This window comes from Pseudomonas sp. UBA4617, assembly GCF_002386445.1.
Lineage (GTDB): Bacteria > Pseudomonadota > Gammaproteobacteria > Pseudomonadales > Pseudomonadaceae > Aquipseudomonas.
Map to the genome: position 1 here is coordinate 1 of NZ_DGIR01000049.1, position 56,192 is coordinate 56,192.

Genomic DNA, 56,192 nt, shown 5'->3' on the forward strand with positions numbered 1-56,192 from the left:
AGCGTTCAAAACCGCTGTCAACCTTCATCTCAACCGCTGCCGATCATTTGATCGAAGCACTTCCAATACTACCTGAATCGCTCAACTCTTTGATTATCAAGGAATTTTGCGCTTCGACCACCTTGGAAGTGGGGCGCATTATAAGGGCATTCGAGACCGCGTCAACCTTTAAATACAAGAAAACTGAATATCGCCGAAAAGCAAAGCGGGGAGGCCTGACGGCCTCCCCGCTTTTGATCGGTACCATCCACCTTTAAAGCACACCGGCATCTCGAAGCCGTCGCACCTCATCGGCATTCACCCCCAGCACATCTATCAACACCGCATCGGTATGCTCACCGAGCAGCGGCGGCGCCCGTCGGTATTCCACAGGCGTCTCCGACAAGCGAATAGGGCTCGCTACCTGCGGCACGCTCCCAGCCAGCGGATGCGGTATGTGCACTGCCAGTTGACGTGCCAGCACCTGCGGGTCCTGGAACATCTGCGCGAGGTCGTTGATAGGCCCACAGGGCACCCCCGCGGCCTCCAACTGGCTTACCCACTCGGCCGTGGTCTTGAACACCGTGGCCTGACGAATCAGGGGAATGAGTTCCGCCCGGTTGGCCACGCGCATCTTGTTGGTAACGAAACGCGGGTCGTCCGCCCAATGTGGCTGACCGGCCACTTCGGCGAACTTGCGGAACTGGCTATCGTTGCCCACGGTGAGGATGAAATCGCCATCAGCCGTCGGGAAATCCTGATATGGCACGATATTCGGATGCGCATTACCCAGACGACGAGGAGCAACGCCCGTGGTCAGGTAGTTCATCGCCTGGTTCGCCAGACAGGCGACTTGTACGTCTAGCAAAGCCATGTCGACGTGCTGGCCAACCCCGGTCTGCTCTCGATGAGCGAGGGCAGCGAGGACGGCCACCGTGGAATAAAGCCCGGTCAGAATGTCGGTCAGCGCTACTCCCACTTTGACCGGTCCCGCGCCTTCTTCACCCTCCGGGCGGCCGGTCAGGCTCATCAGCCCGCCCAGCCCCTGGATCATGAAGTCATAGCCGGCGCGCTTGGCATAGGGGCCAGTCTGGCCGAACCCGGTGATGGAACAATAGATAAGCCGAGGGTTGATAACCTTGAGGCTTGGGTAGTCCAGACCGTAGGCAGCCAAACCACCCACCTTGAAGTTCTCGATGACGATATCGGACTTCGCCGCCAATTCACGCACCAGACGTTGCCCCTCTGGCTGGGTGAAGTCGATGGTCACCGAGCGCTTGTTGCGATTGGCCGACAGGTAATAAGCGGCCTCGCTGGTATTCTGCCCCTCGACATCCTTGAGGAAGGGCGGCCCCCACGAGCGCGTGTCGTCGCCGCTACCCGGGCGCTCGACCTTGATCACATCAGCGCCAAGGTCAGCGAGAATCTGGCCAGACCAAGGGCCGGCCAACACACGCGAAAGGTCCAGCACCCGCAGATGTGATAACGCGCCCATGGGCTGGCTCCTTATCAATAGAAGGCCTGGATACCGGTCTGTGCACGCCCCAGGATCAGCGCATGTACGTCATGGGTACCTTCATAGGTGTTGACCACCTCGAGGTTGACCAGGTGGCGGGCTACCCCGAACTCATCGGAAATGCCGTTACCGCCAAGCATGTCACGCGCCATACGGGCGATATCCAGTGCCTTGCCACAGGAGTTGCGCTTCATGATCGAGGTGATTTCCACTGCAGCGGTGCCTTCGTCTTTCATCCGCCCTAGGCGCAGGCAGCCCTGCAGCGCCAAGGTGATTTCGGTCTGCATGTCGGCCAGTTTCTTCTGGATCAACTGGTTTGCCGCCAATGGACGACCGAACTGCTGCCGATCCAGGGTGTACTGCCGCGCGGTGTGCCAGCAGGCCTCGGCGGCTCCCAGAGCACCCCAGGAGATGCCGTAGCGTGCCGAGTTCAGGCAGGTGAACGGGCCTTTGAGGCCGCGCACATCGGGAAAAATGTTCTCTTCGGGCACGAACACATTGTCCATGACGATTTCGCCGGTGATCGAGGCGCGCAAGCCGACCTTGCCATGGATCGCCGGGGCACTGAGGCCCTCCCAGCCCTTTTCCAGGACGAAGCCGCGAATATCACCCTCATCATCCTTGGCCCAGACCACGAATACGTCAGCGATCGGACTGTTGGTGATCCACATCTTGCTGCCAGTCAGGCGGTAGCCGCCGTCGACCTTGCGCGCACGGGTGATCATCGAACCCGGATCGGAGCCGTGGTTAGGTTCGGTCAGGCCGAAGCAACCGATCCACTCGCCGCTGGCCAGCTTGGGCAGGTACTTCTGCTTTTGCGCCTCGGTGCCGAATTCGTTGATCGGCACCATCACCAGCGACGATTGCACGCTCATCATCGAACGGTAACCCGAGTCGATACGCTCCACCTCGCGCGCAATCAGGCCATAGCATACGTAGTTCAGGCCGCTACCACCGTATTGCTCGGGAATGGTGGCACCCAGCAGCCCGACCTCTCCCATCTCACGGAAGATAGCAGGGTCGGTCTGCTCATGACGGAAGGCTTCGAGCACCCGCGGTGCCAGCTTGTCCTGGGCGAACTGATAAGCGCTGTCGCGCACCATGCGCTCTTCCTCAGTGAGCTGCTGATCGAGCAGCAGCGGGTCGATCCAGTTGAAGCTTGCTTTACCGGCCATGAGCGATTCCTCGAAATTGGGTCAGTTTCTTGTGCTCTTGAGCCTAGGCCGGATCGGCTGTCGGGACAAACGAGGATTGCGCACCAATTAGTGATATTTTGTCACTTCGTAATTGACCAAACGCCACATTGACAGCCTTACAAGTGAGGTTGACGTACATGCGCCGCAAGATTCCAAGTACTACCGCCCTGGTTTGCTTCGAAGCCGCCGCACGCAATGAAAGCTTTACCAAGGCGGCCCAGGAACTCGCCCTGACTCAGGGTGCCGTGTGTCGGCAGATAGGCGGCCTGGAAGCGTTCCTCAATGTGGAATTGTTCCGCCGCTCGCGACGCGGCGTAAAACTGACTGAAGCCGGCCTTTCCTATAGCCGCCAGGTGGCCACCCAACTGGACGCTGTCGAACGCGACACCTTGTCGGTAATGCGCCAGCAGGGCGCCAACGTCATCGAGCTGGCCGTAGTGCCTACCTTCGGCACCCAGTGGCTGCTACCAAGACTCAAGGATTTCCAGCAGCAGCACCCGGAGGTCACGGTCAACCTCACCAATCGCACCCGGCCTTTCCTGTTTGCCGACACGACCTTCGATGCAGCTATCTACTATGGCGATGCCGACTGGTCCGGCACCCAGTCGCATCGGTTGATGGGAGAGAACCCGGTACCTGTATGCAGCCCGGCGCTGCTGTGCAACCAGGGTACGCTCGCCCCACAACGCATCGCCCAGCTGCCGTTGCTGCAACAAAGCACGCGCCCCTATGCCTGGCGCCAATGGTTCAGCAGCATCGGCATGAACGTGGAACGCGACATGACAGGCCCACGCTACGAGCTATTCTCGATGCTCGCTCAGGCTGCCATGCATGAAATGGGCATTGCCCTGATTCCGCCATTCCTGATCCAGCGCGAGTTGGAGGAGGGTAGGTTGGTGGTCGCTAACAGGCATGCCCTCAGCAGTGACAAGGCCTACTATCTGATGATTCCGGAGCGCAAGGTGGAGTCGGCTTCGCTGCGCGCTTTCCGCGACTGGCTAGTTGGCCAGGCCCAGGCATACACAGCAAAAATCTAGACGAAACCGCGCGACTTGACTTCGTAGTCAATTATTTTGAACGCCTACAGATGTATGCATTTGTCGCATACACATAAACTGTTATGCGAGTGCAAAAATCTTGTTCGATCCGGCTTAACGCGCGGCTTTGCGGGTTATTTTGCGACATTCACCAAGCTGTAAGCGAATTGGCCGGAAAATTTTTGTTTTTTTCGCCTAGTCTGCCAAAAGCCCTTGCTTGACGGGCCGCAGCCTGACAGTTGCGACATACGGTCACAGGGTGACTTGTAGTTTTGACTTCGTTTCGCTCCAGAACCGGTTGAAGGCCTCTGGCTTCGTCTGCAAAATGCTTCGCCCGCCCAGGATTCGGCGGGCCGGCGCTCCACAGCCGCCCCAGCGCACCATCCGCAGTGTGTTGGCTTTTACAAAGACAAAAGGTCACCGCAGGAGAAATAGTCGTGCACATTGGTGTTCCTCTCGAGACGCAGACCGGTGAGACAAGGGTCGCTGCGACCCCCGAAACCATCAAGAAACTGATTGGCCAGGGCCATCAGGTTACCGTCCAACGGGGGGCAGGGCTCAATGCCAGCATTCCGGACAGTGCCTATGAGACCGTGGGCGCTTCCCTGGGGAGCGCAGCCGATGCCTACGGCGCCCAATTGGTGCTCAAGGTGGTCGCCCCCAACGACCAGGAACTGGCCCTCATCAACGGCGGCAGCCTCCTGGTCGGCATGCTCAATCCCTTCAACAACGAACTGATCGGCAAGATGGCCGAACGCGGTATCACCGCCTTCGCCCTGGAAGCCGCGCCGCGCACCTCGCGGGCCCAAAGCCTGGATGTGCTGTCGTCGCAAGCCAACATCGCCGGTTACAAGGCCGTATTGCTGGCAGCCCATCACTATCCCCGCTTCATGCCCATGCTGATGACCGCCGCCGGTACCGTTAAGGCCGCACGCGTGCTGATCCTGGGTGCGGGCGTCGCGGGCCTGCAGGCCATCGCCACGGCCAAACGCCTGGGTGCAGTGATCGAGGCGTCGGACGTACGCCCGGCGGTGAAAGAGCAGATCGAGTCGCTGGGCGCGAAATTCATCGACGTGCCTTACGAGACCGATGAGGAACGCGAGTGCGCCGAAGGCGTGGGCGGGTATGCCCGGCCAATGCCGGCCAGCTGGATGCAGCGCCAGGCCCAGGCCGTACACGAGCGCGCCAAGCAAGCGGATATCGTCATCACCACCGCGCTTATACCGGGACGCAAGGCGCCAACGCTGCTCAGCGCCGAGACTGTCGCCCAGATGAAGCCCGGCTCGGTGGTCATCGACCTTGCAGCAGCCCAAGGTGGCAATTGCCCGCTGACTGTCGCCGACCAGGTGGTGCAGCACAACGGCGTGATCATCGTCGGCCCGACCAACCTGCCAGCCCAGGTGGCTGCCGATGCCTCGGCACTGTATGCGCGCAACCTGCTGGACTTCATGAAGCTGCTGTTCGACAAGGACGGCGCGTTGGCCATCAACCTCGAAGACGACATCGTCGCGGCCTGCCTGATGTGCCGCGATGGTCAGATCGTCCGCAAGAACGGCTAAGGAGCACGACAATGGAAGACATGCTGATTTCCCATGGCATCTACAACCTGATCATCTTCGTGTTGGCCATCTATGTGGGCTACCACGTGGTCTGGAACGTCACGCCGGCGCTGCACACCCCGCTGATGGCCGTCACCAACGCCATTTCCGCCATCGTCATCGTCGGCGCCATGCTGGCCGCCGCACTGACCGTGACCCCGGCCGGCAAACTGATGGGTACCCTCGCCGTGGCCCTGGCCGCGGTCAATGTGTTCGGTGGCTTCCTGGTCACCCGCCGCATGCTTGAGATGTTCAAGAAGAAAGCCAAGAACGAGGGGCAGAAGTAAGCATGAGCATGAATCTGGTAACACTTCTCTACCTTGTCGCCTCGGTCTGCTTCATCCAGGCGCTCAAAGGCCTGTCGCATCCGACCACCTCGCGGCGCGGCAACCTGTTCGGTATGATCGGCATGGGGATCGCCATCCTCACCACGGTTGGCCTCATTTACAAGCTTGGCGCAGAGCTGGCTACCGCCGGCATCGGCTACGTCATGGTTGGCCTGCTGGTTGGCGGTACCGCTGGCTCGATCATGGCCAAACGTGTCGAGATGACCAAGATGCCGGAGCTGGTCGCCTTCATGCACAGCATGATCGGCCTGGCCGCGGTGTTCATCGCCATCGCTGCCGTGCTGGAGCCGCAATCGATGGGCATCGTCGCCGCGATCAGCGACCCGATTCCCACCGGCAACCGCCTGGAGCTATTCCTCGGCGCGGCCATCGGTGCCATTACCTTCTCCGGTTCGGTGATCGCCTTTGGCAAGCTGTCGGGCAAGTACAAGTTCCGCCTGTTCCAAGGCGCACCGGTACAGTTCGCCGGCCAGCACAAGCTGAACCTGATCCTCGGCCTGACCACCATCGCCCTGGGCCTGCTGTTCACCTTCACCGGGCACTACAGCGCCTTCACCCTGATGCTGGTCCTGGCCTTCATCATGGGCGTGCTGATCATTATTCCGATCGGCGGCGCCGACATGCCGGTGGTAGTGTCGATGCTCAACAGTTATTCGGGCTGGGCAGCGGCCGGCATCGGCTTCTCGCTGAACAACTCGATGCTGATCATTGCGGGCTCACTGGTCGGTTCGTCCGGTGCCATCCTCTCGTACATCATGTGCAAGGCAATGAACCGTTCATTCTTCAACGTCATCCTCGGCGGTTTCGGCGGCGATACCGATGCTGGCGCAGCGCAAGGCTCGAAAGAGCAGCGCCCGGTGAAATCCGGTTCGGCTGACGATGCCACCTTCCTGCTCAGCAATGCCGACAGCGTGATCATCGTCCCGGGCTACGGCCTGGCGGTGGCTCGCGCGCAACACGCGCTGAAGGAGCTGACCGAGAAGCTGAGCCACAACGGCGTGACCGTGAAGTATGCGATCCACCCGGTGGCCGGCCGCATGCCCGGGCATATGAACGTGTTGCTGGCCGAGGCGGAAGTGCCTTACGACCAAGTGTTCGAGATGGAAGATATCAACGCCGAGTTCGGACAGGCTGACGTGGTTTTGGTGCTGGGCGCCAACGACGTGGTCAACCCGGCGGCGAAGAACGACCCCAAGTCGCCGATTGCCGGTATGCCGATTCTCGAGGCCTTCAAGGCCAAGACCATCATCGTCAACAAGCGCTCCATGGCCAGCGGCTATGCCGGGCTGGACAACGAACTGTTCTACCTCGACAAGACCATGATGGTGTTTGGCGATGCCAAGAAGGTCATCGAGGACATGGTCAAAGCGGTCGAGTGACAACCGCTGCTGCAAACCAGCTGATATAAAGAAAGCCCCGGTCGGACACTGCCGGGGCTTTTTTTGCTTGATCCGGATCAACGGCTCTACTCCAAGCCTTCTCATACGACCATGGTCGTGGGACGGCAAGTGGCGAAGTCTCTAGACTGCGCTGCAGTAGTTTCAGTAGCCCGAGATAACAATCCATGTACCGTGATCGTATCCGCTTGTCCTCCCTGCACAGCAAGGTAATGAGTGCGGCTGATGCCGCTGGTCTGATCGAGGACGGCATGACCGTCGGCATGAGCGGCTTCACCCGCGCCGGCGAAGCCAAGGCCGTGCCGCATGCCCTGGCCGAGCGCGCCAAGCAGTCGCCACTGAAAATCAGCCTGATGACCGGTGCCAGCCTGGGCAACGACCTGGACAAGCAACTGACCGAGGCCGGCGTGCTGGCTCGCCGCATGCCGTTCCAGGTCGACAGCACACTGCGCAAGGCCATCAACGACGGCAAGGTGATGTTCATCGACCAGCACCTGTCGGAAACCGTCGAACAACTGCGCAACCAGCAGTTGAAGCTGCCGGACATCGCGGTCATCGAAGCCGTGGCTATCACCGAGCAAGGCCATATCGTGCCAACCACATCGGTGGGCAACTCGGCCAGCTTCGCGATCTTCGCCAAGCAGGTAATTGTCGAGATCAACCTCTCGCACAACACCAACCTCGAAGGCCTGCACGACATCTATATCCCGACCTACCGCCCGACCCGCACACCTATTCCGCTGGTCAAGGTAGACGACCGGATCGGCAGCACTGCCATCCCGATCGACCCAGCCAAGATCGTTGGTATCGTCATCAGCGACCAGCCGGACTCGCCATCCACCGTACTGCCGCCGGATGACGAAACCCAGGGCATCGCCGACCACCTGATCAGCTTCTTCAAGAAAGAAGTGGAAGCTGGCCGCATGAGCAACAGGCTCGGCCCGCTGCAGGCCGGTATCGGCAGCATCGCCAACGCGGTGATGTGCGGCCTGATCGAGTCACCGTTCGAAGACCTGACCATGTACTCCGAAGTACTGCAGGACTCCACCTTCGACCTGATCGATGCCGGCAAACTGAGCTTCGCCTCGGGCAGCTCGATCACCTTGTCCACCCGCCGCAACGCCGATGTGTTCGGTAACCTGGAGCGCTACAAGGACAAGCTGGTGCTGCGCCCGCAGGAAATCTCCAACCACCCGGAAGTGGTTCGTCGCCTGGGCATCATCGGTATCAACACCGCACTGGAGTTCGACATCTATGGCAATGTCAACTCTACCCACGTTTGCGGTACCAGGATGATGAACGGTATCGGCGGTTCTGGGGACTTCGCCCGAAACGCTCACCTGGCGGTATTCGTCACCAAGTCGATTGCCAAAGGCGGCGCGATTTCCAGCGTGGTACCGATGGTCAGCCACGTCGACCACACCGAGCACGACGTCGACATCCTGGTAACCGAGCAAGGCCTGGCCGACCTGCGTGGCCTGGCGCCGCGTGAGCGGGCAAGGGCGATCATCGACAACTGTGTGCACCCAGACTATCGCGCTGCGCTGAACGATTACTTCGAACGCGCCTGCCAGCGCGGTGGCCACACTCCGCATATCCTGCGTGAAGCGCTGAGCTGGCACGAAAACCTGGAAGAAACCGGGCGCATGCTGGCTGGCTGACCACACCGCTTCCGGAACGGCGGCCCGCTGGCGCTGTTCCGGTCCTTGTATCTGTAGGCGCAGCCGTGGATCGCGATGGACTGCGCAGCAGCCTGCGCAATTTCAGCTGTACATGGCACCGGGCCGCATTGCGGCCCTGTCGCGACACCAAGCCGCTCCTAAAGACTGTGCTCTACAGCCCCATCACCTTAAGCATCAGAAACTGTACTACTGTAATGGTGTTTTACCGCTGTAAGCCGCTCCAAATCCTACCCCCCATCCAAAAATGCACCAGATATGTGCAGACCGGTACAGTTAAGCCTATTTCGGGTGCAACAGTAGGGTTACACAGTTAACTGAGCCATCGTCTTTCCACTGAACTGTATCTACTGTTATGGACGACAGAGGAGGATCATTGGCATCAGTTAAATCACTACCTAATCCCGCCATAAGCGGAAGGATGAAACATCATGGAACGTACCCTCAGTTCCGGTCTGGTTTTTGAAAGCAACGCCCAACAACCCAACGCTTCGCTGCCGCTGCGCGCCCTGTCCACCCTGATGCTGTGGCAGCGCCGCATGGCCAGCCGCCGTCAACTGGCTCGTCTGGACGCCCGACTGCTGGCCGATGCTGGTATCAGCGAATCGCAGCGTTACGAAGAGCTGAGCAAGCCTTTCTGGCGCTAAGCTCCGGCTTGCCGGCTTCGGCCGGCACCGCGAATTCTCAAAACCCGTCGCAGGAGACTGCGACGGGTTTTTGTTTGTAAGGCCCATGCTAGAGATTTTACAGGCATAACCAGTACAGTTCTAATGACTTTAAAATCGAGCAGTACAATTCCCGCTCCACCTTTCATTAAACATCTGGAAACACCAGCGCGTGATACGCTTGGCTTAACAGTTTGGTAGAACCCACTGTTAAAAAGTACCGCGACGAGCTGTGCGAGCGTCCGATAAGCAGAACCACCCGACCCTAGTCCAGGAGTCCACCATCATGTCTCGTAAATACCTGATTGGCGCAGCCCTGATGCTGAGCCTGGCCGGCACCGCAAGCGCCACCAGCTTCGTTGTCACCACTGACGCCGTTGTTGGCGCGGTGGCCGCTTCCACCGATGCCACTTCCGACATTTCTTCTTCGTTCCGTGACGACAAGATTGTCCAGGCCGCCCGTGACGACGCCGCCAGCTTCGTTGGCAGCCAGGGCGATATCCGCGGTGCCAAGCTGGAGAGCGCGTTCCTGCACATCCGTTCGCAGATGCCAGCTTTGCAGGCCAGTGACGCACAACTGGCCCAGGCCATCCTGGCGCTCTGACCCGACTGATTCGTGCGGCTGTGCCGGTTACCGCCGGCACGGCCGTACGCCGTTGCTCCCACGTTTCCAGCTGTCGTAAAGCCCATGCGTTATCTGTTGCCGCTGTTGTTCTCCGTTGTTGGCATGGCCAGTGCCCATGCCATGGACACCACCACGCAAGGTCTGGTCATTACAGGCTATGTCACCAGCCAGGTCACCACCGCACCGTTCGACCGCAAACTGGTCCGCCAGGCCCGCGACGATGCGGCTGCCTTCGTTGCCAGCGACGGCCAGATCCGCGGCGCGCGGCTTGAGGCAGCACTGCATTCGTTACGCCACCACTGCGCACGGCAGGCTGTCGGCGACCTGGAACTGGCGCAAGCAATTCTCGTCCAATAACTCATCTGGCTCCTTGTATTTTCGGAGATGTTCCATGCGTAAACCGCTGATTGCCGCTACCCTCGGCATGCTCCTGCTGGCCGACCTGGCCCAGGCACAAACCCTGGTGGCCACCAGCAACATCATCGTGCGTGCCTTTGGCCGCTCGATCGATTTCACTTCTGATACCACCACCTCGATCCGCGACTCCAAAGTGGTGCGCGAAGCCCACGACGACGCTGCCAGCTTCGTTGCAAGCAACGGTGATATCCGCGGCGCCCAGCTCGAGGCAGCCTTCAATACCTTGCGCGAGCGCGTGCCGGAAGCACGCGGCGCCAGTGACCAGGTACTGGCTGAAGCCATCCTCGCGCTGTGAACCGCGTGCGCGCCTGGCTGCTCGGCTGCGCCCTGACGCTGCTCGGCACGCCCGCCCTGGCCGACCTGCAGCTCGAGCTGCAGGCGTCCGGCCTTGATTCGCAACAAACCAAAGCTACCCAGGCTCTGCTCGACGAGGCCCTGGGCAAGCTCCCACCCCGCTTCAAGCAACAGCTGGACCGCCGCGTGCGGGTCAGCTGGAGCTACAACATGCCGGCCGACGCCTATGGTCAGGCATCGCTGGTCTCTACCCTGGAGCTCAATCGTCGCCTGCTGCCCAGCCTCGCTGATGGCAGTGCTGCCAGCGAACGTACCAACCGCCCGCATGGCACGGTGCGTGAAGAACTGCTGGCCACCGTGCTGCACGAGCTCACCCATATCTACGACCGCTCCCGGCTATGGCCTAGCGCCGTAAGCTCGCTGATTGCCCGTTGCAAACGCCAGCAAGCCACGCTCGGCAAGATCGGCCTGCCCGAGGTATGTCGTGGCCAGGCAGAGCGTCGCTTCACCCTCAGCGACGATCCGCGCCTGCTCGACCTGGCCGGCTGGCAGCAATACGTGGGCCGACGCGGCGAGCGCGAGCAGCACAATGGCCAGTTCGTGCGCAGCCCGGACAGCTATGAGCTGACCAACCCCAAGGAATACATCGCGGTCAACATGGAGTATTTCCTCCTCGACCCGAGCTACGGTTGCCGCCGCCCGGCACTGAACCAGTACCTGCGCGAGCACTTTGGCTGGGCACCGCAACAGGACACCTGCGCCAAAGGCCTGCCGTTCATCAATGCCGGCAGCGATTTCGCCCGCCAGCCACTCGGCGAGATTGACCCTGAGCGGGTCTATGAAGTGGATTATCTGCTGGCTGAAGCCAACCAGAACCTGGTCAGCCGCTGGGGCCACAGCATGTTGCGCCTGGTTATCTGCAAGCCAGGGCGCCCACGCGGGCCGGACTGTCGCCTCGACCTCGACCAGAGCCTGGTGTTGTCGTACCGCGCCTTCGTCAATGACGTGCAGCTGTCGAGCTGGGACGGCCTCGTCGGTGCCTACCCGTCGCGGTTGTTCGTGCTGCCGCTGGGTCAGGTGGTCGACGAGTACACCAAGACCGAACTGCGCAGCCTGGCCTCGGTGCCCCTGCGGCTCAGCCGGGAGGAAATAGAGAACCTGGTACGCCAGGCCGCCGAAATGCACTGGAGTTATGACGGCAATTACTGGTTCCTGTCCAACAACTGCGCAGTGGAGTCGTTGAAACTGCTGCGCAGCGGCACTGCCAACCCGCGCCTGAACGACCTCGACAGCATCATGCCCAACGGCTTGCTGGCGGTGCTCAAGGGTAGGGGGCTGGCTGATACCAGCGTGCTCGACGACCCGCGCGAGGCGCTGCGCCTCGGCTACCGTTTCGACTCCTACCGCGACCGTTACCAGGCCATGTTCGAGGTATTGAAGAAGCAGTTGCCCATCAGGCAGGACACGGTCGAAGACTGGCTGGCGCTCGACGCTGAACAACGGCGGGCCTGGTTCCCGCAGGCCGACCTGCGCACCAGCGCCGCCTTGCTGCTGCTTGAGCAGGCCAGCCTGCGCCGGCAATTGCTGATGGCCCAGGACGAGGTCAAGCAGCGTTACCTGAATGCTGCTGCGCTCAAGGACGGCAGCATCAGCAAGGCCGACGCCACCCTGAGGCAGATGCTCGCCAATAGTGGCTTCCTCAGCCGCCCGGCAGAGCTGCTCGACGCCCAGGGCTACGGGCTGCCGCAACCGCAGGAGCGCAAGCACCTGGAGCGAGTCAGCAGCGAGCGGCAGGCGCAGCTGTTGCGCTTGAGCACCAACCTGGACAAAGAGGTGAGGGCGCTGCTGGAACCGTCGCGGGCCAGGGAAATTGCCGCCGTCGAAGCCAACGTAAAAAAGATCGGCGAGCATTTGCGGACATTGCACAAGGCTGCGGGTGGTCTGCAGTTATGATGGTTGCCGTACTAGGCTCTTCGCGGGTTCCCCCGCGTAAGCACCAGCAAAGCAGCACCCGGCTCACAGGTTCACTTGGCCCGCACCTGCGGTCATATCCTGCATTCCCCTACCTCCCGTCGCCTTTGCTGCGGCGAAAGCTGGCTGAAAGCTTGCCCTCATAGGATAGCCACCACTACCGGCAGCAGACCGGTCAGCCAGGGCACCGGTAACTACCGAGCCCGGCCCGATCAACAACAACAATGGTGACTCCGATGTACGCTTGTGCCCGCCTTTACGCAATTCCTCTCCGCATGCTCCCTGTGCAGCGCCCGACGCGCTGACCCGCCCGAATCGACTTCCTTTCGCCGCGCCACGCCTGGAGTATTGCCATGCTGACCTTCCTCGGCTTTGCCATGGTCATCACCTTCATGTACCTGATCATGACCAAGCGCCTGTCGGCCTTGATCGCGTTGATCCTGGTACCGATCCTGTTCGCCCTGTTCGGCGGCTTTTCCGCCAAGATCGGCCCCATGATGCTCGAGGGCATCAGCAAGCTCGCGCCTACCGGCGTAATGCTGATGTTCGCCATTCTCTATTTCGCCCTGATGATCGACTCCGGCCTGTTCGACCCGGCCGTGCGCAAGATCCTCAAGCTGGTCAAGGGTGACCCGCTGAAAGTCTCCATAGGCACCGCCGTGCTGGCTCTGGTGGTCTCGCTGGACGGTGACGGCGCCACCACCTACATGATCTGCTGTGCCGCCATGCTGCCCATGTACAGCCGCCTGGGCATGAGCCCGCGGATCATGGCCGGCCTGATCATCCTGGCAGGGGGGGTGATGAACATGACCCCGTGGGGCGGCCCGACCGCCCGTGCCGCCAGCGCCCTGCATGTGGACCCGTCGGACATCTTCGTGCCGATGATCCCGGCAATGCTGTTCGGGGTCCTGGCGATCCTGGCCATCGCCTACCTGTACGGCAAGCGCGAGCGTGCCCGCCTGGGTGAACTGCATCTGCCCACCGACGACATCGACCACAGCGAAATCACCGTTTCACAGTACCCGGATGCCCGCCGGCCGAAACTGCTGTACTTCAACGGCGCCCTGACCGCCGCGCTGATGGCGGCGCTGATCGCCGGCGTGCTGCCGCTGCCGGTGCTGTTCATGATCGCCTTCAGCATTGCCATGATCGTCAATTATCCTTGCCTGCAGCAGCAGAAGGACCGCATCGCCGCCCACGCCGGCAGCGTGCTGGCTGTCACCGGGCTGATCTTTGCCGCCGGGATCTTCACCGGCATCCTGTCAGGCACCGGCATGGTCGACGCCATGTCCAAGAGCCTGCTGGCGGTCATCCCCGAAGCGCTCGGCCCCTACCTGGCGGTGATCACCGCGATCGTGAGCATGCCGTTCACCTTCTTCATGTCCAACGACGCGTTCTACTACGGCGTGTTGCCAGTACTGGCCGAAGCCGCCAGCCATTACGGCATCAGCCCGGTGGAAATGGCCCGTGCATCGATCGTCGGGCAGCCGGTACACCTGCTCAGCCCCCTGGTACCCTCCACCTACCTGCTGGTAGCCCTGGCCGGCATCGAGTTCGGTGATCATCAGCGCTTCACCTTGAAGTGGGCAGTGCTGGTGTGCCTGTGCATAATGATCGCCGCGCTGCTGATGGGGATTTTCCCGCTGTTCAGTAGTCTTTAATAAACGCGTATTACCCTAACGCGACGTGCCCGGGTATGGGCACGTCGCCTTTATCGTTCGAAGGAAAACACATGGAATGGCTGACCAGCCCGGAAATCTGGGTTGCCTTTTTCACCCTTACCGCGCTTGAGATCGTCCTCGGTATCGACAACATCATCATGATCTCTATCCTGGTCAGCCGCATGCCCAAGCACATGCAGCCGCGCACCCGGATCTTCGGCCTCGCCCTGGCCATGGTCACCCGCATCATGTTGCTGCTGTCGATCACTTGGGTCATGCGCCTTACCGCCGACCTGTTCGAGGTATTCGGCCAAGGCATTTCCGGGCGTGACCTGATTCTGTTCTTCGGTGGTCTGTTCCTGCTGTGGAAAAGCTCGCAAGAGATCTATCACGGCCTGGAAGGCGAGGACGAGGACGCTGAAGAGCCGAAAGGGGCGGGTGGCAAGTTCTTCTATACCATCATCCAGATCGCCATCATCGATATCGTGTTCTCGCTGGACTCGGTCATTACCGCAGTCGGCATGGTATCCCACGTACCGGTGATGATCGCCGCCATCGTCGTCGCGGTGCTGGTAATGATGCTGTGCGCTGGCACCATCAGCGAATTCATCGACAAGCACCCGTCCTTGAAGATGCTCGCACTGTCGTTCCTGATCGTGGTCGGTACCGTCCTGATCGCCGAATCTTTCGACGTGCACGTGCCGAAGGGCTACGTCTACTTCGCCATGGCATTCTCGCTGGCGGTGGAAGCCATCAACATTCGCATGCGCACCGCACTGGCCCGCAAGGAAGGCAAAGCGCATGAGCCGGTGAAACTGCGCAAGGATATTCCGGGTCAATAAGCTCAGGAAGCGCAGTACGGTAAGGGCCCTGCGGGGCCCTTTTTTTCATGCCGGAAATGATTCATTGCCAGCGTGTTTCAAATAAATGGCAGCCATGCGAAGCTGGCGACAGCTACGCAAAACGACTAAAGCTTTGAGTGAGCGCTGAAATTTCTTCAACCGCTCGCGCTTCATCTCTTGGCTCGCTGGGCCAATGTATCAGGGGGCCGTCGCCATGCTGACCCTGCTCAACCTGCTCTCGTCCGTAACGCTTCTGGTCTGGGGCACCCACATCGTACGTACCGGCATCCTTCGGGTATTCGGCTCGAGCCTGCGGCGCATCATCGGCCAGAACATGAACAAGCGCCCGTTGGCGTTCGTCGCCGGTATCCTGGTCACAGCCATGGTGCAAAGCAGCAACGCCACCGCCATGCTGGTCACCTCGTTCGTCGGCCAGGGCCTGATGGCCATGACCCCGGCCTTGGCGATCATGCTCGGAGCTGACGTGGGGACCGCGTTGATGGCCCGGGTACTGACGCTGGACCTGTCCTGGTTGTCGCCGCTGCTGATCTTCCTGGGCGTGATCTTCTTCCTCTCGCGCAAACAGACGCGGGCCGGCCAGCTGGGCAGGGTGGGCATCGGGCTTGGCCTGATCATCCTGGCACTCGAGCTGATCGTGCAGGCCGCCACGCCGATAACCCACGCCCAGGGCGTGAAGGTGCTGTTCGCCTCGCTGACCGGCGACATCATGCTGGACGCCCTGGTCGGGGCGCTGTTCGCCATGATTTCCTATTCCAGCCTGGCCGCCGTGCTGCTCACCGCGACGCTGGCCGGCGCCGAAGTGATCAGCTTGCCGGTGGCCATCGGCCTGGTGGTCGGTGCCAATATTGGCAGTGGGCTACTGGCCTTCATCAGCACCAGCATGCAGAACGCCGCTGGCCGTCGCGTGGCGCTGGGCAGCCTGTTGTACAAGCTGATTGGCCTGCTGCTGATCATCCCCGTGCTGCACCCGCTGGTGGCCTGGATGGACTCCCTGAGCTTCAGCGCCCAGGAGCTGGTCATCGGCTTTCACCTGCTCTACAACACCCTGCGCTGCCTGATCATGCTGCCCACGGTCAAGCCGATGGGCCGCCTGTGTAACACCTTGCTCCCCGACCGGGAAAACGGCAACGGCCAGATACGTCCACGCCACCTCGATACCTCGGCACTGGAAACGCCCAGCCTGGCCCTGGCCAACGCTGCCCGTGAAACCTTGCGCCTCGGTGACATCGTCGACAGTCTGCTCGAAGCCATGCTTGGCGCGCTGCGCGGTACCCAGACCGCCTTGCCCCAGCAGGTCCGCGCCCTCGGTGAGGACGCCGACGCCTTGTACAACGCGATCAAGCTGTACCTGGCGCAGATGTCACGTGAAGACCTCAGTGAGCAGGACAACCGGCGCTGGGCAGAAATCATCGAGCTGGCGATCAACCTCAAGCTGGCCTGCGACCTGATCGAGCGCATGCTGCGCAAGGTCCAGCAGCAGAAGACCAGCCAGCGCCGGGAATTTTCCCAGGTGGGTCTGGAAGAGCTGACCGGTCTGCAGGAGCAGCTGCTGGCCAACTTGCGTCTGGGCCTGTCGGTGTTCCTCAGTGCCGACCCGGAAAGCGCCCGCTTGCTGCTGCGGGAAAAGCGCCGCTTCCGCGCCCAGGAACGGCGCCTGGCACATGCCCATGTCAGCCGCCTGCAGCGCAAGGTCGTGCAAAGTATCGAGACCAGTTCGCTACACTTGGAACTGATCGCCGACATGAAGCGGTTGAACTCTTTGTTCTGTAGCAGTGCCTATGTGGTACTGGGCGGCTCGGACACCGGCGGACTGATGCTCGACAGCGTGCCGGACGAAGCCCGCCTGCCGTGACTCCTACCTGAGGACCCAAGCTCGCCCATGCGTTGCCTGATGTTCATTTGCCTGCTGATCTGCAGCCTGCCCTCCCTTGCCCTTGACCGCTCGCGTGTTGAAGGCTACCTGCTGCCTAACGGCCTGCAGGTCATCTTGAAAAACGGCTATGAACGGGACCATGTGGCGATCCGCCTGGTGATCGGCGTAGGCCTGGACGATTTCAATTGCGAGCAGAAAGAGCTGCCTCACCTGCTTGAGCACCTGTTGTTCAGCGGCATCGATGAAACCGGCGAAGGTGGCCTGGAAGAACGCCTGCAGTCGCTGGGCGGCGAATGGAATGCCTACACCAGCAGCGCTGACACCACGTTCGTCATCGAAGCGCCGGCGCGCAACCAGCGCAAGGTCCTCGACCTGCTCCTGGCGGTAATCCGTGACACTCGGATCGACGCCAGGACCCTGGCCACCGCCAAGCGCATCATCGAACGCGAGGATGGCGGCCATTATGGCCACCTGCAGCGCTGGCTCGACCGCCAGGACATCGGCCATCCCGCCAGCGACCAGCTGGCCACCGAACTGGGCCTGAAGTGCCCGGAGCGCTCCAACCTCGACGACATGACCCTGGAGCAGGTGCAAACCTTGCGTGACCACTGGTATGCGGCCAACAACATGACCCTGATCATGGTCGGCGGCCTTGACCGCCTGTTGCCCGCCTATCTGGAACGTACCTTTGGCGAACTGCCTGCCACCGAGCCGGAAGAGCGCCGCACCCTGGAAAGTATCAGCCAGCAGGCCGAGCAGCGCCGCGACCTGACCCGTGGCTGGCTGGGTGACAACGTCAAGCTGCACTGGCTGTTCGTCGAGCCGGTGTTGGACAACGACCACCAGGCCACCCTTGACCTGCTGTCGCATTACCTGGAATGGGCGCTGTATGACCAGCTGCGGCTGCGCAACGGGCTGTCCTATGGCCCTTCGGCGCAACGTGAAAGCTTTGGCGACACCGGCCTGCTCAGCCTCAATGCCGACCTTGAACGCGAAGACATCAACCGGGCGGTCAAGGTGATGCAAGCGTTGTTCGACCACCTGCGCAAGGAAGGCCTCGACCCGGACACCTTTGCCCGCATCAAGGACGCCAGCATCGCCAAGGAGAGCTGGAGCACCCAGGGCAACAGTGCCTTGGCCGACTATTACTGGGGGGCGCTGAACGACTATAACGACGGACGCTTCACCGACCCTGCGCGCAAACTGCGCCAGGTGAGCCTGGAGCAGGCCAATGAGGCGCTCAGGGCATTGCTCAAGGAAGATGGCTATACGCGCATCGAGAAGCCATTGCTTGGCTATGATGATCTGTATGGTCTGGCGGCCTTGCTGTTGGGGCTGATCCTTGCAGTAGGGCTGTTACGCTGGCGTCGGCATGCCCCGGTAAAACCGGACGACGCTACACGCTAGCGGTGAATCGGCGGTATTCTTTTGCCACTACCGCCCCCTCATCCTCCCTGTTGTAGAGCCAATGCCTCAAATACCCCGCATCGTCCAGCGCATCATCGATTTGCTTAAACGCTACCCCGGCATCATTGCGCTTGGCGGTTTCCTTTCCGGCATCGGCAGCTTCATCCTGGTTGACCGCCAAGCCAGCCTGGCCAGCTGGGTAGCCGTGCTGATGCTCATCAGCTGGGTCTGGCTGATGCTGGAAAACACCCTCACCGGGCTGTTCGCGCGCATCTTCAACCGCGAAATCCCACAACCGCTATTGCGCTACGCGACGCAGATGATTCACCAAGAATCACTGTTCTTCGTGCTGCCGTTCTTCTTTGTCACCACCACCTGGAATAGCAGCCAACTGGTTTTCACCGGCCTGCTCGGCGCTGCCGGCCTGATCTCGATCATCGACCCGCTTTACTACAAGTGGCTGGCACCGCGGCGCTGGTTGTTCCTGGCGCTGCATACCCTGACCCTGTTCGCCGCCCTGCTCACCGCGCTGCCGATCATCCTGCACCTGACCACCGCGCAAAGTTTCAAGCTCGCACTGATCATCGCCATGGCGCTGTCGTTCCCCAGCCTGGCCAGCAGCTTCCCGATCAATAACTGGCGGCGCGCCGTGGCGCTGGTGCTAGTTACTCTGTCGGTTGGCGGCGTTGGGTGGCTGCTGCGCTCATGGGTGCCGCCGGCGACCCTGTGGATGACCGACGTCGCGGTCAGCACCGAGGTGCAGAATCGCCAGCCAGGCGCTTCGCTGAAGGAAATCGCTGCCAGTCGCATCAGCAGCCAAGGCCTGTATGCATACACGGCAATCAACGCACCACGCGGCCTGAACGAACGGATCTACCACGTATGGCAAAAGGACGGCCGGGAAGTCGATCGCATTGCGCTGGATATCCATGGTGGCCGCAAGGAAGGCTATCGCGCGTGGACGCACAAGCAGAACTTCCCGCCCAACCCGGTAGGCAAGTGGCAGGTGAGGGTGCTGACCGAAGATGGGCAGGTGATTGGCGTACTGCGCTTCAAAGTAGTCGACGATACGCCGACACAATGATTGAGGTAACTTCGCCCCTGTAGCAGCAGCCTCGCGTCGCGATGGGCCGCAAAGCAGCCCCCGTGCCCCACACAGCACATAATCACCAAACAGCCCTGGCCCGCTGCGCTATGATCAGCCCCTGAGCCTCACTGCCGAGTCAGGAGCATGGAGCCGATGACCCTACCCAGCGCCACCCTGGACACCAGTAGCCGGCCGGCCTGCCTGCGCATTGCCGGTGACTGGACGCTGGCGCATTACGCCAGCCTCAAGCGTGACAGCGAGCGCCTGCGCACGCAGTATGCCGCCGACACCGTTGCCGACCTCAGCCAACTTGGGCGCCTGGATACTGCCGGGGCCTCACTGCTGGCCGAATTGCTCGGTGCCGAGCGCCTGTCGCTCTGCACCAACGAACTGCCCGAAGCCAGCCGCGCACTGCTCAGGAACGTCTATTGCTCCGTGCAGGACTACTGCATTCCGGTCAAGGAACCCGAGCGCAACGTGCTGCTGTTGCTGCTGGAACGCATCGGCTGCGCCGTCGGTGCCTTGTGGCAAGACAGCCTGCAGTTGCTTGGCTTCGTCGGCGTTATTCTCGAAACCCTGCTGCGCCGCGCCTTGCAACCGCATCGCTGGCGCTGGACCCCGGTCGTGGCGCACATCGAACAGACTGGCCTGGATGCTGCGCCCATCGTCGCCTTGCTGACCTTCCTGGTGGGCGCAGTGGTGGCCTTCCTCGGTGCCACGGTGCTGGCCGATTTCGGCGCAACCGTCTTCACGGTCGACCTGGTGGCCTTCTCGTTCCTGCGTGAGTTCGCCGTCCTGCTGACCGCCATCCTCATGGCCGGCCGTACCGCCAGTGCATTTACCGCACAGATCGGCTCGATGAAGGCCAACGAGGAAATCGACGCCATCCGCACCCTGGGCCTCAACCCCATGGAGCTGCTGGTAATGCCGCGGGTGCTGGCCTTGCTGATATCGCTGCCCTTGCTCACGTTTGTGGCGATGATCTGCGGGATCGTCGGCGGTGCGGTGGTATGTGCGCTGTCGCTGGATATTTCGCCAGCCATGTTCCTGTCGCTGCTGCAAAGCGACATTGGCGTGCAGCATTTCCTGGTCGGCCTGGCCAAGGCGCCGTTCTTCGCCTTCCTGATAGCCGCCATCGGTTGCCTGGAAGGCTTCAAGGTCAGCGGCAGCGCCGAATCGGTGGGGGCGCACACCACCTCGGCGGTGGTGCAGTCGATATTCGTGGTCATCGTGCTGGACGCGGTGGCCGCCCTGTTCTTCATGGAGATGGGCTGGTGAGTGGCCAGGAGAGCGTGATCGAGGCGCGTGGCATCTGCAACCGCTTTGGCCGCCAGAGCGTGCACGAGAACCTCGATCTGGACCTCTACCGTGGCGAGATCCTCGCCGTGGTCGGCGGCTCGGGCAGCGGTAAATCTGTGTTGCTGCGCAGTATCATCGGCCTGCGGCGGCCCAATGAGGGCCAGATCAAGGTGTTCGGCCAGGATCTCGCCGGCCTGCGCGAAGAGCAACGCTCACTGATCGAGCGGCGCTTCGGCGTGCTGTTCCAGAAGGGCGCACTGTTTTCCTCGTTGACGGTGACCGAGAACGTGGCATTGCCACTGATTGAACACGCCGGGCTGTCCCGCGCCGATGCCGAACATCTGGCCGGGGTGAAACTGGCCCTGGCCGGCCTGCCGATCTCGGCCGCCGACAAGTACCCGGCCTCGCTGTCCGGCGGCATGATCAAACGTGCGGCACTGGCCCGCGCCTTGGCCCTGGACCCTGACATCCTGTTCCTCGACGAACCCACCGCCGGCCTGGACCCGATTGGCGCCGCCGCCTTCGACCAGTTGATCCTGACGCTGCGTGATGCGCTGGGCCTGTCGGTGTTCCTCATTACCCATGACCTCGACACCCTGTACACCATCACCGACCGCATCGCCGTACTGTCGCAGAAAAAGGTCCTGGTCGCCGGCCCGCTGGCCGAGGTCGAGCAGGCCAGCGACACCTGGATCCAAGATTACTTTCATGGCCCACGCGGGCGCGCAGCCGAGCAGGCTGCGATCCGTGCCGGGCAGGAGCGCTGAGCAATGGAAACCCGAGCCCATCACGTCCTCATCGGCCTGGTCACCGTTCTGGTGGTAGCCGGCGCCATGCTGTTCGGCCTGTGGCTGACCAAATCCAGTGTCGACGATGCCTTCAAAGACTACGAGGTGGTGTTCAACGAAGCTGTCTCCGGCCTGTCGCGCGGCAGCCCGGTGCAGTACAACGGTATCAAGGTGGGTGATGTGTCGACCCTGCGTCTGGACCCGAAAGACCCGCGCCGGGTACTGGCACGGGTGCGCCTGAGTGCCGACACCCCAGTAAAGGAAGACACCCAGGCCAAGCTGACCCTGGCCGGGGTAACCGGCAACTCGTTCATCCAGCTCAGCGGCGGTACCCCACAAAGCCCGGAACTGAAAGGCAAGGACGGCAAGCTGCCGGTGATCATCGCTTCACCCTCACCGATCTCGCGCCTGCTCAATGACAGCAGCGACCTGGTGACCAACATCAACCTGCTGCTGCACAACGCCAACCAGATGTTCTCCGAGGACAACATCGGCCACCTGAGCAACACCCTGGCCAACCTCGACAAGACTACCGGTGCCTTCGCCGGCGAGCACGGCAGCATCGCCGAGGCCATCGAGCAACTGGTGCAGGTGGGCAAACAGGCCAGCGCCACCTTGGCCGAAACCCAGGCGCTGATGCGCAATGCCAACGGCCTGCTGGGCAGCGAGGGCAAACAAGCGATCGGCAGTGCCGAGCAGGCCATGCAGTCGCTGGCCGAGAGCACCGCCACCATCAACCGCCTGCTGGAAGACAATCGCGAAGCGATCGGCGACGGCGCCCAGGGCCTGAACCAGCTCAACCCGGCGATTCGCGAACTGCGCGAAACGCTCAACGCACTCAAGGGTATCTCCCGGCAACTGGAGGCCGACCCCAGCGGTTACCTGCTAGGCCGCGACAACAACAAGGAGTTCCAGCCATGAAACCCTCGCTGCGCCTGCTGGCCCTGGCGGCCGCGCTGAGCCTGGCCAGTGCTTGCTCGATTCTGCCGCAGAGCGAACCCGTCGACCTCTATCGCCTGCCAGTCAACCAACCCAGCCGTATCACGCCAGCGCTGGACTGGTCACTGCGCCTGAACAAGCCGCTGGCCAGCGAGGTGCTGGCCGGCCCGCGGATTGCCGTGGTTCCTCAAGGTAATGTGGTCAGCAGCTACAAGGGCGCGCGCTGGAGCGATGCGGTGCCGGTGCTGCTGCGCAACCGCCTGCTGGACGGTTTTCAGCGTGATGGCCGGGTACAGCGGCTGAGCGCTGACGACAGCAACCTGCAGGCCGACTTTGAACTGGCTGGCGAGCTGCAGGCCTTCCAGAGTGAATACCGAGCAGATGGGGTGGTGGAAGTGGTGGTCCGCTATGACGCGCGGCTGGTACAGGGGCGCACCCAGCGCATCCTTGCCAGCAAGCGCTTCGAAATCCGCAAACCGTTGGTCGACCGGCAGGTGTCAGCGGTAGTCGCAGGCTTTGGCCAGGCTTGTGACCAACTGACAGGGCAGGTGGTGGGTTGGACCATTGCCCAGGCAGGTAGCGCTCCCGCTTCCTGAAAGCTGTCCCGCGTGGTGCAGGAGCGGCCCGTAGAGCAGATGACTCAGGCGAAGAACCAGTAGCAGACGAAAATCGCCGCAATCACGCCGCTCAATTCCGCCAGCAATGCGCAGCCGACCGCATGGCGCACCCGCTGGATACCCACGGCACCGAAGTACACCGCCAGCACATAGAAGGTGGTTTCGGTGCTGCCCTGGATGGTTGCTGCCACCAGCGCGGGGAAGCTGTCGACGCCGTGGGTCTGCATGGTCTCGATCAGCATCGCCCGCGCGGCACTGCCGGAGAACGGCTTGACCAGCGCCGTGGGCAAACCCTCGACGAAACGGGTGTCCAGGCCCATCCAGGTGACCAGATGGCGGATGCCGTCCAGGGCCATCTCCAGGGCGCCGGACGCACGCAGCACGCCCACCGCCACCAACATCGCCACCAGGTAGGGCAATAGCCCTTTGGCGACATCGAACCCTTCCTTGGCGCCGTCCACGAACGCTTCGTACACCTGTACCCGTCTCAGGGCGCCAATTACCAGAAAGACCATGATCACGCCAAACAAGGTGAGATTGCCCAGGATCGACGACAGGCTGGCCAGTGCAGCCGCGGACAGGGTGCCAAGGAACGCCATGAAGCCACCCAGCAGCAAGGCGCCGGGAATCAGGTAGGCGAGCACCACCGGATCCCACAGGCGCAAGCGCTGCATAACCGCCACCGACAGCAGGCCGACCAGAGTCGAGACGCTGGTAGCCAGCAGGATGGGCAGGAACACCATGGTCGGGTCCGCTGCCCCCTGCTGGGCCCGGTACATGAAGATGGTCACCGGCAGCAGGGTCAACGAAGAAGCATTAAGTACCAAGAACAGGATCTGGGCATTGCTCGCTGTGGTACTGCTGGGGTTCAGCTCCTGCAACGCACGCATGGCCTTGAGGCCGATCGGGGTGGCGGCGTTATCCAGCCCCAGGCCGTTGGCGGCAAAGTTCATGGTGATCAGGCCCAGGGCCGGGTGGCCGGGTGGGACCTCGGGCATCAGCCGCGCGAATAGCGGGCCAAGCATCCGGGCCAGCCATTCGACGATGCCAGCCTTTTCGGCAATCTTGAGAAAGCCCAGCCAAAGGGTCAGTGTGCCGAACAACAGCACCATGACTTCGACCGACAGCTTGGCCATGGCAAAGATGCTCTCGACCATGGCCGCGAAGATACCGGGGTTGCCGCCAACCAGCCACTGCGCCAGCGCGGACACGGCCGCCACCAGGAAAAAACCAAGCCAAAGGCCGTTGAGCATCCGTGTATTCCCCCTGAAAAATGCCCGAATGATAGCGTATCGGGCCCCCCGCGACCGCTCCTACCGGAAGCCGTGAACACTGCGTAAAACAAAAAGCCCCGACAAGTCGGGGCTTCTGGTCAAACGTGAGTGAGGCTTAGCGCTTGGCAGCTTCGCCAACCACCGCAGCTTCCTGTTTGTCGGCCATCAGCGAGGCGTAGTACTTCTCGCCCTTGGCGGCATCGTACATGCCTTCCCACCGCGCGATGACCAGGGCTGCCAGGGCGTTGCCCACAACGTTCAAGGCGGTACGGGCCATGTCCATGATGCGGTCGACACCGGCGATGAAGGCCAGCCCTTCGAGCGGAATGCCCACGCTGCCCAAGGTAGCCAGCAGGACCACGAAGGACACGCCCGGTACGCCCGCGATACCTTTGGAGGTGACCATCAGGGTCAGGACCAGCAACAGCTGTTGGCTCCACGACAGGTCGATACCGTACAGCTGGGCGATGAAGATGGCCGCGATGCTCTGGTACAGGGTCGAACCGTCGAGGTTGAAGGAGTAGCCGGTCGGTACCACGAACGAGCAGATCGACTTCGGCGCACCGTACTTCTCCATCTTCTCGATCACGCGCGGCAGCACGGTTTCCGAGCTGGAGGTGGAGTAGGCGAGGATCAGCTCATCTTTCATGATGCGCATGATCTTGATCACCGAGAAGCCGAACAGGCGGGCGACCAGGCCCAGCACCATGAAGGCGAAGAAGGCGATGGCGAAGTACACCAGCAGCACCAGCTTGGCCAGCGGCAGCAGCGAGCTGAAGCCGAAGTTGGCCACGGTCACCGCGATCAGGGCGAACACGCCGATCGGGGCGTAGTTCATGATCATGTGGGTGACCTTGAACATGGTCTCGGAAACCGCCTGGAAGGTGCGCACCAGCGGATCGCGCAGCTCTGCCTGCAGGCTCGACAGGCCCAGGCCGAACATCACCGAGAAGAAGATGATCGGCAGCATCTCGCCGCGCATCAGCGCTGCAAAGATATTCGACGGAATCAGGTTGAGCAGAGTCTCGATGAAAGCGTGCTCATGCTGTACTTCGGCGGCGGTCGCCTGGTACTTGGAAATGTCCACGGTACCCAGGGTGCTCATGTCGATGCCGGCACCAGGGTGGAACAGGTTCGCCAGCACCAGCCCCACGAGAATCGCGATGGTGGTTACCACTTCGAAGTAGATGATGGTCTTCAGGCCGATACTGCCGAGTTTTTTCGCGTCGCCAACCCCGGCGATGCCCACGATCAGCGACGAAATCACGATCGGGACGACGATCATCTTGATCAGGCGAATGAAGATGTCACCAGCGGGCTGGAGGACGTTGCTGATCCACCATGCCTTTTCTGCACTGAAATGATTCAGTAGCGCGCCGATTGCAACACCCAGGATCAGACCGATGACGATCTGCCAGGCGAGGCTGAGTTTTGCCTTCTTCATGTCTTTACCCTTTGTTCTAGTGGTCATGGGCACCCGGCGGAACGCTTGTAACGGAGCCATTGCCCTGTTGACGGGCAGCGGATGCGCATCCGACGAGTTCATGTAAGGACACGCAGGCGAACGAAGAACGCTCAGCCAGCGAAAAAGGCCGCAACTATTGCGATGGCAAAGGGGGAAATCTAATGCCGGAAACGCATGACCCATGCCGTTTACGCATATGATTTTTGACCCTTGAGAGGAGTTTGCAAGTGCTTGATTTATAACGTTCGGAATTCCGAACAAGACCAAACCGCCATAATTAGGCAGATTTGACAGGGTCTAAAGTGCGGTCGATATGGCCTGTTCGACTATCCGAATGGCGGAAATGTCGCTGAACGAAGGCCAGACAACGTGAGAAAAAAATGATGTACGGTCGAAACAAAATGTGTCTCGAAGGGCTGTTCGTGCAGGGAAGGGGTTGCATGGCTCCTCGGAAGCCAGGTCTGGCCAAGTACCCATGTGGCACCGCCGACCTGATGCTTCCGATTCCGCCTTCCTGACCCGGCCCATTGCTGGAGGCACTCCCTGTACCCCTAGGCCACTCCGATCCTGTAACAATCAGAACGGCCCGGCCCCCTGGTCATGTGCTGCCCCTCCTCGGGGCGGCGCATCTTGGAAGGCCGAACTATAGAAAGATTCGGCTTCCATTACGTGACAGTGCATGACCTTGTACCCGTACCGCAGCACTCTCAGTACCAGTTCGGGTCACGCTTGAGCTGCTCTTGCAGCATCGCCTTCATGCCGTCATCCGGCTTGCCCAGCCAGCGATACTGCGCGTGGCGGGTAGGCGACTTGTCCTTGGGCAGGCCTTCGGGCACTTCGACGAGCATCCCGTAGGCATCGTCCTTGTCCCAGCTGAACGCCACGATCAGGCGTTTGTAGGTGCAGTTATCCTGCCGTTCGCACAATGGACCGACCAGATACTTGTCGCCATCCTCGGTCACGGCCGACATCTGCTGCTGGGAACTGCCGGTCAGGTTGATCACCCAATCTGGCAGGCGTTCCTCGCCTTTGATTGCGTCCTGCCAGGTTTCCCGATACTCAGGGTCCGAGCCGAGCAACTGGTCGACCCGGAACTGGCCGTCATTGGCCGCCATTGCCGCCGCACTGCCGCCCAGCAAAAGGGCGGCAGCCAAGGCTGTCCTACGCTTCCTGCCCATCTTTAACCTCGTCCACGTCCAAAGAAGAAGGAGGCTACGAACAGCACCAGGAAGACAATGAACAGAATCTTCGCGATGCCCGTGGCAGCGCCTGCGATGCCACCGAAGCCCAGTACCGCAGCGACAATGGCGATGATGAGGAAAGTGATAGCCCAGCTCAGCATGATGGTTCTCCTTTCTTTTTCGAAATCGGCCCGTTCTCTGAGTCAGAAGACCCAGCGATCCTGCGGCACGACAGTTTCCACAGTGGCCGGTGAAGCCTTGGCCTGGCTGCCAGACACTGGGCCGGTGGCTTTGACCAAGGTATTGGCATGGGTCGCCTGAATCTGGGTCAACAGGGCGGTCTGCGCCGCCACTTGCTCGGCGAGGCGCGCGGTCTGCCAGCTGTAGTAGAAGAGGCCGGCAGCCAATGTCAGCAGCAGCGCCATGCCAAGTGTCAGCACCTGGGGCAGGGGCAATGCGGCGTTCTGCGAGCGGTTGACGGATTGACGGTTCATGCCGGCTCCTCCTGCTGTAATTTTTGTTCAAACCTGAACAGGTAATTGCAGCCTGCATGCCAGCTTTAGAATTTAAATTAATTCCTTTTAATTCAATGAGTTACTGGAGAACCCTCCGCCAGGCCAGCACGTATCCTGCACGATGCCATCCCTGGTGTCGTGCGAATTGCACGATCGCTCAGCCTTCTACCTTGGTGGCCACCTTGAGCAGGTCTGCGTCCACACCACGCACACCCACGATCTGCCGGGCTATCTCCACGGCAATGGTTTTCTGCTCGCTGCTGACCACCTCACCTGCCAGCCGCACCAGGCCCTCTTCACTGGCTACCTTGAGGTTCAGGCCGTCAAGGTTGCGGCTGAAACGGTAGCTGTTCTGGATCTTGTCGATGATCCAGCTGTCGCTCGGTTGCGGTCCGCTCGGCAGGCCCACGGGGGCTTCCGCGGCCTTGGCCATGGTCGCGGAATCAAGACTGACCAGGTTGTTGACCAGGTGCACACCATCGGTGGTACGCGCTACCACGCCGGCGAGTTCCTTGGCTTCGGCACTGTCGACCCTGCCCCGCAGGGTGACCACCCCCTCACTGCTTTGTACATCTATAGGAGCGTTCTCGGTGGTGCGGCTCCACAACAGCCGGGCACGGATCACCGCCGCCAGTGTGGCGTCCTCCAGACGCTGGGCGTAGGCACGCAATTCGAGCGGGCGCTCCACCAGCTGGGCGTTGACCCGCAGCTGGTTGTCCACCTTTTCGATACCACCCGTGGCCAGGGCGATATGCTCGGCCAGCTGACGTTCGACGTCGTTCTCCACTTCACCGGAAAGCCGCGCCTGCTTGCCATGCACCTCGACGTCAATACGGAACAGGTCGAGCATGCGGTTCAGCGACAGCGCCGTTTGCAGCGCGCCTTCGAGACGCGCGTCCTGTACAGGGTCGGCAAATACCGGGGTGAACGCTGGCAGCAAAACGGCTGCCAATACGGCGGTCCGCAGGTAAAAGGTCATGGCGGTGCCTCCTTTCTGTAGGCAAATACTGAAAATCATCGCAACCAATGTGCCATCCGCTACCTCTAAGCAAATCATCGGCATAGCGGGGCCTCTGGGCATTGATTGGCCATTGGCTAGCATGCAAAGGTCCGATTCCTTCAGAATTGACCATGCAACTTGCCCGATTTTTCCCACACTAATTTGAAGACCTAACCCTAAGGAGCGCAGGACATGGAATCAGCTCAGGACAATCAAGGCCGCATTCTGCTGGTGGATGACGAGTCGGCGATCCTGCGCACCTTCCGCTACTGCCTGGAGGACGAGGGCTATAGCGTGGCCACGGCCAACAGCGCAGCGCAGGCCGAAAACCTGCTGCAGCGTCAGGTATTCGACCTGTGCTTCCTCGATTTGCGCCTGGGCGAAGATAACGGCCTCGACGTGCTGGCCCAGATGCGTATCCAGGCCCCCTGGATGCGAGTGGTGATCGTGACGGCGCACTCGGCGATCGACACGGCAGTGGACGCGATCCAGGCCGGTGCCGCCGACTATCTGGTGAAGCCGTGCAGCCCCGACCAGTTGCGCCTGGCTACCGCCAAGCAGCTGGAAGTGCGCCAACTGTCGGCCCGCCTCGAGGCTCTTGAAGGCGAAGTACGCAAGCCCAAGGACGGCCTCGACTCGCACAGCCCGGCCATGATGGCAGTGCTGGAAACCGCCCGTCAGGTTGCCACCACCGACGCCAACATCCTCATTCTGGGGGAGTCCGGTACCGGTAAAGGCGAACTTGCCCGGGCCATCCATGGCTGGAGCAAGCGGGCACGCAAAGCCTGCGTGACCATCAACTGCCCGTCGCTGAATGCCGAATTGATGGAGAGCGAGCTGTTCGGTCACACTCGCGGCGCGTTCACCGGTGCCAGCGAGAGCACCCTCGGGCGGGTCAACCAGGCCGACGGCGGAACCTTGTTCCTTGACGAGATCGGCGATTTCCCCCTGACCTTGCAGCCAAAACTGCTGCGCTTCATTCAGGACAAGGAATACGAACGCGTCGGCGACCCGGTCACCCGCCGTGCCGATGTGCGTATCCTGGCCGCCACCAACCTCAATCTTGAAGAGATGGTGCGCGAAAGCCGCTTCCGCGAGGACTTGCTGTACCGCCTGAACGTCATCACCCTGCACCTGCCGCCGCTACGCGAGCGCAGTGAAGACATCCTGACTCTGGCCGACCGCTTCCTCGCCCGCTTCGTCAAGGAGTACTCCCGACCCGCCCGAGGATTCAGTGACGAAGCCCGGGCGGCGCTGCTCAACTATCGCTGGCCTGGCAACATTCGTGAACTGCGCAACGTGGTAGAGCGGGCCAGTATCATCTGCCCTCAGGAACGCGTGGAAGTCAGCCACCTGGGCATGGGCGAGCAGCCTGCAGGCAACACCCCACGGGTTGGCGCTGCCCTGAGCCTGGATGAGCTGGAGCGCGCCCACATCGGCGCAGTGCTGGCGGCCAGCGATACCCTGGACCAGGCAGCCAAGACCCTCGGGATCGATGCCTCCACCCTGTATCGCAAGCGCAAGCAGTACAACCTATGAAGTGGCCACCCATGAAGCTGCGCACGCGGCTTTTCCTCAGTATCTCGGCGCTGGTTACCGTGGCGCTGCTGGGCCTGCTGCTGGGGTTGGTCAGCGTACTGCAGATGGCTACGGTGCAACAGCAGCTGGTGCGCGACACGACCCATGTCCTGGAAGTCGGGCTGAAGCTGCGCCAGAACCTTGGTGAACAGCTGACCCTGATTCTTGACGAGGACACTACCCCAGAGAGCCTGCGGTTGCTGCAGGAGGACTTCCAGACCCTGCTCAACCAGGCCCTGGAGCAAGGCGGCGAGCGTACCAGCTTCAGCAAGGCCAGCAGCAATTACCAGGCCTTCCTCCAGGCCTACCGAGAAAGCACCGCGCCTGCCCGCAGCATGGGAGCGGAGCAACCGTTGGGTGCAGCCTTCAATCAGGTGCGCAGCGACCTGATCGACTCCCACAAACAGGCCTTGGAACATATCACCCGCAGCGAAGAACGCACCCGCGACCACGCCCTGCTGATCAGCGGCATGATGGGCATGATGGGTCTGGTCGTGCTGGCCCTCGGCTTCGTCACCGCGCATAACATCGCACGGCGCTTCGGCCAGCCGATCGAAGCCCTGGCCCAAGCAGCCGACCAGCTTGGCAAGGGCAATTTCGATGTGACCCTGCCGGTTACCCAGGCCGTCGAGCTGAAACAGCTGACCCGCAGCTTCGGCCTGATGGCCGAAGCCTTGCGCAAACACCAGGCTACCAATATCGATGAGCTGCTGGCCGGCCAGCAGCGCCTGCAGGCCGTTCTGGACAGCATCGACGATGGCCTGTTGATCATTGACCGCCAAGGCCGCCTGGAGCATCTCAACCCTGTGGCCCAGCGCCAGCTGGGCTGGGCCGACAGCCGGGTCGGAAGCAGCCTGGCAGACGCCTTGCAGCGCCCGGAACTTGAACAACAGCTACGCCAGGTGCTGCGCGGCGGCAACCTCGACCGTCCGCCAGATGACCTGAACATTGAGGTCGATGAAGAAACCCGCCTGCTCACCTACAGCCTGACCCCGGTCAGCCACCCGCAAGGGCCGATCCTTGGCGCGGTAATGGTTTTGCATGATGTCACCGAGCAGCGGGCCTTCGAGCGCGTACGCAGCGAGTTCGTACTGCGTGCCTCGCACGAGTTACGTACCCCGGTAACCGGCATGCACATGGCGTTCGGTCTGTTGCGCGAGCGCCTCAAGTTCCCGCCAGAGGCCCGCGAGCATGACTTGCTGGAAACCATTGGCGAGGAAATGCAGCGCCTGACCCAGTTGATAAATGACCTGCTCAATTTCAGCCGCTATCAGAGCGGGCTGCAAAAGCTCGAACTGGCCCCGTGCGCCATCGATGAGCTGCTTGAACGCGCCCAGCTGCGCTTTGCCGAGCAGGCTGCGCACAAGCAGGTCGAGCTGATCAGGGAGCTGGAACCGCCACTACCACGCATTCAGGCTGACGTCGCCCAGCTTGACCGGGTCCTGGACAACCTGCTGCACAATGCAATCCGCCATACCGCCAGTGGCGGGCGGATCCGCCTGCATGCGCGACGCCACGCGGAACGGGTGATCATCAGCGTCGAGGATAACGGCGAGGGCATTGCCTATGGCCAGCAAGGACGCATCTTCGAGCCCTTCGTTCAGGTAGGCCGCAAGAAAGGCGGCGCGGGGCTGGGGCTGGCATTGTGCAAGGAAATCGTACAACTGCATGGCGGGCGCATGGGTGTATTTTCCAGGCCGGGGCAGGGTACCCAGTTCTACATGGCGCTGCCGGTCTGATGCCCACGTGCCACCAACTCGGCGAACTGCCGCGCATTCAACGGCCGTGCGAACAGCCAGCCCTGGCCATAATGGACCCCTTCGCTGCTGAGCAGCACCGCCTGGTCTTCACATTCGATACCTTCGGCAATCACCCGCAGATGCAGGTCATGGGCCATGCGGATGATATGCGGGGCAACGCCGCTACTGGCAGCATCATGCCCCAGAGCATCGATGAACGCCTTGTCGATCTTCAGGCAGTCCACCGGCAGGGTCTGCAGGTAGGCCAGGCTGGAATAACCGGTGCCGAAATCGTCGATCAGTACCTGATGCCCCACCGCCCGTAGCGCCTGCAGGTTATCGCGCGCCACTACTACATCAATCAGGCCGCGCTCGGTCACCTCGAAAGCGATCTGGCTGGCAGCCACTTTGTGCAACGCCAACAGGCGTGCCGCCACCCGGCCAATCCGCGGCACCATCACATCGCAGGCCGCCAGGTTGACCGAAATGTACAAGTTGGGGTGCGAGCGCAGCAGTTGCCCTAGCTGCTCCAGCACGCGTTGCAGGACAAAGTCGGTGATCTGGCGAATCTGCCCGGTGTTCTCCGCCAGCGGAATGAACAGGTCCGGGCTGGTCAGCGTGCCGTCCGGGCGGCGCCAGCGCACCAGCGCCTCGGCTCCCACGCAGCGCCGGGTATCGAGCTCGAAGATCGGCTGGTAGAGCACCTGCAGCTCGCCACGGCGCAAGGCATTCTGCAGCTCCGAACTCATTGACCGTTTTTGCAGGATCAGTTGCAGCACCAGCCAGCCGATGCAGCAGGCTGCCAGCAGGCTGCCGGGAAACAGCAGCCAGAGCATGCCATTCATCTTCAACGGCAATTTTGCCCGTGGGGCGATCAGCACCAGTTGGTAATCTGGTGACTTGGTCGGCATGCGATAGATCAACCGGTCGCTGAGTTCCAGTAGGGACTTGTGGCTTGCCGACCAGGCCGAGGGTGGCGGCCACACCTGTGGCGGGCCCAATACCGGAATGGCCCGGGTGCCATTGTCCAGGACCACCACCAGGCTGCCACCCGGGGGCAGGTCGACCACATCGGTGAGGTGCCCGCGTGATGTGGACACCACGAACTTGCCTCGCCCCAGCATCAACGCGGCCAGGTTCTCGTTCGGCTCGGTCGTGGTGTTCAACCAATAACTGTAGGTCGGCCCCTGGATGTCGGGCGCGCGCAAGGGTTCGAAGGCCCGCTCGTCACCGCGGCTGGAACAGGCGATGTCGCCGTCCACGTATGCTGCTTCATAAATGAAGCGCGACCCCAGACTGACTTGCTGCAATGCCGTGAGCATCGCCGGGCTGCAACCGCGCACGGGCTGCGCCTGCAACAGGTCAACCCCTTCACGCAGCTGGCCGAACACCTGTTCGAGACGCTCGAGAAAGCGCTCGCCCTGGGCATTCATCTGTTCGCTCTCGCTTTGCTTCATCTGCTGCAAGGCAATGCCGATGCTGGCGGACAGCAACAGTGCGGCACTGGCCAATGCGGCCATTATGGCCAGCATCCAGGGATGGTGAAAAATTTGGCGCAGCAAGGCGATGAAGGCTGGCATCGAAGGCATCCAGTTGATTACTAAGGTATAGCAACTGGATCAGGATTCACCCTTGCCGTTTGGCGCCTGGACCAAACCCGTAAAGTCTCTCGCGCAACCTTAACGCATGTGGTTGAGCACCTGCAGCATCGCCGCCGTCTGGGCATCGGGCATGCCATCGAAACGCTGCGGGCGGAAACGCATCTGGAATGCGGCGATCACATGGCGGGTGGCAACGTCCAGCACCCCGGTCTGCTCGATCGCGTAGCCAAACCGCGCCAGTTCCTGCTGATACCAGCCGACGCTCGGTGGGTTGACGTTGAAATAGGCCTGCTGCCGCGCCACTGCATTGGCATCCGGCCAGATACCCAACCCGGCATCGGCCAGGCGTTTCCAGGGGAACAGCGGCCCCGGGTCCAGTTTGCGCAGCGGTGCGATGTCGCTGTGGCCAATGATGTGTCGTGGCTCGATGTTGTTACGTTTCACGATGTCCTTGAGCAGCGCGATCAATGACTGGATCTGCGCTTCGCTGTAGGGGTGCCAGACCCGGCCGTTCGGCGTATCGGTGAAACCCGGGTTGACGATTTCGATACCAATGGAAGACGAATTCAGCCAGGTGCGGCCCTGCCACTGGCTATCCCCTGCATGCCAGGCGCGCCGGCTTTCGTCCACTAACTGGTAAATCGTGCCCGGGCCGTCACCAATCAGGTAGTGGCTGCTGACGTCGCCATGGGTCAGTAAGGCCAGGGACCGCTCCAGCGAAGCATTGGTGTAGTGCAGGACAACAAACTGGATACGGTTGTCCTGATTGGCCGAAGGATGGCTACGATCGATGCGCAAGCCCGTCGAACAACCGGCAACAGACAACAGCAAGAAGGAAATCAGCGTTGTTTTAAGCGTGGAAAGCACGTCAGTGGCCTCAGCGAATGAGCGCTACAGTATAACGTGCTCGCCCGATACGGTGCGTGCCGCGATTCAGCAGCAGCCGACTAGGCCTGCTCGACGCGATTGCGCCCCAGGTCCTTGGCCCGGTACAGCGCCGCATCGGCGCGCTTGAGCACCTGGTCACCACGCTCCCCGGAACGGAACGCACTCAGACCGATCGACGTGGTGATTACCACCCGTTCGCCCTTGAAGTGGAACGGGCACGCCTCGACGGCAGCACGCAGTGCCTCGGCCACCTCGGTAGCCGCTGCCAGCGAGGTCTGCGGCAGCAACAGGACAAACTCCTCGCCACCAAACCGGGCGATGAAACCGCGACCACTCAGGCGCTTGCGCAACTGGTCGGCGACAATTTTCAAAACCTTGTCCCCTGCCAGGTGCCCGTAGCTGTCGTTGATGCGTTTGAAATGGTCGAGGTCAAGGATCGCCATCGTCAGGTGGCCACCTTTGTCCTGCCAATCGGTCATTTCGCGCTCGACCCGCTCGCTCCACGCCGCACGGTTGGGCAGGCCGGTAAGAGGGTCGAGCAACGCTTTCTGCCGTTGCTCTTCCAGGTGCTCGCGATAGCCGAGCGCCTCCTGCTCCATGTTCGCCACCCGCTCCGACAACCCTTGCAGGCGCCCTGCCAGTTCCTGCTCGCGGCGATCGCGCTCATGCTTGTGCTGGTCCATGGTTACCAGCAAGCCCTCCAGACGGTTGTCCAGGATGTGCTTGAGGCTGTCCACATCGACAGCACCTTGCACGCTGCTTTGCAGCCCGTCTACGTGCTCGCGCAGCTGGTTATCCAGTTCGCGGGCAGCAGAACTGTTGTCGGCATGGCCAACACTGGCCTCGTGCAGGTGGCTCTGGAAGCCTTCCAAACGCTCGTTGAGCTGCTGCAGGTAGGTTTCGAATTCGTGCTGGCCGCTGTCGGTGATCGCCAGCATGAGCACGGCCAGGTCGTCCAGCACCGGGATCAGTTCATACCAGTTCAAGCCACGGGCAACCCGTTCGCGCATCTGCAGCGCCTGGGCCTTGTGCCGCTCGGGCAGGCTGAGATCATCAAGCAGGCCGAGCAGGGTCTGTTCGATATGCGCAGCCACCTGGCTGTAGGGCGGCTCGACCGCGTCGGGCAGGGCATAGGTGCCGTCTTCACCAGGGGTTACCTCAGGTGTTTGTGGCGGTTCTGCTTGAACCAGCGACCCGCCACCGGAGGTTTCCGGTACAGGTACCTCGTGCGCAGCGTGCGGCGGCACCGGGGTTGACGACAGCTCGGCCGTTTCGATCAACTCAGGGCCAGGTACATCCAGCTCGGCCTCCGCCGACACGGGTACTTCGTCAACAGCGGCTGGAGGGGCTGGCAGCGGCTGCAACGCATCCACATCGTCGGCCTGCGCGGCTTCTAACGCCTGGGGCTGCGCGGTTACAGCAGGCAGCGCCACCGCTACCGGCGTCGGCGCGCCTGGGGTGCCTTCTTCACGGCCGCCGAACAGGCGCTGCAGCAACCCCGGCCGGGACTCGTCACCGGGCTTGCCCAGAGCGGACAGCGCACGGCCCTGCAGGCCGCTCAGTTCGCCCAGCAAAGGCGGCAGATCGCGTGACTGGGCAACGCCACCTTCGAGCTTCTTCGCCAGTTTCTTCAACGGCCTGGAGACATCGTTTGGCAAAGGCAGGCCTTGCAGCTGGCCAACCAGAGCAGTCAGCGCGTCACCGACCTGGTTCATGCGGGTTTCCCGGCGCTGCTCTGAATCCAGTACCGCTTTCTCCAGACGCGGAATCAGGCCGGCGAGGCCAGCGTCCATGTTGTCGCTGCGGATGACCTCGCGCATTTCCTTCATGCACTGGTCCACCACCTTGTCACTGCCCTCGGCCGCCAAGGTACTGCGGACCAGGCCGCGACGCAGCAAGTCGAGACGGGCCTCCCAGCGGCGCTCGAGCCTTTCCTGCTGCTCGATGCTTTTCAGGTATTTTTCTTTCCAGCGCTCAGCGTCTTCAGTCATGCCCGGGTCCGCAAACGGTGATGGCAATTTAGCTCGGGACCGGCAGCGTATCCACAGTCAATGCATCAGGCAATCGAATCTCGACGGCAACGGGAAGGTGATCTGAAATCGGCTGTGCCAGCACCTCGACACGCTCCAGCGTGAGGCTTGGGCTGAGCAGGATGTGGTCCAGACAGCGCTGTGGCCGCCAGCTCGGGAAGGTGGCCTCGACTTGCGGTGCAACCAGGCCCAGGTCGCGCAGCGGCGAATGCTCCAGCAGGTCGGTGGCATGGGTATTCATGTCGCCCATCAGGATCTGGTGGCGATAGCCGCCGATCAACTCGCGAATGTAGCCCAGCTGCAATGCGCGGGTCTTGGCGCCCAGGGCAAGATGCATCATCACCACGATGAGCGCGTCTTCACCCTCGCCAAAACGCACCAGGATCGCACCGCGCCCGGCCGGGCCAGGTAATGGATGATCCTCGAGCAGGTGGGGCTTCAGACGACTGAGCACGCCATTGCTGTGCTGGGCAAAACGCCCAAGGTTGCGGTTGAGTTGCTGATACCAGTAGGGGAAGGCGCCCAGGTGGGCAAGGTGCTCGACCTGGTTGACATAGCCCGAACGCAAGCTGCCACCATCGGCCTCCTGCAACGCCACCAGGTCGAAGTCGCCCAGCAGCTTGCCGATCTTCTGCAAGTTGCCGGCACGGCTTTGGTGCGGCAGCAGGTGCTGCCAGCTGCGGGTCAGGTAATGCCGATAGCGCTCGGTGCTGATGCCCACCTGGATGTTGAAACTGAGTAGCCGCAAGCGTCCATCTTCCGGCAGGCCAGGGGCGTGCAAGTGATGTTCGTTGACCTGCGGCTGGTGCAGGCCAATGCCACGCGTGGACCTGAAGCGGGGCATGGTTACGCCGCCTACTTGGCGGCGCGCTCCTTGGCGATCAACTGGTCGGCAACGTTCAGTACGCCTTCCGGCCCGCCGGCGGTACCCAGGTCAAAGCGGTACTTGCCGTTGACCACCATGCTCGGTACGCCGGTGATTTCGTACTTCTTGGCCAATTCCTTGGCCTGGTTGACCTGGCCCTTGATGGCAAACGAGTTGAAGGTAGCGAGGAACTTGTCCTTGTCCACGCCTTGGGTGGCGAGGAAGTCGGCCATATCCTGCGGATCGGTCAGGCGCTTGCGCTGGTTCTGGATAGCGTCGAACACTGCGGCGTGCACCTTGTGCTCGACGCCCATGGCTTCGAGGGTCAGGAACATCTGGCCGTGGGCATCCCATGCGCCACCGAACATGGCGGGTACGCGCTTGAAGTTGACATCCTTGGGCAGTTTTTCAGCCCAGGGGTTGATGGTCGGTTCGAAGTGGTAGCAGTGTGGGCAGCCGTACCAGAACAACTCGACCACTTCGATCTTGCCAGGCACGGAAACCGGAACCGGGTTGCTCAGCTCGATGTATTCCTTGCCAGCGACAGGCTCTGCGGCCTGGACGGCAGTCATACCGAATACGCTGGCGGCGACCAGCGCAGCGCTGAGAATCAGTTTACGCATGCTTTACTCCTGAGCAGTCATGGGTCGCCACGACGCGACCTGCAATGAGACAGGCCGGGAAGGGCTCGAGTTCTGTAGTGTAACGGCTGCGGACAGAAAAAAGGGCGGTCCGGCCGCCCTTTCATCATTGGTAGACAACATTAACTGAAAGTTAATGCAGGCCCTGGATGTAGCTGGCCAACGCCTCGATGTCGTGGTTGCTCAGCTTGCTGGCGATGGTGCGCATGGTCATGGCATCGCCATCATTAGTGCGGTTGCCTTCGCGGAAATCAGTGAGCTGCTTGGTCACATATTGCGCGTGTTGGCCGCCCAGGTGCGGGAAGCCGGCCAGGGCGATGCCTGCGCCGTTTGGCGAGTGGCAGCCGGTGCAGGCAGGCATGCCTTTCTCCAGGTCGCCGCCGTTGAACAGCGCACGGCCACGTTCGACCAACTTGGGATCAGCGGCGCCCACGCTGCCTTTCTGGCTGGAGAAGTACGCGGCGATGTCGGCCAGGTCCTGGTCATTGAAGTTGGCCAGCATGCCGGTCATTTCCAGCACGGTGCGCTTGCCCGACTTGATATCGTGCAGCTGCTTTTCGAGGTAGCGCTGGCCCTGGCCGGCCAGTTTCGGGAAGTTCGGTGCCAGGCTGTTGCCGTCGGGGTTGTGGCAGGCGCCACAGACGGCGGTCTTGGCCTGGCCGGCGGCGGCATCGCCTTTGATGGGTTGCGCAGCAGTGGCCGCACCTGCGACACCCAGGGTCAACAGCAGACTCACGACTAGTTTGTTCATCAGCTAATCCAACACGGCTAAGGGTGAAATGTTATGTATCGGGACTGCCGCTCATCCAAAGGATGACCAAACGGTAGTCCTCGGCACTGCAGTCCATGCACAATCCACGCGGCGGCATAGCCTTGAAACCCTGGGTCACGTGCGTCACCAGTACATCCATGCCTTGCGCCAGTCTTGGCTCCCATGCTGCCCGGTCACCCTGCCTGGGTGCCTGTGGCAACTGCCCGGCGTGACAGGCCGCACAAGTGCGGTTGTACAACACCTCGGGATCCTGTGTAGCCTGTGCGCTGAAAAACGGCAGGAACATACCGACAGCAAGCAGCCATTTCGCCATGCGGAACGACCTTCAGGGTTGGGGGCCGCGCTGCGTTCTGTTGCGCGAGCTATTGTTCGACACCCCATGCCCGTTCCCCTTCGTTGGGAGAATGAGCACACAAAAACTGGGGCATTATATACTTCCGCCATCCAAACGGAAACGACACCGCTTGCCCGGCTCGGGCCTACAGAGTCAGGCAACACCCACATCGGATATCCCATGCAAGTCAAGAACCCCATCCTCGGCCTCTGCCAGAAAGCCAAATTCGCCCTCAGCGCCGCCAAGGTCGAACAATGCCCGGACGACCAGGGTTACGAGGTGGCTTTCGCCGGCCGCTCAAACGCCGGCAAGTCCAGCGCCCTCAACACCCTGACTCATGCCAGCCTGGCGCGTACGTCGAAAACCCCCGGGCGCACCCAGCTGTTGAATTTCTTCAGTCTGGACGATGAACGGCGTTTGGTCGACCTGCCCGGCTACGGTTATGCAAAAGTACCGATTCCGCTGAAGCAACACTGGCAGAAACACCTGGAAGCCTACCTGGGCAGCCGTGAATGCCTGCGTGGCGTCATCCTGATGATGGACGTACGCCATCCAATGACCGACTTCGACAAGATGATGCTCGACTGGGCCAAGGCCAGCAGCATGCCGATGCACATCTTGCTGACCAAGGCCGACAAGCTGACCCACGGGGCGGGCAAGAACACCCTGCTCAAGGTGCAGTCGGAAATTCGCAAGGGCTGGGGCGATGGCGTGACCATCCAGCTGTTCTCGGCACCCAAGCGGCTGGGCGTGGAAGACGCCTATCGGGTGCTCGCAGACTGGATGGAACTGGAGGACAGGCCAGTGGCCTGAAGCCCTGCTCGTCTTCTGTAGGGGCAGCCTGTCGCGACACAAGGCCGCTCCTGCACCAGACCATGCCAAGAAATTGCGGGCAAAAAAAACCCCGGACTTCATATGGGGAGGGGGGAAGTTCGGGGTCCAAGTCCGGACCGCTAGGGCGGGGTCCAGATATCTGCCAACACTTAACACAACATAGGAGCATCGAAGGGCTTCACCAGCCATTCAGTTACTCTGAGTCCCGCTTCACCGGTTTAGTTCCGAAGCTTTGGAAACTATTTGCGATAGTTTCATGAAGCTTCAGCATCAACGGCACTGAGCGGCACCAGAACCCGCGCCACTCCAGGCGCAGGTTCTACCCAGCTTCGCCCGCGCGATCAGTGAGCTTCGTCCCAATTCGCGCCAACGCCTGCCTCGACCAGCAACGGCACATCCAGCTGCGCCGCCTGGCTCATGTGCTGGCGAATTTCATCTTTCACCTGGTCTACCAGGTCCTCGCGCACCTCCAGCACCAGTTCGTCGTGAACCTGAAGGATCACCCGGGCATCCAGCCCGCTTTGGCTCAGCCAGTTATCCACGTTGACCATGGCCCGCTTGATGATGTCCGCCGCAGTGCCCTGCATTGGCGCGTTGATCGCGGTTCGCTCGGCACCTTTGCGCAAGGCAGGGTTCTTGGCATTGATATCCGGCAGGTACAGGCGTCGGCCAAACAGGGTTTCGACGAAGCCTTGCTCGGCGGCCTGGGCGCGGGTGCGCTCCATGTAGGCCAGCACGCCCGGGTAGCGAGCGAAATAGCGGTCGATGTAATCCTGCGACTGCTTGCGGTCTACGCCGATCTGCTTGGCCAGGCCAAACGCGCTCATGCCATAGATCAGGCCGAAATTGATGGCCTTGGCGCTGCGACGCTGGTCGGTGGTGACATCTGCCAGAGCGACGCCGAACACTTCCGCCGCCGTGGCCCGGTGCACGTCCAGGCCATTGCGGAAGGCATGTAGCAAGCCTTCGTCCTTGGCCAGGTGGGCCATGATGCGCAGCTCGATCTGCGAATAGTCGGCGGCTAGCAGCTTGTAGCCCGGGCTGGCAACGAAGGCCTGGCGGATACGCCGCCCTTCGGCGGTCCGGATCGGGATATTCTGCAGGTTCGGGTCACTCGAGGACAGCCGGCCGGTAGCCGCCACCGCCTGCTGGTAGGAGGTATGGATACGCCCGGTACGCGGGTTGATCTGTCCTGGCAGTTTGTCCGTATAGGTACTTTTGAGCTTGCTCAGGCTGCGGTACTGCATCAGTACCTCGGGCAACGGGTAGCCTTGCTCGGCCAGTTCGTCGAGCACCGCTTCCGCGGTGGACGGCTGGCCCTTGGTGGTCTTGCTCAGCACCGGCATGCCCAGCTTGTCGTAGAGGATCGCGCCCAGTTGCTTGGGCGAGCCGAGGTTGAATTCCTCACCGGCCAGCTCATAGGCGCGCTGCTCCAGTTCGGCCATCTTCACCCCCAGTTCACCACTTTGCACCCGCAGCAGCGCAGCATCGACCAGCGCACCCTGGCGCTCGATCCGGGCCAGTACCGGCACCAGCGGCATCTCGATGTCCATCAATACCGGTTGTACGCTCGGCGTCTGCGCCAGGCGCGCCTGCAGCGCGTGGTGCAGGCGCAGGGTGATGTCGGCGTCCTCCGCGGCATAGGGGCCGGCCTTGTCCAGGTGGATCTGGTTGAAGGTCAGCTGCTTGGCACCTTTGCCAGCGATGTCCTCGAAGGCGATGGTGGTGTGGTCCAGGTACTTCTGCGCCAGGCTATCCATGTCATGACGGGTGGCCGTGGAGTTCAGTACATACGACTCGAGCATGGTGTCGTAGGCCACACCGCGCATCTCGATGGCCGGCGAGCCGTTGGCGAGGATGTTGATATCGTACTTGGCATTCTGCCCGACCTTGGCCTTGGCCGGGTCTTCGAGCAACGGTTTGAGTGCCAGCAGCACGGTCTCGCGGTCCAGCTGCACCGGTGCACCTTCGTAATCATGGGCCAGCGGTACATAGGCCGCTTCATGCGGCTCGACGGCGAACGACAGGCCAACCAGTTGCGCCTGCTGGGCATCCAGGCTGGTGGTCTCGGTGTCAAAGGCGAACAGCGGTGCCTGGCGCAGCTTCTCCAGCCAGTATTCGAAACGGGCCGGGTCGAGGATGGTTTCGTACCTGGCCTCGACCTTGGCCACCGGTTCGGCGGTCGATGCGATATCGTCACCGGCCTCGGCCGCGTCGCGCTGCACTTCGGCAATCCAGCTCTTGAACTCCATTTCGGTGTACAGCGCCAGCAGCGCTTCGCGGTCAGGCTCGCCGCATACCAGGGCATCGACTTCGATATCCAGCGGTACGTCGACCTTGATGGTGGCCAGTTCATACGACAGGAACGCTGCGTCGCGGTGCTCCTCAAGCTTGGCCGGCAGGGTCTTGGCGCCGCGAATGGCCAGTGTCGGTACCTTGTCCAGGTTGGCATAAAGGTCACTGAGGCCACCGCCGATGCCGGTCAGCAGGCCGACAGCGGTTTTTTCGCCCACGCCCGGTACGCCGGGAATGTTATCGACCTTGTCACCCATCAGGGCCAGGAAATCGATGATGTGTTCCGGGCCGACGCCAAATTTCTCGTGTACGCCAGCGACATCCAGCACGCTTCCGGTCATGGTGTTGACCAGGGTAATGTGCCCGTCCACCAACTGCGCCATGTCCTTGTCACCGGTCGAGATGATCACCGGGCGCCCGAGGGCCGCACTGCTGCGTGCCAGAGTGCCGATCACGTCGTCGGCTTCGACACCCTCGACGCACAGCAACGGGTAGCCCAGCGCCTTGACACTGGCGTGCAACGGCTCGATCTGCAAGCGCAGGTCGTCCGGCATGCTCGGGCGGTTGGCCTTGTACTCGGCGAACATGGCGTCGCGGAAGGTGCCGCCCTTGGCGTCGAATACCACCGCGAACGGGCTGTCGGGGTATTGCTTGCGCAGGCTCTTGAGCATGTTCAGCACTCCTTTCACCGCGCCGGTGGGCATGCCCTTGGAGGTGGTCAACGGCGGCAGCGCATGGAAGGCGCGGTAAAGGTAGGAGGAACCGTCCACCAGGACGAGGGGCGCTTGGCTCATGAGCAGAATCAACCTTTTCGACGGGTCCGGCGCTAGAATAGCCAGAATCATTGACGACAAAGGGACAAGGTTATCATGCGTACACTCAATCGCCTGTTACTGCTCGGTCTGTTGGCAACCATGCCTGTCGTCACCCTGGCGGCGGAAGACGCCCCCTCGGCCGATCCCGAGGTGACCATTCGCACGGAAGGCGACAAAACCATCCAGGAGTACCGGCAGAACGGGTTCCTGTATGCGATCAAGATCACGCCGAAAAACGGCAAGCCTTATTTCCTGGTACGCGCCGATGGCTCTGATGGCAATTTCATTCGATCCGACCAGCCGGACATGCTGATCCCGTCCTGGAAGATCTTCGAGTGGTAATCTGACGCGCACCGTTCACATCAACCTGGCACTTCCCGGCGGAAGTGCCCGTATGGGCAACTTTTCATCATGTCAGTCTTCACCCCCGTGACCCGGCCTGAGCTGGAAACCTTTCTGGCGCCGTACGAGCTGGGCCGTCTGCTCGACTTCCAGGGCATCGCCGCCGGCACCGAGAACAGCAACTTCTTCGTCAGCCTCGAACAGGGGGAGTTCGTCCTGACACTGATCGAGCGCGGGCCCAGCGAGGACATGCCGTTCTTCATCGAGCTGCTCGATACCCTGCACGCCGCCGACATGCCAGTGCCCTATGCGATACGGGACCGCCATGGCAACGGCCTGCGTGAGCTGTGTGGCAAGCCGGCACTGCTGCAGCCACGGTTGTCGGGCAAGCACATCAAGGCACCGAACGCCCAGCATTGCGCCCAGGTAGGCGAATTGCTGGCGCATATCCACCTGGCTACCAGGAAGCACATCATCGAGCGCCGTACCGACCGCGGCCTGGACTGGATGCTGGCTTCGGGTGCCGAACTGCTGCCGCGCCTGACCGCCGAGCAAGCCGCGTTGCTGCAGCCGGCACTGGATGAAATCCGCGCACACAAGACGCAGATTCTGGCTCTGCCACGCGCCAACCTGCACGCCGACCTGTTCCGCGACAACGTGATGTTCGAAGGCACCCACCTGACCGGTGTGATCGACTTCTACAATGCCTGTTCCGGGCCGATGCTGTATGACATCGCCATCACCGTGAACGACTGGTGCCTGGATGAGCACGGCGCCGTGAATGTACCGCGCGCCCAGGCGCTGCTGGCCGCGTACGCGGCGTTGCGGCCGTTTACCGCTGCCGAGGCTGAGCTGTGGCCGGAAATGTTGCGGGTAGGGTGCGTGCGCTTCTGGCTGTCGCGCCTGATCGCCGCCGAGTCGTTTGCCGGCATGGATGTGATGATCCACGACCCGAGCGAGTTCGAAGTGCGCCTGGCGCAGCGCCAGCACGTGACCTTGCACCTGCCATTTGCCCTCTAGACCACGCCGGCTTCTTCGCGGGTATGCCCGCGAAGAAGCCGGACCAGGCTTACAGTTGGTCCAGGCACCCAGCCAGGTCGCCAGCCAGTTTTTCCAGCAAACGCTCATAACCCTTGCCATCCACCGGGTCGCTACCACCCAGGGCATCCAGCTCGGCCAGGCGCACCGGCAGGCCGGCAGTCAGCGTTTCGGCCAGGCGCGGCCGCAACGGCGGCTCGCTGAACACGCAGGTCTTGCCCACTTCCTGCAGGCGTTTGCGCATCGCGGCCACATGCTGCGCGCCGGGCTGCACCTCGGCTGCCACGGTGAACACCCCGGTATGCTTGAGGCCGTACTCGGCTTCGAAATAATCGAACGCTTCGTGGAACACGAAGTACGGCTTGCCGGCGATACCGGCCACCCGCGCCTTGATCCGCCCGTCCAGTGCGTCCAGGCGTTCATCGAAAGCTTTCAGGTTGCTTTGGTAGCGCGCTGCATTACCCGGGTCGACCCGCGTCAGGTCCTCAGCCATTTTCCCGGCGATCACCCGCGCGTTGACCGACGATAGCCACAAGTGCGCGTCCAGGCTGCCTGGGCGATGGTCATGGTCATGGTCGTCGTGGTCTTCCTCTTCATGCGACTGGCTGTCCTCGCCAAAATGACGCAACTTCATGCCGGGCAGCGACTGCACGGCCACCGTGGGCTTGCTGCGATTGCTCAATACCCGAGGCAGGAAGTTCTCCATGTCAGGGCCGACCCAGTACAGCAGGTCAGCGTCCGCTACCCGCCGAACATCGGACGGGCGCAGCGCGTAGTGGTGCGGCGACGCCCCCGGCGGCAGTAGTGCCTCAGGGCTGCCGAGCCCGTCCTGCACGGCGGCGGCAATCTGCTGCAAAGGCTTGATGGTGGTCAGCACGCGCACGTCGGCCTGGGCGGAAAATGCGATGAAAGCGACAAACAGGGCTAGTAATCGGGACACGGTGAGTACTCGATTCGTCGGAAACAGGTAACATAATAACGTCTCCATCCAGAACCGTCGCTGCCCATGTCCATCACGCCGCTGGCCAACCGCCCTCACGATCATTCCCATTGCGTGCACAGCGCATTGGCTGAAGCCGACGCCTTGTGCACCCGCCAGGGCCTGCGCCTGACCGCGCTGCGCCGCCGCGTGCTGGAGCTGGTGTGGCAAAGCCACAAGCCGCTGGGTGCCTACGACATCCTTGCCGTGCTCAGCGAGCAGGACGGCCGCCGCGCCGCACCACCCACGGTGTACCGTGCGCTGGATTTCCTGTTGGAGAACGGCCTGGTGCACCGTATCGCCTCGCTCAACGCCTTCATCGGCTGCAGCCACCCCGAACACGTGCATCAGGGTCAGTTCCTGATCTGCCGGGTTTGCCACGTGGCCATCGAGCTGGAGCAGGACAGTATCAGCCAAGCCATCGTCGACAGCGCCAAAGGCGTAAGTTTCACGGTCGAGAGCCAGACCGTGGAAGTGGTCGGCCTGTGCGGCAACTGCCGGAGCGTGGCATGAGCGATGCACTGATCCGCCTGGAGCAGGTCGGCGTCACCTTCGGCGGCGAGGCGGTGCTCGACAGCATCGACCTGTCGGTCGCTCCCGGCCAGATCGTCACCCTGATCGGCCCGAACGGCGCGGGCAAGACCACCCTGGTGCGTGCCGTACTCGGTTTGCTCAAGCCGCATCACGGCAAGGTATGGCGCAAACCGAAACTGCGCATCGGCTACATGCCGCAGAAGATCCAGGTGGATGCCACGCTGCCGCTGTCGGTGCTGCGCTTCCTGCGCCTGGTTCCCGGAGTAGACCGAGCGGCCGCCATGTCGGCGCTGCAGGAAGTGGGCGCCGAGCAGGTAATCGACAGCCCGATCCAGACCATTTCTGGCGGTGAGATGCAGCGCGTGCTGCTCGCCCGTGCCTTGTTGCGTGAACCCCAGCTACTGGTGCTCGACGAGCCGGTGCAGGGCGTCGACGTGGTCGGCCAGGCCGAGCTGTACAACCTCATTACCCGCCTGCGCGACCGCCACGGCTGTGGCGTGCTGATGGTTTCCCACGACCTGCACCTGGTCATGAGCGCCACCGACCAGGTGGTATGCCTGAACCGCCACGTCTGCTGTTCAGGCCACCCTGAGCAGGTCAGCGGCGACCCGGCATTTGTCGAGCTGTTCGGCCAGGCCGCCGCACCCAGCCTGGCCATCTATCACCACCATCACGACCACAGCCACGACCTGCATGGCTCGGTGGTCAACCCTGGCACCCATGTTCACGGAGCGCACTGCAAGCATGGCTGATTTTCTTCTCTACGCCCTGCTTGCCGGTTTGTCCCTGGCGCTGGTGGCCGGCCCGCTGGGCTCCTTCGTGGTGTGGCGGCGCATGGCCTATTTTGGCGACACCCTGTCTCACGCCGCCCTGCTCGGTGTAGCCCTGGGCTTTGCTCTGGATGTCAGCCCGGCGCTGGCGGTAACCGTGGGCTGCCTGCTGCTGGCGATCCTTCTGGTCACCTTGCAGCAACGCCAACCGCTGGCCTCCGACACCCTGCTCGGCATCCTCGCCCCCAGCACCCTGTCGCTCGGCCTTGTGGTGCTGAGTTTCATGCACGACGTGCGCATCGACCTGATGGCTTATCTGTTCGGCGACCTGCTGGCCATCAGCACCGCCGACCTGGCCTGGATCCTCGGCGGCAGCGTGCTGGTGCTGGCGCTGCTCGCCATGCTGTGGCGGCCGCTGCTGGCCGTCACCGTGCACGAAGAGCTGGCCATGGTCGAAGGCCTGCCTGTAGCAGGCCTGCGCATGGCGCTGATGTTGCTGATCGCGGTAGTGATCGCCGTGGCCATGAAGATCGTCGGCGTATTGCTGATCACCTCGCTGCTGATCATCCCCGCCGCTGCGGCACAGCGCCACGCCCGCTCCCCGGAGCAGATGGCCGTCGGCGCGAGCCTGCTGGGCGTGACCGCGGTATGCGGCGGCCTGGCCATGTCCTGGTTCAAGGACACCCCCGCCGGCCCGTCGATCGTGGTTTGTGCGGCAGTGCTATTCTTGCTGAGCCTGGCCCTGCCTAAACGCTGAAAATCTGGGCGCGTGAAGGCGCGCCCTGCAACCTTTTCGCACGTAAAGGGTCTGTAAGACTTGTTTTCGAGCGTGCGCACCTGGGTGTAGACTTGCTCGCTTTTTGCGCAAATAGAGAGTCGCAGGAATGAAGCCGTTCGCCTCCCGTTATCTGCTTGTTGCCGCGTTTTCCCTGTTCCTGGCTGCCTGTTCCAGCGCACCGGTCGAACAGGCCGCCGTACCTGCCCAAGCCGATGCCTGGCAGCAGTTGCAACAGAACATCGCCAGCAACGAGCTGGCAACCGCCGAAGACCAGCTGGCCGCTCTGCAGGCGCAGTCGCCGGATGACGCGCGCCTGGAGCAATACCAGCGCCAGTTGGCCGAAGCCTACCTGCAGCGCAGCCAGGTCTTCCTGCAAAAGGGCGACGTGAACGCTGCGGCCACCGCCCTGGCCCGCGCCCGCGCGCTGATGCCGCAGGCCCCGGCAGTCACCGGTGGCGATGCCGTTACCCAGGCCCGCAAAGCCGAGCTGGAGAAAGCGGAGGCAGCGTTGAAGGCCGCCGAAGCCAAGCCCAAGGCACGCATCATCGACCCGGCCGCCCCCAGCACTGTGGTGGCCTTGAAGACTACCGACAGCCGCGCCATGCGCCGCCAGCTGGATGATATCGCCGCCGACGTGGTCAGCTACCAGTGTGACGTGGTGTTCCAGGTGCCGCGTACCGAGGATGGGCCTTGGCTGAAAACCTTGCTGGAGAAGCGCGTGCGCAAGATCGACAGCGGGTTCGAGCTGAAGCAGAAGCATGAGATCCAGCGCGCGCTGCCGGCACAAGTGGTGCTGGTTCCACATCAGCGTTGAACAACGGGGCCGCTTCGCGCTCCTTTCGCGACACAAGGCCGCTCCTACAGCGCAATGCGCTTCCCTGTAGGACCGCCCTTGTGTCGCAATGGGCTGCACAGCAGCCCCTCAGGCCGGTACAGCCTCCGCAGCCGCCTCTCGCTCCCACACCCGGTGCCCTTCGACCGCTTTGACGAAGGCATCCACCGCGCCCTGGTCATCCCCCAGCACCAAGCCCTTGTCTTCCTTGAGGCCCAGGCTGCCAGACAGCTCCCTGGTCAGCACCATGGCCTTCAGATGCTTGTAACCCTCGAGCAGGAAATGCTTGGCCAACCCGCTGGCCGCAAGCGCATCGGTCGAGGCCTTGCCACCCGGCACGACTATTCCGTCGAACATGATCGATGGCATGCCTTCCATCGAAGCAGCAACCGGCAGCTGCGTGCCGTCCGCGGCTTTCACCGGCGCTGAAGTCGGCCCCAGCAGCAGCGGCCGGGCACTGTGCGCCTCCAGCGCCTTCACCAACCGGTCGACACTACCGGCGTCCACGCCATCCGCCACCAGTACCGCGATCTTGCGCCCCTTGATACCGACCACCCCAGGGTGATTCAGTTGGCTCAGCGCGGGCGACTGAGCCAACTGGCTGCCCTTCACCTGCACGGTAACCGCCGTCGGTGCGGGGAGGCCGAGGTTTGCCGCCACCGCCGCAGCCAGCTTCAGGTCGATGTTGGCCAGGATTTCGTTCACTTCCCGCGCCCGGATCGCCTCACGCTCGACCTTGCCCAGTTCGAAACTGTAAGCCTTGATGATGTGGTGCTGTTCGGTCGGGCTCATGCTCTGGAAGAACAGCCGCGCCTGGGAAAAATGGTCGCCGAACGATTCGCTGCGCTGGCGGATCTTGTGTGCATCGATGCGCTCCTGGTAACTCTCGAAACCGCCATCCTGCGCAGCTGGCGGGGTTTCTTTCGGCCAGCCGCCATCGATGGAATTTGGCTCGTACGAGGCGCGCCCCTTGTGCACTACATGCTGGTGCAAGGCATCGCGCTGGTTGTTGTGGTTGGGGGCAACCGGGCGGTTGATCGGGATCTGGTGGAAATTCGGCCCGCCCAGGCGGCTAAGCTGGGTGTCGGTGTAGGAGAACAGCCGGCCCTGCAGCAACGGGTCATTGGTGAAGTCGATACCGGGCACGATATGGCCCGGGCAGAACGCCACCTGTTCCACTTCGGCAAAGAAGTTGTCCGGGTTGCGGTTCAGCACCATCTTGCCCAGCGGCGTAACCGGGACCAGTTCTTCCGGGATGATCTTGGTCGGGTCCAGCAAGTCGAAGTCGAACTTGTGTTCGTCGGCTTCCGGCACGATCTGCACGCCCAGTTCCCACTCCGGGTAGTCACCCGTCTCGATGGCTTCCCACAGGTCGCGGCGCTGGAAGTCGGCGTCTTTCCCCGCCAGCTTCTGCGCTTCGTCCCACAGCAGGGAATGCACGCCCTGACGCGGTTTCCAGTGAAACTTGACGAAACTGGCGACGCCCTGGTCGTTGATCAGGCGGAAGGTATGCACGCCGAACCCTTCCATCATCCGCAGGCTGCGTGGAATCGCGCGGTCCGACATTGCCCACATCACCATATGTGCCGACTCCGGTACCAGCGAGACAAAATCCCAGAAGGTGTCGTGGGCCGAAGCACCGGTGGGAATCTCGTTGTGCGGCTCCGGCTTCACGGCGTGTACGAAATCCGGAAACTTGATCGCATCCTGAATGAAGAACACCGGCATGTTGTTGCCCACCAGGTCGAAGTTGCCTTCGTCGGTGTAGAACTTCACCGCGAAACCACGTACGTCACGCACCGTGTCGGCCGACCCACGCGGCCCCTGTACCGTGGAAAAGCGCACGAAAACAGGCGTAATTTTGGCAGGGTCCTGCAAAAAGCCCGCCTTGGTCAGCGCTGAATGGTTGCCATAGCTCTGGAAATAGCCATGTGCGCCAGTGCCCCGGGCATGCACGATGCGCTCCGGAATACGCTCGTGGTCGAAGTGGGTGATCTTCTCGCGCATGATGAAGTCTTCGAGCAACGAGGGGCCACGGTCGCCAGCCTTCAGGGTGTTCTGGTTGTCAGCGATGCGTACACCCTGATTGGTACGCAGCGCCTGGCCCGTGGCGTCACTGCGCACGTCTTCCAGGCTTTGCACCTTGGCATTGGTGTTGGCACGGTCTGGCGTGTCGGTGCCGGCGAGCTGGCTGTGTTTGGGCGAATCCGTCTTCTTGCTGGGCATCGTTGGCTCTCCTCATCCGTCTTCAGGCTGCCCTGCAGGGCATGTTCAAGTAGTGACTGGAGGCCGCTTGGTTGCGTTCAATTGACTTTACCGGTTGTCGCGATATGCCCGAAGGATTGGTGCAATACGAAATAAATGCTAAGAACAGCTATTGGAAAAGGCTAAAATGCGCGACCCCAGCCAACCGCTGACCCCAATTTCAATGCGCCCCACAAGGTTCGCTACGTGATCGAGTTCCAACAGGTACACAAGACCTACCGCGTTGCCGGTAGGGAAATTCCCGCACTGAATCCGACCACCTTGGCCATCGAGAATGGCCAGGTGTTCGGCCTGATCGGCCATTCCGGCGCCGGCAAGAGCACCATGCTGCGCCTGATCAACCGCCTGGAAGAACCTTCCGGCGGCAAGATCATCGTCGACGGCGAAGATGTCACCGCGTTCAACGCCAGCCAGTTGCGCGGCTTCCGCCAGCAGGTCGGGATGATTTTCCAGCACTTCAACCTGCTGGCTTCCAAGACCGTCGCCGATAACGTCGGTCTGCCGCTGACGCTGGCGGGCGAGCTGTCGCGCAGCGAAATCGACAAGCGGGTCACCGAGCTGCTGGCCCGGGTCGGCCTTTCCGACCATGCCAGGAAGTACCCGGCACAATTGTCCGGTGGCCAGAAGCAGCGCGTCGGCATCGCCCGCGCCTTGTCCACCAACCCGAAGATCCTGTTGTGCGACGAGGCCACCAGCGCCCTCGACCCGCAGACCACGGCCTCGGTCCTGCAGTTGCTGGCCGAGATCAACCGCGAGCTGAAGCTGACTATCGTGCTGATCACCCACGAGATGGACGTGATTCGCCGGGTATGCGACCGCGTGGCGGTGATGGATGCCGGTCAGATCGTCGAGCAAGGCCCGGTAGCCGAGGTGTTCCTGCACCCGCAGCATGCCACCACCAAACGTTTCGTCCAGGAAGACGAGCAGGTCGACGAGGGCGAGCAGCGCGACGACTTTGCCCACGTGGCGGGGCGCATCGTGCGCCTGACCTTCCAGGGCGACGCCACCTATGCGCCACTGCTGGGCACCGTTGCCCGCGAGACCGGTGTGGACTACAGCATCCTCGCCGGGCGTATCGACCGCATCAAGGACGTGCCCTATGGCCAGCTGACCCTCGCCCTGATCGGCGGTGACATGGAAGCGGCGTTCACCCGCTTCAAGGCAGCTGACGTACATATGGAGGTATTGCGCTGATGGACGCCCTGAATTTCTTCGCCAACGTCGACTGGGCCGAAATCTGGCTGGCCACTGTCGATACCATGATCATGCTGTTCGGCTCGCTGTTCTTCACTGTGCTGCTGGGCTTGCCGCTGGGCGTGCTGCTGTTCCTCTGCGGGCCCAGGCAGATGTTCGAGCAGAAGGGCGTTTATGCGTTGCTGTCGCTGATCGTGAACATCCTGCGTTCGCTGCCGTTCATCATCCTGCTGATCGTGATGATCCCGATCACCGTGCTGATCACCGGCACTTCGCTCGGCGTCGCGGGTGCCATCCCGCCGCTGGTCGTTGGCGCCACACCGTTCTTCGCACGCCTGGTGGAAACGGCCCTGCGGGAAGTGGACCGCGGCATCATCGAAGCCACCCAGTCGATGGGCGCCACCACCCGCCAGATCATCACCAACGCATTGCTGCCGGAGGCCCGCCCGGGCATCTTCGCGGCCATTACCGTGACTGCCATCACCCTGGTGTCGTACACCGCCATGGCCGGCGTGGTGGGTGCCGGCGGCCTGGGCGACCTGGCCATCCGCTTCGGTTACCAGCGTTTCCAGACCGATGTGATGGTGGTAACCGTGGTGCTGCTGCTGGTACTGGTTCAAGTACTGCAAAGCGTCGGCGACAAACTGGTCGTGCATTTTTCCCGTAAATAACCCCAATGGGGTCGGCCTGGCCGACCCGTTCGGGGGCCGTCGCGGCCCTCACAAGGAGTGAATCAATGAAGAAGCTGCTTGCTGTTGTCGCCGCTGTCGCGGCCTTCTCGGCCAACGCCGAGTCCCTGATGGTCGCCGCCACCCCGGTGCCACACGCCGAAATCCTCAACTTCGTCAAACCTGCGCTGGCAAAAGAGGGCGTGGAGCTGAAGGTCAAGGAATTCACCGATTACATCCAGCCGAACGTGCAAGTGGCGGAAAAGCGCCTGGATGCCAACTTCTTCCAGCACCAGCCGTATCTGGATGAATTCAACAAGGCCAAGGGCACCCAGCTGGTAAGCGTGACTGGCGTGCACATCGAGCCACTGGGCGTGTACTCGGCCAAGATCAAGAAGCTGGACGAGCTGTCCTCCGGCGCCACCGTGGTCATCCCCAACGACGCCACCAACGGTGGCCGCGCCCTGCTGCTGCTGGACAAGGCCGGCGTGATCAAGCTGAAGGACAACAAGAACATCCTGTCCACCGTGAAGGATGTTGCCGAAAACCCGAAAAGCCTGAAATTCCGTGAGCTGGAAGCCGCCACCATCCCGCGCGTGCTGACCCAGGTCGATGCCGCTCTGATCAACACCAACTATGCGCTGGAAGCCAAGCTGAACCCGGAGAAAGACGCGCTGGTCATCGAAGGCAGCGATTCGCCGTACGTGAACATCCTGGTTGCGCGCCCGGACAACAAGGACTCGGAGGCGATGAAGAAGCTGGCCGCTGCGCTGCACTCGCCTGAGGTGAAGCAATTCATCAATGAGAAGTACAAGGGCGCTGTGGTACCGGCGTTCTAAGCCGTCACATCGCGCTGGACTTTTCGCGGGTGAACCCGCTCCCACAGGGATAGCGCAAGGCTCACGGCCTACGCTGTACCTGTGGGAACGGGTTTACCCGCAAAGCTTCTGGGGCTAACTCAATCCCGCTTGACCAGCCCCGGCAACTGCGCCACCAGCTTCTGGTTGTTGAACGGCGCCCGAATGAACCCGCGCTGGCGCCCGTCCGGCCCCACAACCGCCAGGTTGCCGCTGTGATCCACGGTATACCCCGGCTTGCTGGTATCCGCCGGAATGAACGGGATGCTCAAGGCATTGGCCAGCTTCTGGGTATCCTCGATCGACCCCGCCACCCCGACGAAGTCCTTGTCGAAATAACCCAGGTACTGTTTCAGCTGGTTCGGTGTGTCACGGTTCGGGTCAACGCTCACCAGCACCACCTGCAGCCGGTCTAACGCCTCCTTGGGCAGCTCGCTCTTGACCTGGCGCAGCTGTGCCAGGGTGGTCGGGCAGATATCCGGGCAATAGGTGTAGCCAAAGAACAGCAGCGACCATTTGCCTTTCAGGTCATCCATGCGCACCGCCTGGCCGTCCTGGTTGGTCATGGTGACGTCGGCCACGGCGCGGCTCTGCGGCAGCAGGATAATACCGGCATCGATCAGCTCGGTCGGATTGGGTTGGTCGCGGCCATTGAGCACCTTGTTGACGGTCAGGCCCAGAATCAGCGCGACCAGGGCAACGAGGATGAAGACAGTTTTCTGGGTTCGGGTCATAGGTTCAGCAACAGGTAGTGGTCAACGAGCAACGCGATGAACAGCGCGAACAGGTAGCCGATAGAGTACTTGAAGGTGCCGATCGCCGCGTGCGGCCGGCTGCCACGGTACAACACCCAGGCCCATTGCAGGAAGCGTGCACCCAGCAGGACGGCACAGGCCAGGTAGAGCGGGCCACTCATGTGGATGACATAGGGCAGCAGGGTGATCGCCAGCAGCACCAGGGTGTACAGCAGGATATGCAGCTTGGTGTAGCGCTCTCCGTGGGTCACCGGCAGCATCGGGATGTCGGCCTTGGCATATTCCGCTTTGCGGTGAATGGCCAGGGCCCAGAAATGCGGTGGCGTCCAGGCAAATATGATCAGCACCAGCAACAGCGGTTCGGCACTGACGTGCCCGCTGACCGCGACCCAGCCAAGCAGCGGCGGGGCGGCCCCGGCCAGGCCGCCGATAACGATGTTCTGTGGCGTGGCACGCTTGAGAAAGCCGGTATAGATCACCGCATAACCTACCAGCGAAGCCAGCGTCAGCCAGGCCGTGAGGGGATTGGTGAACACCAGCAACAAGGCCATGCCCGCCAGCGCCAGGCCCAAGGCAAACAGCAGCGCCGGCAGCGGCTCGACGCGCCCTTGGGCCACGGGGCGCTTGTGGGTGCGCGCCATCAGGGCATCGATACGCCGGTCCACGACGTGATTGACCACCGCTGCACCGCCTGCGCACAAGCCGATGCCGAGGTTGCCGAACACCAGTACCTGCCACGCCACGCCGGCACGGCTGGCGAGCAACATGCCCACCAGCGAGGTGATCAACATCAGCACCACCACCTTGGGCTTGGTCAGTTCGATGTAGTCGCGCCAGCCGGCACGTTGTCCCTGTGCGTTCAGAAGCGGCGCCACAGTGCATTCCTCGCGTGTGGGGCGACACCCGCGCCGACCATCGGCGTCAGGCGCCAGCCATGGCTGATATGAATAGTGTCAGCCACCCGGATGCGGTAGTTCAGGAAAACCATGGTCAGCAGCAGCAGGGCCCCGCCAGCGTTGTGCGCCACGGCCACTGCCAGCGGCAGGTGGAGCGCCACGTTGGCCAGACCCAGGCTCACCTGCAGCGCCAACGCCAGCAATACCAGGCGCGCCAGGCCCTTGAGCTGGTTGCGGTACAGCTTCCAGCTGAGCAGCAACAGCACAAGCGTCACCGCCAGCGCTCCCAGTCGGTGGCTGATGTGGATAGCGGTGCGCGCGTCGCTGTCGAGCTGGCCGCCCAGGTAATTCGGGCCGACCTGCTGGGTCAGGTGGAAGCCATTGCTGAAGTCGGCTGCCGGCCACCACTCACCGTGACAGGTCGGCAAGTCGATGCAGGCCACGGCGGCGTAATTGGAGCTGACCCAACCGCCAAGGGCGACCTGGCCAATCACTACCAGCAACCCCAGCGCAGCGACTCGGCGAAGGCTCAGCGGCAATTTTGGCAAAGGCGCAAACGCCCGGGACAGACGCAGGGATAGCAGGAACAGCAAGCTCAGCGTGGTGAAGCCGCCCAACAGGTGTGCAGTTACCACTTGCGGCCAGAGTTGCAGGGTAACGGTCCACATGCCGAAAGCGGCCTGGGCCAGCACCACGCCCAGCAGCAGCAAGGGCAGACGATAAGGCCGGCCATCGCGGGTACGACGGCGCACTGCCTGGAAGGCGAGCAGGGCGATTACCAGCGCCAGCGTGCCGGCGAAGTAGCGATGCACCATCTCGGCCCAGCCCTTGGCGGCTTCCACGGGATGATCGGGAAAATGCAGCTCGGCATGGGCCAGCTGCGCTTCGCTCTTGGGCACGCTGATGAAGCCATAGCAACCTGGCCAGTCGGGGCAACCGAGCCCTGCGTGGGTCAGGCGGGTATAGGCACCGAGCAGGACGACCAGCAGTGCCAGCAGGGTTGCAAACACAGCAAGGCGGAATCCGGGTCTGGCCATGACAGGCTCCTAGCCGATGTTGGACAGCTTGAGCAGGTGGCGCAGGTCATCCAGCACATGCTTGCCGTTGACCTTGGCGTCGTAGCGCAGCACCAGGTTGCCGTGCGGGTCGACGATCCACAGCTGCGGGCCGGCCTCGCCGACCTTCTGCAGGTAGCGTTGCGC

General features: G+C 62.0%; 54 protein-coding genes (1 of these 54 running past the window's edge). 32 read left to right on the plus strand and 22 right to left on the minus strand.

What is annotated here, in order from left to right:
* Nucleotides 1–257, plus strand: a 257-nt coding sequence (locus tag B4L76_RS21045) for a hypothetical protein (RefSeq protein WP_296235067.1), incomplete at its 5' end; no start/stop codon positions are given.
* Here the strand turns inward: B4L76_RS21045 and B4L76_RS21050 are convergent.
* A complete protein-coding gene (locus B4L76_RS21050) occupies nucleotides 254–1,474 on the minus strand; it encodes a CaiB/BaiF CoA transferase family protein (RefSeq protein WP_296235068.1) in 1,221 nt (406 codons plus the stop codon). The genes B4L76_RS21045 and B4L76_RS21050 overlap by 4 nt on opposite strands.
* 14 nt (nucleotides 1,475–1,488) lie before the next feature.
* Nucleotides 1,489–2,670, minus strand: a complete 1,182-nt coding sequence (locus B4L76_RS21055; RefSeq protein WP_225779925.1) for an acyl-CoA dehydrogenase — start codon at nucleotides 2,668–2,670, stop codon at nucleotides 1,489–1,491.
* 158 nt (nucleotides 2,671–2,828) lie between these two features.
* Here B4L76_RS21055 and B4L76_RS21060 point away from each other — a divergent pair, with 158 nt between their 5' ends.
* From B4L76_RS21060 to B4L76_RS21150, 19 genes are all read left to right on the plus strand, one after another.
* Entirely contained in the window at nucleotides 2,829–3,728 is a 900-nt protein-coding gene (locus B4L76_RS21060; protein WP_296235069.1) for a LysR family transcriptional regulator, read from the plus strand.
* Between the two features lie 437 nt (nucleotides 3,729–4,165).
* Nucleotides 4,166–5,287 carry a Re/Si-specific NAD(P)(+) transhydrogenase subunit alpha gene (locus tag B4L76_RS21065; RefSeq protein ID WP_296235070.1) on the plus strand — a complete coding sequence of 374 codons (1,122 nt, stop codon included), beginning with the start codon at nucleotides 4,166–4,168 and terminating at the stop codon, nucleotides 5,285–5,287.
* 11 nt (nucleotides 5,288–5,298) lie between these two features.
* Nucleotides 5,299–5,613: an NAD(P) transhydrogenase subunit alpha gene (locus tag B4L76_RS21070; protein ID WP_016484308.1), complete on the plus strand. Its 315-nt coding sequence runs from the start codon at nucleotides 5,299–5,301 to the stop codon at nucleotides 5,611–5,613.
* Nucleotides 5,614–5,615: 2 nt separating this feature from the next.
* A complete protein-coding gene (locus tag B4L76_RS21075) occupies nucleotides 5,616–7,052 on the plus strand; it encodes an NAD(P)(+) transhydrogenase (Re/Si-specific) subunit beta (RefSeq protein ID WP_186671484.1) in 1,437 nt (478 codons plus the stop codon).
* A gap of 185 nt (nucleotides 7,053–7,237) precedes the next feature.
* Complete coding sequence (locus B4L76_RS21080; protein WP_296235071.1) at nucleotides 7,238–8,731, plus strand: acetyl-CoA hydrolase/transferase family protein; 1,494 nt, start codon at nucleotides 7,238–7,240, stop codon at nucleotides 8,729–8,731.
* A 449-nt stretch (nucleotides 8,732–9,180) separates the two neighbouring features.
* On the plus strand, nucleotides 9,181–9,396 hold the full coding sequence (locus tag B4L76_RS21085; RefSeq protein ID WP_296235072.1) for a DUF1127 domain-containing protein: 216 nt from the start codon (nucleotides 9,181–9,183) through the stop codon (nucleotides 9,394–9,396).
* A gap of 304 nt (nucleotides 9,397–9,700) precedes the next feature.
* Nucleotides 9,701–10,018, plus strand: coding sequence for a DUF2388 domain-containing protein (locus B4L76_RS21090; RefSeq protein ID WP_170027713.1), 318 nt, complete (start codon nucleotides 9,701–9,703; stop codon nucleotides 10,016–10,018).
* 84 nt (nucleotides 10,019–10,102) lie between these two features.
* Nucleotides 10,103–10,396, plus strand: coding sequence for a DUF2388 domain-containing protein (locus B4L76_RS21095; RefSeq protein WP_296235073.1), 294 nt, complete (start codon nucleotides 10,103–10,105; stop codon nucleotides 10,394–10,396).
* Nucleotides 10,397–10,430: 34 nt separating this feature from the next.
* Nucleotides 10,431–10,751 (plus strand): DUF2388 domain-containing protein, encoded by a 321-nt coding sequence (locus B4L76_RS21100; protein WP_012316830.1) that lies wholly within the window; start codon nucleotides 10,431–10,433, stop codon nucleotides 10,749–10,751.
* Nucleotides 10,748–12,703, plus strand: coding sequence for a DUF4105 domain-containing protein (locus tag B4L76_RS21105; protein WP_296235074.1), 1,956 nt, complete (start codon nucleotides 10,748–10,750; stop codon nucleotides 12,701–12,703). The genes B4L76_RS21100 and B4L76_RS21105 overlap by 4 nt, the downstream gene beginning before the upstream one ends.
* A 371-nt stretch (nucleotides 12,704–13,074) precedes the next feature.
* Nucleotides 13,075–14,382, plus strand: a complete 1,308-nt coding sequence (locus B4L76_RS21110; RefSeq protein ID WP_296235075.1) for a CitMHS family transporter — start codon at nucleotides 13,075–13,077, stop codon at nucleotides 14,380–14,382.
* Nucleotides 14,383–14,453: 71 nt separating this feature from the next.
* Nucleotides 14,454–15,224 carry a TerC family protein gene (locus B4L76_RS21115; protein ID WP_296235076.1) on the plus strand — a complete coding sequence of 257 codons (771 nt, stop codon included), beginning with the start codon at nucleotides 14,454–14,456 and terminating at the stop codon, nucleotides 15,222–15,224.
* 214 nt (nucleotides 15,225–15,438) lie between these two features.
* Nucleotides 15,439–17,097, plus strand: coding sequence for a Na/Pi cotransporter family protein (locus B4L76_RS21120; RefSeq protein ID WP_296235077.1), 1,659 nt, complete (start codon nucleotides 15,439–15,441; stop codon nucleotides 17,095–17,097).
* A gap of 27 nt (nucleotides 17,098–17,124) precedes the next feature.
* Nucleotides 17,125–18,525, plus strand: a complete 1,401-nt coding sequence (locus B4L76_RS21125) for a M16 family metallopeptidase (protein WP_296235078.1) — start codon at nucleotides 17,125–17,127, stop codon at nucleotides 18,523–18,525.
* A gap of 61 nt (nucleotides 18,526–18,586) precedes the next feature.
* Complete coding sequence (locus B4L76_RS21130; protein ID WP_296235079.1) at nucleotides 18,587–19,609, plus strand: DUF5924 family protein; 1,023 nt, start codon at nucleotides 18,587–18,589, stop codon at nucleotides 19,607–19,609.
* A 147-nt stretch (nucleotides 19,610–19,756) separates the two neighbouring features.
* Nucleotides 19,757–20,890 (plus strand): ABC transporter permease, encoded by a 1,134-nt coding sequence (locus B4L76_RS21135; protein ID WP_296235080.1) that lies wholly within the window; start codon nucleotides 19,757–19,759, stop codon nucleotides 20,888–20,890.
* Complete coding sequence (locus B4L76_RS21140; protein ID WP_296235081.1) at nucleotides 20,887–21,678, plus strand: ABC transporter ATP-binding protein; 792 nt, start codon at nucleotides 20,887–20,889, stop codon at nucleotides 21,676–21,678. Before B4L76_RS21135 ends, B4L76_RS21140 begins: the two co-directional genes overlap by 4 nt.
* Nucleotides 21,679–21,681: 3 nt before the next feature.
* Nucleotides 21,682–22,620, plus strand: coding sequence for an MlaD family protein (locus B4L76_RS21145; RefSeq protein WP_296235082.1), 939 nt, complete (start codon nucleotides 21,682–21,684; stop codon nucleotides 22,618–22,620).
* Nucleotides 22,617–23,234 (plus strand): ABC-type transport auxiliary lipoprotein family protein, encoded by a 618-nt coding sequence (locus tag B4L76_RS21150; RefSeq protein WP_296235083.1) that lies wholly within the window; start codon nucleotides 22,617–22,619, stop codon nucleotides 23,232–23,234. The genes B4L76_RS21145 and B4L76_RS21150 overlap by 4 nt, the downstream gene beginning before the upstream one ends.
* Before the next feature lie 44 nt (nucleotides 23,235–23,278).
* On the opposite strand, the gene B4L76_RS21155 is transcribed toward B4L76_RS21150, so the two are convergent.
* The 6 genes from B4L76_RS21155 to B4L76_RS21180 all read right to left on the minus strand — a co-directional run bounded on the left by B4L76_RS21155 (nucleotide 23,279) and on the right by B4L76_RS21180 (nucleotide 28,669).
* A complete protein-coding gene (locus tag B4L76_RS21155; protein ID WP_296235084.1) occupies nucleotides 23,279–24,508 on the minus strand; it encodes a nucleoside recognition domain-containing protein in 1,230 nt (409 codons plus the stop codon).
* A 136-nt stretch (nucleotides 24,509–24,644) separates the two neighbouring features.
* The gene (gltP, locus tag B4L76_RS21160; RefSeq protein WP_296235085.1) at nucleotides 24,645–25,973 is read right to left on the minus strand and encodes a glutamate/aspartate:proton symporter GltP; all 1,329 of its coding nucleotides are present in this window, start codon (nucleotides 25,971–25,973) and stop codon (nucleotides 24,645–24,647) included.
* 728 nt (nucleotides 25,974–26,701) lie between these two features.
* The gene (locus B4L76_RS21165) at nucleotides 26,702–27,172 is read right to left on the minus strand and encodes an inhibitor of vertebrate lysozyme family protein (RefSeq protein ID WP_296235086.1); all 471 of its coding nucleotides are present in this window, start codon (nucleotides 27,170–27,172) and stop codon (nucleotides 26,702–26,704) included.
* Nucleotides 27,173–27,174: 2 nt separating this feature from the next.
* On the minus strand, nucleotides 27,175–27,336 hold the full coding sequence (locus B4L76_RS21170) for a DUF1328 domain-containing protein (RefSeq protein ID WP_003252966.1): 162 nt from the start codon (nucleotides 27,334–27,336) through the stop codon (nucleotides 27,175–27,177).
* Between the two features lie 42 nt (nucleotides 27,337–27,378).
* Nucleotides 27,379–27,669 (minus strand): hypothetical protein, encoded by a 291-nt coding sequence (locus B4L76_RS21175; protein WP_296235087.1) that lies wholly within the window; start codon nucleotides 27,667–27,669, stop codon nucleotides 27,379–27,381.
* A gap of 178 nt (nucleotides 27,670–27,847) precedes the next feature.
* Nucleotides 27,848–28,669, minus strand: a complete 822-nt coding sequence (locus tag B4L76_RS21180; protein WP_296235088.1) for a BON domain-containing protein — start codon at nucleotides 28,667–28,669, stop codon at nucleotides 27,848–27,850.
* A 213-nt stretch (nucleotides 28,670–28,882) separates the two neighbouring features.
* Between B4L76_RS21180 and algB the strand changes: the two genes are divergently transcribed.
* Together algB and B4L76_RS21190 are read left to right on the plus strand one after the other, a co-directional pair.
* Nucleotides 28,883–30,229 (plus strand): sigma-54-dependent response regulator transcription factor AlgB, encoded by a 1,347-nt coding sequence (gene algB / locus B4L76_RS21185; RefSeq protein WP_296235089.1) that lies wholly within the window; start codon nucleotides 28,883–28,885, stop codon nucleotides 30,227–30,229.
* Nucleotides 30,226–32,007 (plus strand): KinB sensor domain-containing domain, encoded by a 1,782-nt coding sequence (locus B4L76_RS21190; RefSeq protein WP_296235090.1) that lies wholly within the window; start codon nucleotides 30,226–30,228, stop codon nucleotides 32,005–32,007. Before algB ends, B4L76_RS21190 begins: the two co-directional genes overlap by 4 nt.
* Here the strand turns inward: B4L76_RS21190 and B4L76_RS21195 are convergent.
* The 7 genes from B4L76_RS21195 to B4L76_RS21225 form a co-directional block, all read right to left on the minus strand.
* Complete coding sequence (locus tag B4L76_RS21195) at nucleotides 31,986–33,587, minus strand: EAL domain-containing protein (RefSeq protein ID WP_296235091.1); 1,602 nt, start codon at nucleotides 33,585–33,587, stop codon at nucleotides 31,986–31,988. The genes B4L76_RS21190 and B4L76_RS21195 overlap by 22 nt on opposite strands.
* A gap of 99 nt (nucleotides 33,588–33,686) precedes the next feature.
* Entirely contained in the window at nucleotides 33,687–34,475 is a 789-nt protein-coding gene (locus B4L76_RS21200) for an N-acetylmuramoyl-L-alanine amidase (RefSeq protein WP_296235092.1), read from the minus strand.
* 80 nt (nucleotides 34,476–34,555) lie between these two features.
* Nucleotides 34,556–36,487 (minus strand): GGDEF domain-containing protein, encoded by a 1,932-nt coding sequence (locus B4L76_RS21205; protein WP_296235093.1) that lies wholly within the window; start codon nucleotides 36,485–36,487, stop codon nucleotides 34,556–34,558.
* A 28-nt stretch (nucleotides 36,488–36,515) separates the two neighbouring features.
* Complete coding sequence (locus B4L76_RS21210) at nucleotides 36,516–37,370, minus strand: endonuclease/exonuclease/phosphatase family protein (protein WP_296235094.1); 855 nt, start codon at nucleotides 37,368–37,370, stop codon at nucleotides 36,516–36,518.
* A gap of 11 nt (nucleotides 37,371–37,381) precedes the next feature.
* The gene (gene dsbA, locus B4L76_RS21215; RefSeq protein ID WP_296235095.1) at nucleotides 37,382–38,014 is read right to left on the minus strand and encodes a thiol:disulfide interchange protein DsbA; all 633 of its coding nucleotides are present in this window, start codon (nucleotides 38,012–38,014) and stop codon (nucleotides 37,382–37,384) included.
* Nucleotides 38,015–38,165: 151 nt separating this feature from the next.
* A complete protein-coding gene (locus B4L76_RS21220) occupies nucleotides 38,166–38,783 on the minus strand; it encodes a c-type cytochrome (protein ID WP_296235096.1) in 618 nt (205 codons plus the stop codon).
* A 31-nt stretch (nucleotides 38,784–38,814) separates the two neighbouring features.
* A complete protein-coding gene (locus B4L76_RS21225) occupies nucleotides 38,815–39,117 on the minus strand; it encodes a c-type cytochrome (protein ID WP_225779895.1) in 303 nt (100 codons plus the stop codon).
* A 201-nt stretch (nucleotides 39,118–39,318) separates the two neighbouring features.
* On the opposite strand from B4L76_RS21225, the gene yihA reads away from it, so the two are divergent.
* Nucleotides 39,319–39,951, plus strand: coding sequence for a ribosome biogenesis GTP-binding protein YihA/YsxC (gene yihA, locus B4L76_RS21230; protein ID WP_114167647.1), 633 nt, complete (start codon nucleotides 39,319–39,321; stop codon nucleotides 39,949–39,951).
* 362 nt (nucleotides 39,952–40,313) lie between these two features.
* On the opposite strand, the gene polA is transcribed toward yihA, so the two are convergent.
* Nucleotides 40,314–43,061 (minus strand): DNA polymerase I, encoded by a 2,748-nt coding sequence (polA, locus tag B4L76_RS21235; protein ID WP_296235097.1) that lies wholly within the window; start codon nucleotides 43,059–43,061, stop codon nucleotides 40,314–40,316.
* A gap of 75 nt (nucleotides 43,062–43,136) precedes the next feature.
* Between polA and B4L76_RS21240 the strand changes: the two genes are divergently transcribed.
* Together B4L76_RS21240 and B4L76_RS21245 are read left to right on the plus strand one after the other, a co-directional pair.
* Nucleotides 43,137–43,424 (plus strand): DUF2782 domain-containing protein, encoded by a 288-nt coding sequence (locus B4L76_RS21240; RefSeq protein WP_015268476.1) that lies wholly within the window; start codon nucleotides 43,137–43,139, stop codon nucleotides 43,422–43,424.
* A 69-nt stretch (nucleotides 43,425–43,493) separates the two neighbouring features.
* Nucleotides 43,494–44,444: a homoserine kinase gene (locus B4L76_RS21245; protein WP_296235098.1), complete on the plus strand. Its 951-nt coding sequence runs from the start codon at nucleotides 43,494–43,496 to the stop codon at nucleotides 44,442–44,444.
* A gap of 49 nt (nucleotides 44,445–44,493) precedes the next feature.
* Here the strand turns inward: B4L76_RS21245 and B4L76_RS21250 are convergent, their stop codons facing one another.
* A complete protein-coding gene (locus B4L76_RS21250) occupies nucleotides 44,494–45,450 on the minus strand; it encodes a zinc ABC transporter substrate-binding protein (protein WP_296235099.1) in 957 nt (318 codons plus the stop codon).
* Between the two features lie 18 nt (nucleotides 45,451–45,468).
* Here B4L76_RS21250 and zur point away from each other — a divergent pair, with 18 nt between their 5' ends.
* The 4 genes from zur to B4L76_RS21270 all read left to right on the plus strand — a co-directional run bounded on the left by zur (nucleotide 45,469) and on the right by B4L76_RS21270 (nucleotide 48,337).
* Entirely contained in the window at nucleotides 45,469–45,954 is a 486-nt protein-coding gene (gene zur, locus B4L76_RS21255) for a zinc uptake transcriptional repressor Zur (protein ID WP_296235100.1), read from the plus strand.
* Nucleotides 45,951–46,727 (plus strand): zinc ABC transporter ATP-binding protein ZnuC, encoded by a 777-nt coding sequence (znuC, locus tag B4L76_RS21260; RefSeq protein ID WP_296235101.1) that lies wholly within the window; start codon nucleotides 45,951–45,953, stop codon nucleotides 46,725–46,727. The genes zur and znuC overlap by 4 nt, the downstream gene beginning before the upstream one ends.
* Nucleotides 46,720–47,502 carry a zinc ABC transporter permease subunit ZnuB gene (gene znuB, locus B4L76_RS21265; RefSeq protein WP_296235102.1) on the plus strand — a complete coding sequence of 261 codons (783 nt, stop codon included), beginning with the start codon at nucleotides 46,720–46,722 and terminating at the stop codon, nucleotides 47,500–47,502. Before znuC ends, znuB begins: the two co-directional genes overlap by 8 nt.
* A gap of 127 nt (nucleotides 47,503–47,629) precedes the next feature.
* Nucleotides 47,630–48,337, plus strand: coding sequence for a PA5502 family lipoprotein (locus B4L76_RS21270; RefSeq protein WP_296235103.1), 708 nt, complete (start codon nucleotides 47,630–47,632; stop codon nucleotides 48,335–48,337).
* A 108-nt stretch (nucleotides 48,338–48,445) separates the two neighbouring features.
* Here the strand turns inward: B4L76_RS21270 and katE are convergent, their stop codons facing one another.
* A complete protein-coding gene (gene katE, locus B4L76_RS21275; protein ID WP_296235104.1) occupies nucleotides 48,446–50,581 on the minus strand; it encodes a catalase HPII in 2,136 nt (711 codons plus the stop codon).
* 225 nt (nucleotides 50,582–50,806) lie between these two features.
* On the opposite strand from katE, the gene B4L76_RS21280 reads away from it, so the two are divergent.
* The 3 genes from B4L76_RS21280 to B4L76_RS21290 all read left to right on the plus strand — a co-directional run bounded on the left by B4L76_RS21280 (nucleotide 50,807) and on the right by B4L76_RS21290 (nucleotide 53,321).
* Entirely contained in the window at nucleotides 50,807–51,814 is a 1,008-nt protein-coding gene (locus B4L76_RS21280) for a methionine ABC transporter ATP-binding protein (RefSeq protein WP_296235105.1), read from the plus strand.
* Nucleotides 51,814–52,485, plus strand: a complete 672-nt coding sequence (locus B4L76_RS21285) for a methionine ABC transporter permease (protein WP_296235106.1) — start codon at nucleotides 51,814–51,816, stop codon at nucleotides 52,483–52,485. Before B4L76_RS21280 ends, B4L76_RS21285 begins: the two co-directional genes overlap by 1 nt.
* Nucleotides 52,486–52,550: 65 nt before the next feature.
* Complete coding sequence (locus B4L76_RS21290; RefSeq protein WP_296235107.1) at nucleotides 52,551–53,321, plus strand: MetQ/NlpA family ABC transporter substrate-binding protein; 771 nt, start codon at nucleotides 52,551–52,553, stop codon at nucleotides 53,319–53,321.
* 119 nt (nucleotides 53,322–53,440) lie between these two features.
* Here the strand turns inward: B4L76_RS21290 and B4L76_RS21295 are convergent, their stop codons facing one another.
* The 4 genes in view from B4L76_RS21295 to B4L76_RS21310 are tightly spaced (at most 9 nt apart) and all read right to left on the minus strand, a layout consistent with a single transcriptional unit that may run on beyond the window.
* The gene (locus tag B4L76_RS21295) at nucleotides 53,441–54,073 is read right to left on the minus strand and encodes an SCO family protein (protein ID WP_296235108.1); all 633 of its coding nucleotides are present in this window, start codon (nucleotides 54,071–54,073) and stop codon (nucleotides 53,441–53,443) included.
* A complete protein-coding gene (gene cyoE, locus B4L76_RS21300; protein WP_296235109.1) occupies nucleotides 54,070–54,969 on the minus strand; it encodes a heme o synthase in 900 nt (299 codons plus the stop codon). Before cyoE ends, B4L76_RS21295 begins: the two co-directional genes overlap by 4 nt.
* Nucleotides 54,954–56,027, minus strand: coding sequence for a COX15/CtaA family protein (locus tag B4L76_RS21305; RefSeq protein WP_296235110.1), 1,074 nt, complete (start codon nucleotides 56,025–56,027; stop codon nucleotides 54,954–54,956). Before B4L76_RS21305 ends, cyoE begins: the two co-directional genes overlap by 16 nt.
* A gap of 9 nt (nucleotides 56,028–56,036) precedes the next feature.
* Nucleotides 56,037–56,192, minus strand: partial view of a hypothetical protein gene (locus tag B4L76_RS21310; RefSeq protein WP_296235111.1) — the 3' end only. It continues 426 nt past the right edge of the window; only the last 156 of its 582 coding nucleotides appear in the window; its start codon lies beyond the right edge, outside the window; it ends in the stop codon at nucleotides 56,037–56,039.

What these genes read in the sequence shown, in the direction of transcription:
- B4L76_RS21050 (WP_296235068.1), bottom strand. Translation starts at nt 1,474, where the DNA reads ATGGGCGCGTTATCACATCTGCGGGTGCTGGACCTTTCGCGTGTGTTG.
- B4L76_RS21055 (WP_225779925.1), bottom strand. Translation starts at nt 2,670, where the DNA reads ATGGCCGGTAAAGCAAGCTTCAACTGGATCGACCCGCTGCTGCTCGAT.
- B4L76_RS21060 (WP_296235069.1), top strand. Translation starts at nt 2,829, where the DNA reads ATGCGCCGCAAGATTCCAAGTACTACCGCCCTGGTTTGCTTCGAAGCC.
- B4L76_RS21070 (WP_016484308.1), top strand. Translation starts at nt 5,299, where the DNA reads ATGGAAGACATGCTGATTTCCCATGGCATCTACAACCTGATCATCTTC.
- B4L76_RS21075 (WP_186671484.1), top strand. Translation starts at nt 5,616, where the DNA reads ATGAGCATGAATCTGGTAACACTTCTCTACCTTGTCGCCTCGGTCTGC.
- B4L76_RS21080 (WP_296235071.1), top strand. Translation starts at nt 7,238, where the DNA reads ATGTACCGTGATCGTATCCGCTTGTCCTCCCTGCACAGCAAGGTAATG.
- B4L76_RS21085 (WP_296235072.1), top strand. Translation starts at nt 9,181, where the DNA reads ATGGAACGTACCCTCAGTTCCGGTCTGGTTTTTGAAAGCAACGCCCAA.
- B4L76_RS21090 (WP_170027713.1), top strand. Translation starts at nt 9,701, where the DNA reads ATGTCTCGTAAATACCTGATTGGCGCAGCCCTGATGCTGAGCCTGGCC.
- B4L76_RS21095 (WP_296235073.1), top strand. Translation starts at nt 10,103, where the DNA reads ATGCGTTATCTGTTGCCGCTGTTGTTCTCCGTTGTTGGCATGGCCAGT.
- B4L76_RS21100 (WP_012316830.1), top strand. Translation starts at nt 10,431, where the DNA reads ATGCGTAAACCGCTGATTGCCGCTACCCTCGGCATGCTCCTGCTGGCC.
- B4L76_RS21110 (WP_296235075.1), top strand. Translation starts at nt 13,075, where the DNA reads ATGCTGACCTTCCTCGGCTTTGCCATGGTCATCACCTTCATGTACCTG.
- B4L76_RS21115 (WP_296235076.1), top strand. Translation starts at nt 14,454, where the DNA reads ATGGAATGGCTGACCAGCCCGGAAATCTGGGTTGCCTTTTTCACCCTT.
- B4L76_RS21120 (WP_296235077.1), top strand. Translation starts at nt 15,439, where the DNA reads ATGCTGACCCTGCTCAACCTGCTCTCGTCCGTAACGCTTCTGGTCTGG.
- B4L76_RS21125 (WP_296235078.1), top strand. Translation starts at nt 17,125, where the DNA reads ATGCGTTGCCTGATGTTCATTTGCCTGCTGATCTGCAGCCTGCCCTCC.
- B4L76_RS21130 (WP_296235079.1), top strand. Translation starts at nt 18,587, where the DNA reads ATGCCTCAAATACCCCGCATCGTCCAGCGCATCATCGATTTGCTTAAA.
- B4L76_RS21135 (WP_296235080.1), top strand. Translation starts at nt 19,757, where the DNA reads ATGGAGCCGATGACCCTACCCAGCGCCACCCTGGACACCAGTAGCCGG.
- B4L76_RS21145 (WP_296235082.1), top strand. Translation starts at nt 21,682, where the DNA reads ATGGAAACCCGAGCCCATCACGTCCTCATCGGCCTGGTCACCGTTCTG.
- B4L76_RS21150 (WP_296235083.1), top strand. Translation starts at nt 22,617, where the DNA reads ATGAAACCCTCGCTGCGCCTGCTGGCCCTGGCGGCCGCGCTGAGCCTG.
- B4L76_RS21155 (WP_296235084.1), bottom strand. Translation starts at nt 24,508, where the DNA reads ATGCTCAACGGCCTTTGGCTTGGTTTTTTCCTGGTGGCGGCCGTGTCC.
- gltP (WP_296235085.1), bottom strand. Translation starts at nt 25,973, where the DNA reads ATGAAGAAGGCAAAACTCAGCCTCGCCTGGCAGATCGTCATCGGTCTG.
- B4L76_RS21165 (WP_296235086.1), bottom strand. Translation starts at nt 27,172, where the DNA reads ATGGGCAGGAAGCGTAGGACAGCCTTGGCTGCCGCCCTTTTGCTGGGC.
- B4L76_RS21170 (WP_003252966.1), bottom strand. Translation starts at nt 27,336, where the DNA reads ATGCTGAGCTGGGCTATCACTTTCCTCATCATCGCCATTGTCGCTGCG.
- B4L76_RS21175 (WP_296235087.1), bottom strand. Translation starts at nt 27,669, where the DNA reads ATGAACCGTCAATCCGTCAACCGCTCGCAGAACGCCGCATTGCCCCTG.
- B4L76_RS21180 (WP_296235088.1), bottom strand. Translation starts at nt 28,669, where the DNA reads ATGACCTTTTACCTGCGGACCGCCGTATTGGCAGCCGTTTTGCTGCCA.
- algB (WP_296235089.1), top strand. Translation starts at nt 28,883, where the DNA reads ATGGAATCAGCTCAGGACAATCAAGGCCGCATTCTGCTGGTGGATGAC.
- B4L76_RS21190 (WP_296235090.1), top strand. Translation starts at nt 30,226, where the DNA reads ATGAAGTGGCCACCCATGAAGCTGCGCACGCGGCTTTTCCTCAGTATC.
- B4L76_RS21195 (WP_296235091.1), bottom strand. Translation starts at nt 33,587, where the DNA reads ATGCCAGCCTTCATCGCCTTGCTGCGCCAAATTTTTCACCATCCCTGG.
- B4L76_RS21205 (WP_296235093.1), bottom strand. Translation starts at nt 36,487, where the DNA reads ATGACTGAAGACGCTGAGCGCTGGAAAGAAAAATACCTGAAAAGCATC.
- B4L76_RS21210 (WP_296235094.1), bottom strand. Translation starts at nt 37,370, where the DNA reads ATGCCCCGCTTCAGGTCCACGCGTGGCATTGGCCTGCACCAGCCGCAG.
- dsbA (WP_296235095.1), bottom strand. Translation starts at nt 38,014, where the DNA reads ATGCGTAAACTGATTCTCAGCGCTGCGCTGGTCGCCGCCAGCGTATTC.
- B4L76_RS21220 (WP_296235096.1), bottom strand. Translation starts at nt 38,783, where the DNA reads ATGAACAAACTAGTCGTGAGTCTGCTGTTGACCCTGGGTGTCGCAGGT.
- B4L76_RS21225 (WP_225779895.1), bottom strand. Translation starts at nt 39,117, where the DNA reads ATGGCGAAATGGCTGCTTGCTGTCGGTATGTTCCTGCCGTTTTTCAGC.
- yihA (WP_114167647.1), top strand. Translation starts at nt 39,319, where the DNA reads ATGCAAGTCAAGAACCCCATCCTCGGCCTCTGCCAGAAAGCCAAATTC.
- polA (WP_296235097.1), bottom strand. Translation starts at nt 43,061, where the DNA reads ATGAGCCAAGCGCCCCTCGTCCTGGTGGACGGTTCCTCCTACCTTTAC.
- B4L76_RS21240 (WP_015268476.1), top strand. Translation starts at nt 43,137, where the DNA reads ATGCGTACACTCAATCGCCTGTTACTGCTCGGTCTGTTGGCAACCATG.
- B4L76_RS21245 (WP_296235098.1), top strand. Translation starts at nt 43,494, where the DNA reads ATGTCAGTCTTCACCCCCGTGACCCGGCCTGAGCTGGAAACCTTTCTG.
- B4L76_RS21250 (WP_296235099.1), bottom strand. Translation starts at nt 45,450, where the DNA reads ATGGAGACGTTATTATGTTACCTGTTTCCGACGAATCGAGTACTCACC.
- zur (WP_296235100.1), top strand. Translation starts at nt 45,469, where the DNA reads ATGTCCATCACGCCGCTGGCCAACCGCCCTCACGATCATTCCCATTGC.
- znuC (WP_296235101.1), top strand. Translation starts at nt 45,951, where the DNA reads ATGAGCGATGCACTGATCCGCCTGGAGCAGGTCGGCGTCACCTTCGGC.
- znuB (WP_296235102.1), top strand. Translation starts at nt 46,720, where the DNA reads ATGGCTGATTTTCTTCTCTACGCCCTGCTTGCCGGTTTGTCCCTGGCG.
- B4L76_RS21270 (WP_296235103.1), top strand. Translation starts at nt 47,630, where the DNA reads ATGAAGCCGTTCGCCTCCCGTTATCTGCTTGTTGCCGCGTTTTCCCTG.
- katE (WP_296235104.1), bottom strand. Translation starts at nt 50,581, where the DNA reads ATGCCCAGCAAGAAGACGGATTCGCCCAAACACAGCCAGCTCGCCGGC.
- B4L76_RS21285 (WP_296235106.1), top strand. Translation starts at nt 51,814, where the DNA reads ATGGACGCCCTGAATTTCTTCGCCAACGTCGACTGGGCCGAAATCTGG.
- B4L76_RS21290 (WP_296235107.1), top strand. Translation starts at nt 52,551, where the DNA reads ATGAAGAAGCTGCTTGCTGTTGTCGCCGCTGTCGCGGCCTTCTCGGCC.
- B4L76_RS21295 (WP_296235108.1), bottom strand. Translation starts at nt 54,073, where the DNA reads ATGACCCGAACCCAGAAAACTGTCTTCATCCTCGTTGCCCTGGTCGCG.
- B4L76_RS21305 (WP_296235110.1), bottom strand. Translation starts at nt 56,027, where the DNA reads ATGGCCAGACCCGGATTCCGCCTTGCTGTGTTTGCAACCCTGCTGGCA.